The 55026-nt window shown below is 74.3% G+C and carries 54 protein-coding genes, 3 tRNA genes, 2 pseudogenes and 1 riboswitch (1 of these 60 only partly in view); of the genes and pseudogenes, 30 read left to right on the forward strand and 29 right to left on the reverse strand.

The annotated features are described in order from the left end of the window. The 5 genes and pseudogenes from ACQEU6_RS45850 to ACQEU6_RS45870 all read right to left on the reverse strand — a co-directional run. A pseudogene (locus ACQEU6_RS45850) lies at window positions 1–749 on the reverse strand (dienelactone hydrolase family protein); the annotation flags it as partial. A 90-nt stretch (window positions 750–839) separates the two neighbouring features. Further along, complete coding sequence (gene tnpB, locus ACQEU6_RS45855) at window positions 840–2339, reverse strand: IS607 family element RNA-guided endonuclease TnpB (protein WP_499340054.1); 1500 nt, start codon at window positions 2337–2339, stop codon at window positions 840–842. Window positions 2340–2444: 105 nt separating this feature from the next. Continuing rightward, window positions 2445–3275, reverse strand: a complete 831-nt coding sequence (locus ACQEU6_RS45860) for an undecaprenyl-diphosphate phosphatase (RefSeq protein ID WP_499340569.1) — start codon at window positions 3273–3275, stop codon at window positions 2445–2447. A 163-nt stretch (window positions 3276–3438) separates the two neighbouring features. Further along, window positions 3439–4308: an LLM class flavin-dependent oxidoreductase gene (locus ACQEU6_RS45865; protein WP_499340055.1), complete on the reverse strand. Its 870-nt coding sequence runs from the start codon at window positions 4306–4308 to the stop codon at window positions 3439–3441. 39 nt (window positions 4309–4347) lie between these two features. Next, on the reverse strand, window positions 4348–4800 hold the full coding sequence (locus tag ACQEU6_RS45870) for a MarR family winged helix-turn-helix transcriptional regulator (protein ID WP_499340056.1): 453 nt from the start codon (window positions 4798–4800) through the stop codon (window positions 4348–4350). A gap of 157 nt (window positions 4801–4957) precedes the next feature. On the opposite strand from ACQEU6_RS45870, the gene ACQEU6_RS45875 reads away from it, so the two are divergent. Further along, window positions 4958–6409, forward strand: a complete 1452-nt coding sequence (locus tag ACQEU6_RS45875; RefSeq protein ID WP_499340057.1) for an MFS transporter — start codon at window positions 4958–4960, stop codon at window positions 6407–6409. A gap of 21 nt (window positions 6410–6430) precedes the next feature. Here the strand turns inward: ACQEU6_RS45875 and cobF are convergent, their stop codons facing one another. Next, complete coding sequence (gene cobF / locus ACQEU6_RS45880) at window positions 6431–7180, reverse strand: precorrin-6A synthase (deacetylating) (protein ID WP_499340058.1); 750 nt, start codon at window positions 7178–7180, stop codon at window positions 6431–6433. A 60-nt stretch (window positions 7181–7240) separates the two neighbouring features. Between cobF and cbiE the strand changes: the two genes are divergently transcribed. From cbiE to ACQEU6_RS45895, 3 genes are read left to right on the forward strand one after another with little or no spacing between them, the layout of a single operon-like run. Next, the gene (gene cbiE / locus ACQEU6_RS45885; protein WP_499340059.1) at window positions 7241–8458 is read left to right on the forward strand and encodes a precorrin-6y C5,15-methyltransferase (decarboxylating) subunit CbiE; all 1218 of its coding nucleotides are present in this window, start codon (window positions 7241–7243) and stop codon (window positions 8456–8458) included. Then, window positions 8455–9210: a precorrin-4 C(11)-methyltransferase gene (gene cobM / locus ACQEU6_RS45890; protein ID WP_499340060.1), complete on the forward strand. Its 756-nt coding sequence runs from the start codon at window positions 8455–8457 to the stop codon at window positions 9208–9210. Before cbiE ends, cobM begins: the two co-directional genes overlap by 4 nt. After that, a complete protein-coding gene (locus ACQEU6_RS45895; RefSeq protein ID WP_499340061.1) occupies window positions 9195–9917 on the forward strand; it encodes a cobalt-precorrin-6A reductase in 723 nt (240 codons plus the stop codon). The genes cobM and ACQEU6_RS45895 overlap by 16 nt, the downstream gene beginning before the upstream one ends. On the opposite strand, the gene ACQEU6_RS45900 is transcribed toward ACQEU6_RS45895, so the two are convergent. Genes ACQEU6_RS45900 through ACQEU6_RS45910 form a run of 3 tightly spaced genes read right to left on the reverse strand, consistent with a single transcriptional unit; the run spans window position 9908 to window position 13106 of the window. Further along, the gene (locus ACQEU6_RS45900) at window positions 9908–11395 is read right to left on the reverse strand and encodes a precorrin-2 C(20)-methyltransferase (RefSeq protein ID WP_499340062.1); all 1488 of its coding nucleotides are present in this window, start codon (window positions 11393–11395) and stop codon (window positions 9908–9910) included. The two genes, ACQEU6_RS45895 and ACQEU6_RS45900, sit on opposite strands and share 10 nt — an antisense overlap. Further along, window positions 11395–12015, reverse strand: coding sequence for a precorrin-8X methylmutase (locus tag ACQEU6_RS45905; protein WP_499340063.1), 621 nt, complete (start codon window positions 12013–12015; stop codon window positions 11395–11397). The genes ACQEU6_RS45900 and ACQEU6_RS45905 overlap by 1 nt, the downstream gene beginning before the upstream one ends. Then, complete coding sequence (locus ACQEU6_RS45910; protein ID WP_499340700.1) at window positions 12012–13106, reverse strand: ferredoxin-like domain-containing protein; 1095 nt, start codon at window positions 13104–13106, stop codon at window positions 12012–12014. The genes ACQEU6_RS45905 and ACQEU6_RS45910 overlap by 4 nt, the downstream gene beginning before the upstream one ends. A 71-nt stretch (window positions 13107–13177) precedes the next feature. Then, window positions 13178–13301, forward strand: a riboswitch (cobalamin riboswitch). Window positions 13302–13352: 51 nt separating this feature from the next. Here ACQEU6_RS45910 and cobN point away from each other — a divergent pair. Then, complete coding sequence (gene cobN, locus ACQEU6_RS45915) at window positions 13353–16949, forward strand: cobaltochelatase subunit CobN (RefSeq protein ID WP_499340066.1); 3597 nt, start codon at window positions 13353–13355, stop codon at window positions 16947–16949. Here cobN and ACQEU6_RS45920 read toward each other — a convergent pair. From ACQEU6_RS45920 to ACQEU6_RS45945, 6 genes and pseudogenes are all read right to left on the reverse strand, one after another. Further along, a complete protein-coding gene (locus ACQEU6_RS45920; RefSeq protein ID WP_499328314.1) occupies window positions 16904–18247 on the reverse strand; it encodes a cobyrinic acid a,c-diamide synthase CobB in 1344 nt (447 codons plus the stop codon). The genes cobN and ACQEU6_RS45920 overlap by 46 nt on opposite strands. Continuing rightward, the gene (gene cobO, locus ACQEU6_RS45925; RefSeq protein ID WP_499328315.1) at window positions 18244–18846 is read right to left on the reverse strand and encodes a cob(I)yrinic acid a,c-diamide adenosyltransferase; all 603 of its coding nucleotides are present in this window, start codon (window positions 18844–18846) and stop codon (window positions 18244–18246) included. Before cobO ends, ACQEU6_RS45920 begins: the two co-directional genes overlap by 4 nt. Before the next feature lies 1 nt (window position 18847). After that, entirely contained in the window at window positions 18848–20896 is a 2049-nt protein-coding gene (locus tag ACQEU6_RS45930; protein WP_499328317.1) for a VWA domain-containing protein, read from the reverse strand. Continuing rightward, window positions 20893–21400, reverse strand: a pseudogene (locus ACQEU6_RS45935) (histidine phosphatase family protein). Before ACQEU6_RS45935 ends, ACQEU6_RS45930 begins: the two are co-directional and overlap by 4 nt. A 52-nt stretch (window positions 21401–21452) precedes the next feature. After that, entirely contained in the window at window positions 21453–22244 is a 792-nt protein-coding gene (locus tag ACQEU6_RS45940) for a CbtA family protein (protein WP_499328319.1), read from the reverse strand. 8 nt (window positions 22245–22252) lie between these two features. Beyond that, entirely contained in the window at window positions 22253–22438 is a 186-nt protein-coding gene (locus tag ACQEU6_RS45945; protein ID WP_179835852.1) for a CbtB domain-containing protein, read from the reverse strand. A 337-nt stretch (window positions 22439–22775) separates the two neighbouring features. On the opposite strand from ACQEU6_RS45945, the gene ACQEU6_RS45950 reads away from it, so the two are divergent. Together ACQEU6_RS45950 and ACQEU6_RS45955 are read left to right on the forward strand one after the other, a co-directional pair. Beyond that, window positions 22776–23687: a class I SAM-dependent methyltransferase gene (locus ACQEU6_RS45950; RefSeq protein WP_499328321.1), complete on the forward strand. Its 912-nt coding sequence runs from the start codon at window positions 22776–22778 to the stop codon at window positions 23685–23687. A gap of 44 nt (window positions 23688–23731) precedes the next feature. Continuing rightward, entirely contained in the window at window positions 23732–24577 is an 846-nt protein-coding gene (locus ACQEU6_RS45955) for an LLM class F420-dependent oxidoreductase (protein ID WP_499328323.1), read from the forward strand. A 90-nt stretch (window positions 24578–24667) separates the two neighbouring features. Here the strand turns inward: ACQEU6_RS45955 and ACQEU6_RS45960 are convergent, their stop codons facing one another. Further along, on the reverse strand, window positions 24668–25525 hold the full coding sequence (locus ACQEU6_RS45960; RefSeq protein WP_499328325.1) for an SAM-dependent methyltransferase: 858 nt from the start codon (window positions 25523–25525) through the stop codon (window positions 24668–24670). A gap of 60 nt (window positions 25526–25585) precedes the next feature. On the opposite strand from ACQEU6_RS45960, the gene ACQEU6_RS45965 reads away from it, so the two are divergent. Then, window positions 25586–26917, forward strand: a complete 1332-nt coding sequence (locus ACQEU6_RS45965) for a cytochrome P450 (RefSeq protein ID WP_499328327.1) — start codon at window positions 25586–25588, stop codon at window positions 26915–26917. Between the two features lie 22 nt (window positions 26918–26939). Next, on the forward strand, window positions 26940–27479 hold the full coding sequence (locus ACQEU6_RS45970) for a YciI family protein (RefSeq protein ID WP_499328329.1): 540 nt from the start codon (window positions 26940–26942) through the stop codon (window positions 27477–27479). Window positions 27480–27497: 18 nt separating this feature from the next. Here ACQEU6_RS45970 and lexA read toward each other — a convergent pair whose 3' ends face one another. The 3 genes from lexA to ACQEU6_RS45985 all read right to left on the reverse strand — a co-directional run bounded on the left by lexA (window position 27498) and on the right by ACQEU6_RS45985 (window position 29322). Continuing rightward, window positions 27498–28160, reverse strand: coding sequence for a transcriptional repressor LexA (gene lexA, locus ACQEU6_RS45975; RefSeq protein ID WP_499328331.1), 663 nt, complete (start codon window positions 28158–28160; stop codon window positions 27498–27500). A gap of 61 nt (window positions 28161–28221) precedes the next feature. Next, a complete protein-coding gene (locus ACQEU6_RS45980) occupies window positions 28222–28887 on the reverse strand; it encodes a DJ-1/PfpI family protein (protein WP_499328333.1) in 666 nt (221 codons plus the stop codon). Window positions 28888–28896: 9 nt separating this feature from the next. Next, a complete protein-coding gene (locus ACQEU6_RS45985) occupies window positions 28897–29322 on the reverse strand; it encodes a hypothetical protein (protein ID WP_499328334.1) in 426 nt (141 codons plus the stop codon). A 123-nt stretch (window positions 29323–29445) separates the two neighbouring features. On the opposite strand from ACQEU6_RS45985, the gene ACQEU6_RS45990 reads away from it, so the two are divergent. The 10 genes from ACQEU6_RS45990 (at window position 29446) to ACQEU6_RS46035 (ending at window position 37891) form a co-directional block, all read left to right on the forward strand. Further along, entirely contained in the window at window positions 29446–30423 is a 978-nt protein-coding gene (locus ACQEU6_RS45990) for a GlxA family transcriptional regulator (RefSeq protein WP_499328336.1), read from the forward strand. Between the two features lie 156 nt (window positions 30424–30579). Continuing rightward, the gene (locus ACQEU6_RS45995; protein WP_499328338.1) at window positions 30580–30753 is read left to right on the forward strand and encodes a hypothetical protein; all 174 of its coding nucleotides are present in this window, start codon (window positions 30580–30582) and stop codon (window positions 30751–30753) included. 235 nt (window positions 30754–30988) lie between these two features. After that, window positions 30989–31945, forward strand: coding sequence for an ABC transporter substrate-binding protein (locus ACQEU6_RS46000; protein WP_499328340.1), 957 nt, complete (start codon window positions 30989–30991; stop codon window positions 31943–31945). Beyond that, on the forward strand, window positions 31942–32763 hold the full coding sequence (locus tag ACQEU6_RS46005) for an ABC transporter permease (RefSeq protein ID WP_499328342.1): 822 nt from the start codon (window positions 31942–31944) through the stop codon (window positions 32761–32763). The genes ACQEU6_RS46000 and ACQEU6_RS46005 overlap by 4 nt, the downstream gene beginning before the upstream one ends. Further along, window positions 32760–33542 (forward strand): ABC transporter permease, encoded by a 783-nt coding sequence (locus ACQEU6_RS46010; RefSeq protein ID WP_499328344.1) that lies wholly within the window; start codon window positions 32760–32762, stop codon window positions 33540–33542. The genes ACQEU6_RS46005 and ACQEU6_RS46010 overlap by 4 nt, the downstream gene beginning before the upstream one ends. 1 nt (window position 33543) lies before the next feature. Then, a complete protein-coding gene (locus ACQEU6_RS46015; protein ID WP_499328346.1) occupies window positions 33544–34377 on the forward strand; it encodes an ABC transporter ATP-binding protein in 834 nt (277 codons plus the stop codon). Window positions 34378–34420: 43 nt separating this feature from the next. Further along, a complete protein-coding gene (locus ACQEU6_RS46020; RefSeq protein ID WP_499328348.1) occupies window positions 34421–35185 on the forward strand; it encodes a PIG-L deacetylase family protein in 765 nt (254 codons plus the stop codon). Further along, a complete protein-coding gene (locus ACQEU6_RS46025; RefSeq protein ID WP_499328350.1) occupies window positions 35182–35880 on the forward strand; it encodes a 4-carboxy-4-hydroxy-2-oxoadipate aldolase/oxaloacetate decarboxylase in 699 nt (232 codons plus the stop codon). Before ACQEU6_RS46020 ends, ACQEU6_RS46025 begins: the two co-directional genes overlap by 4 nt. After that, window positions 35877–36935: a 4-oxalomesaconate tautomerase gene (locus tag ACQEU6_RS46030; RefSeq protein WP_499328352.1), complete on the forward strand. Its 1059-nt coding sequence runs from the start codon at window positions 35877–35879 to the stop codon at window positions 36933–36935. The genes ACQEU6_RS46025 and ACQEU6_RS46030 overlap by 4 nt, the downstream gene beginning before the upstream one ends. Beyond that, the gene (locus tag ACQEU6_RS46035) at window positions 36932–37891 is read left to right on the forward strand and encodes a catechol 2,3-dioxygenase (protein WP_499328354.1); all 960 of its coding nucleotides are present in this window, start codon (window positions 36932–36934) and stop codon (window positions 37889–37891) included. Before ACQEU6_RS46030 ends, ACQEU6_RS46035 begins: the two co-directional genes overlap by 4 nt. A gap of 3 nt (window positions 37892–37894) precedes the next feature. Here ACQEU6_RS46035 and ACQEU6_RS46040 read toward each other — a convergent pair whose 3' ends face one another. After that, window positions 37895–38278, reverse strand: coding sequence for a hypothetical protein (locus ACQEU6_RS46040; RefSeq protein WP_499328355.1), 384 nt, complete (start codon window positions 38276–38278; stop codon window positions 37895–37897). Between the two features lie 214 nt (window positions 38279–38492). On the opposite strand from ACQEU6_RS46040, the gene ACQEU6_RS46045 reads away from it, so the two are divergent. Then, window positions 38493–39122 (forward strand): ClpP family protease, encoded by a 630-nt coding sequence (locus ACQEU6_RS46045; RefSeq protein WP_499328357.1) that lies wholly within the window; start codon window positions 38493–38495, stop codon window positions 39120–39122. Next, on the forward strand, window positions 39119–39721 hold the full coding sequence (locus tag ACQEU6_RS46050; protein WP_499328359.1) for a ClpP family protease: 603 nt from the start codon (window positions 39119–39121) through the stop codon (window positions 39719–39721). Before ACQEU6_RS46045 ends, ACQEU6_RS46050 begins: the two co-directional genes overlap by 4 nt. An 8-nt stretch (window positions 39722–39729) precedes the next feature. Here the strand turns inward: ACQEU6_RS46050 and ACQEU6_RS46055 are convergent, their stop codons facing one another. Continuing rightward, entirely contained in the window at window positions 39730–40134 is a 405-nt protein-coding gene (locus tag ACQEU6_RS46055; RefSeq protein ID WP_499328361.1) for a helix-turn-helix domain-containing protein, read from the reverse strand. Between the two features lie 81 nt (window positions 40135–40215). Between ACQEU6_RS46055 and ACQEU6_RS46060 the strand changes: the two genes are divergently transcribed. The 3 genes from ACQEU6_RS46060 to ACQEU6_RS46070 all read left to right on the forward strand — a co-directional run bounded on the left by ACQEU6_RS46060 (window position 40216) and on the right by ACQEU6_RS46070 (window position 43258). Then, window positions 40216–41337 carry an NAD(P)/FAD-dependent oxidoreductase gene (locus tag ACQEU6_RS46060; RefSeq protein WP_499340702.1) on the forward strand — a complete coding sequence of 374 codons (1122 nt, stop codon included), beginning with the start codon at window positions 40216–40218 and terminating at the stop codon, window positions 41335–41337. An 87-nt stretch (window positions 41338–41424) separates the two neighbouring features. Next, on the forward strand, window positions 41425–42135 hold the full coding sequence (locus ACQEU6_RS46065) for a TetR/AcrR family transcriptional regulator (protein ID WP_499328363.1): 711 nt from the start codon (window positions 41425–41427) through the stop codon (window positions 42133–42135). 79 nt (window positions 42136–42214) lie between these two features. Then, on the forward strand, window positions 42215–43258 hold the full coding sequence (locus tag ACQEU6_RS46070) for an NAD(P)-dependent alcohol dehydrogenase (RefSeq protein ID WP_499328365.1): 1044 nt from the start codon (window positions 42215–42217) through the stop codon (window positions 43256–43258). Window positions 43259–43273: 15 nt separating this feature from the next. Here the strand turns inward: ACQEU6_RS46070 and ACQEU6_RS46075 are convergent, their stop codons facing one another. Then, window positions 43274–44146, reverse strand: coding sequence for a DMT family transporter (locus tag ACQEU6_RS46075; RefSeq protein WP_499328367.1), 873 nt, complete (start codon window positions 44144–44146; stop codon window positions 43274–43276). A gap of 198 nt (window positions 44147–44344) precedes the next feature. Between ACQEU6_RS46075 and ACQEU6_RS46080 the strand changes: the two genes are divergently transcribed. Next, window positions 44345–46390 (forward strand): right-handed parallel beta-helix repeat-containing protein, encoded by a 2046-nt coding sequence (locus ACQEU6_RS46080; RefSeq protein ID WP_499328369.1) that lies wholly within the window; start codon window positions 44345–44347, stop codon window positions 46388–46390. A gap of 77 nt (window positions 46391–46467) precedes the next feature. Beyond that, entirely contained in the window at window positions 46468–46878 is a 411-nt protein-coding gene (locus tag ACQEU6_RS46085; protein ID WP_499328370.1) for a RidA family protein, read from the forward strand. Here the strand turns inward: ACQEU6_RS46085 and ACQEU6_RS46090 are convergent. The 6 genes from ACQEU6_RS46090 to ACQEU6_RS46115 form a co-directional block, all read right to left on the reverse strand. Next, window positions 46824–47630 (reverse strand): alpha/beta fold hydrolase, encoded by an 807-nt coding sequence (locus ACQEU6_RS46090; RefSeq protein WP_499328372.1) that lies wholly within the window; start codon window positions 47628–47630, stop codon window positions 46824–46826. The two genes, ACQEU6_RS46085 and ACQEU6_RS46090, sit on opposite strands and share 55 nt — an antisense overlap. A 593-nt stretch (window positions 47631–48223) precedes the next feature. Beyond that, a tRNA-Val gene (locus tag ACQEU6_RS46095) sits at window positions 48224–48295 on the reverse strand. A gap of 14 nt (window positions 48296–48309) precedes the next feature. Next, a tRNA-Cys gene (locus tag ACQEU6_RS46100) sits at window positions 48310–48380 on the reverse strand. 27 nt (window positions 48381–48407) lie between these two features. Beyond that, window positions 48408–48480, reverse strand: a tRNA-Gly gene (locus tag ACQEU6_RS46105). A gap of 45 nt (window positions 48481–48525) precedes the next feature. Further along, entirely contained in the window at window positions 48526–49500 is a 975-nt protein-coding gene (locus tag ACQEU6_RS46110) for a CHAP domain-containing protein (RefSeq protein WP_499328374.1), read from the reverse strand. Between the two features lie 158 nt (window positions 49501–49658). Beyond that, on the reverse strand, window positions 49659–50462 hold the full coding sequence (locus ACQEU6_RS46115) for a universal stress protein (protein ID WP_499328376.1): 804 nt from the start codon (window positions 50460–50462) through the stop codon (window positions 49659–49661). Between the two features lie 86 nt (window positions 50463–50548). Between ACQEU6_RS46115 and ACQEU6_RS46120 the strand changes: the two genes are divergently transcribed. Then, the gene (locus tag ACQEU6_RS46120; RefSeq protein WP_499328378.1) at window positions 50549–51157 is read left to right on the forward strand and encodes a YceI family protein; all 609 of its coding nucleotides are present in this window, start codon (window positions 50549–50551) and stop codon (window positions 51155–51157) included. Between the two features lie 205 nt (window positions 51158–51362). Here the strand turns inward: ACQEU6_RS46120 and ACQEU6_RS46125 are convergent, their stop codons facing one another. Next, on the reverse strand, window positions 51363–52277 hold the full coding sequence (locus tag ACQEU6_RS46125) for a LysR family transcriptional regulator (protein ID WP_499328380.1): 915 nt from the start codon (window positions 52275–52277) through the stop codon (window positions 51363–51365). 93 nt (window positions 52278–52370) lie between these two features. Between ACQEU6_RS46125 and ACQEU6_RS46130 the strand changes: the two genes are divergently transcribed. The 3 genes from ACQEU6_RS46130 to ACQEU6_RS46140 form a co-directional block, all read left to right on the forward strand. Then, window positions 52371–53516 carry a TDT family transporter gene (locus ACQEU6_RS46130; protein WP_499328382.1) on the forward strand — a complete coding sequence of 382 codons (1146 nt, stop codon included), beginning with the start codon at window positions 52371–52373 and terminating at the stop codon, window positions 53514–53516. Between the two features lie 111 nt (window positions 53517–53627). Next, window positions 53628–54707, forward strand: a complete 1080-nt coding sequence (locus ACQEU6_RS46135) for an LLM class flavin-dependent oxidoreductase (protein WP_499328384.1) — start codon at window positions 53628–53630, stop codon at window positions 54705–54707. Continuing rightward, window positions 54704–55026, forward strand: the 5' portion of a protein-coding gene (locus ACQEU6_RS46140) for a CE1759 family FMN reductase (protein ID WP_499328386.1). 271 nt of this gene lie beyond the right edge of the window; only the first 323 of its 594 coding nucleotides appear in the window; the start codon lies at window positions 54704–54706; its stop codon lies off the right edge, out of view. Before ACQEU6_RS46135 ends, ACQEU6_RS46140 begins: the two co-directional genes overlap by 4 nt.

Below are 55026 nucleotides of genomic sequence, written 5' to 3' on the forward strand. Positions count from 1 at the left end.
CAGGCGCCGAGGTGGCGGCCGAGGAAGGCGAAGATCTTCTCCCAGCCGTCCTTGGCCGCGGCGGGACGGAACGCGGGCCGCTCGACGGCGAAGAACGCGTGCCCCGCGCCGGGGTAGCTGTGGAACTCGTGCTCCTTGCCGAGCCTGGTCAGCTCGGCGTCCAGCGCGGCGACCTCGTCGGGAGCGGGGAACCGGTCCTCCTCGCCGAACAGGCCGAGCAGCGGGCACGACAGGCCGGGCGCCTTGGACAGGATCGACCGGGCGGAGGTCGGGTAGTCCTCGGGCGGATCGCTGACGACGAAGGCGCCCTAGCAGTCGACGGCCGCGTCGAGGTCCAGCTCGCAGGCCGCCAGGAACGCGTGCCGCCCTCCCGAGCAGTGCCCGATCACCCCGATCTTGCCGCTGGCGTGGTCGAGCGAGTTCAGATGCGCGGCGGCCCCGGTGACGTCGCCGACGAGCTGCTCGTCCGGGACACCGCCCTTGGCGCGGGCCGCGGCCGCATGGTCGTCCGGGCCGACGCCCGCGCCCGCGCCCTCGCGCGAGTACAGGTTCGGGGCGTTCGCGGCGTACCCGTGCGCCGCGAACGTCCGGACGAACTCCTTGGTGCCGGGGTCGTAGCCGGGCATGTGGTGGATCACCACGACGCCGCCGCGCGGGGCGTCGCCCAGCGGCCGCGCCAGGTAGGCCTCCAGCTCGTCCTCGCCGTGCCCGGTGATGGAGACCGTGCCGGCCCACATCGCGTCGCTCATGCTCGAAGCTCCGTTCCTCAGCGGGGTCCGCGCGCACGCCGTGCTCTCACCGACATGCGGACAGTCTCTCGCATACCGTTGCTCGAAGCCTTAGCGGCACTGAGCATCCCGGGCCTTTTGGCCTAGAAGGTCCGTCACATCACCAAAGCTTGGGGCTTTGGTTTGAGTACGGTCTCTCGTTTCTGTCTGCCGCTGGTGCGGCAGGGTTGCGCCACCTGCCCGCCCCGTCCTCGTCTTGAGGCGACGACGGGTGGTGCGGGTCTTCCGGTCGGCTCCACGAGGTTTCGGCACCATGCGGGTGCCCAGGTCTCCGGCCACTCCGGTACCTGTTACAGCGCCAGCCGCGAGTGCGGCGAGGTTGAATGCGGCGTTGGCATCCCGGTCGATGACCAGGCCGCAGGCGTCGCATTCGAAGGTCCGGACGTGCAGCGGCAGTTTGGCTTTCACCGCGCCGCATCCCGAGCAGGTCTTGGACGAGGGGAACCAGCGGTCGGCGACCACGATGCGGCTGCCGTTGCGCTTGGTCTTGTAGATGAGTTGGCGGCGGATCTCTGCGAACCCGGCGTCGGCGATGTGGCGGGCGAGGCGCCGGTTGCGGAGCATCCCGGCGACGTTGAGGTCTTCGACCACCACGGTGCCGTACTCGGCCGCCACCTTCGAAGTGAGCTTGTGCAGTGCGTCTTGGCGGAGGTCGGCGACGCGATGGTGAACTCGGTTGCGGGTCGCATCGGCCTTCTCCCACCGCTTGGACGGCTTGCGTCCACTCCTGCGGTCGGGCCCCTGGCGGCGGGAGGCGATGCGGGAGGCGCGGCGCAGCCGTGTGAGCGCCGCGTCCAGGTGCCTGGGGTTGGGCTCCCGGCATACTTGGCCGGTGCTGTCGGCCATGACCGCGAGGGTCTTCACACCGAGGTCGACGCCGACCGCCGTGTCCGGCCGGGCGACCTTCACCGGATCGTGCTTGACCTCGGTCTGGAAGGAGACGAACCAGCGCCCGCGCTCGAACCTGACCGTCGCCGACAGGATCCGCGCCGTCCCGGCCTGGAAGCGTGCCAGGAGCTTGCAGGTGGGCTCATGTGTGCGGATCGTCCCGAGCCTGGGCAACGTCACGTGACGGCCGCTGGACTCGAGACGAATGGTGCCGGTGGTGAACCGGCAGGCCAGACGCGCTTTCCGTTTCGACTTCAAGCGTGGCATCCCGACCCGCTTGCCCCGCCGCTTGCCCCGTTTCGACCTCGCGTAGTTGTCGAACGCGGCGGCGGCGTTGGCCAGGCCCGTGGAGTACGCCTCCTTGGAGTTCTCCTGCCACCACGCGGCAAATCTCGGATCGGTGTGCTTGGCGGCGTTGAACGCCTTGCGCAACGCGGGCAGCGACCACGGCCGCCACCCGGTCAACTCCTCCTCGACGATGCCGTACGAATCTTCCGCACGGCGCTGCCACCAGGACGCCTCGACCCACGCGACGGCCCAGTTGTAGGCGGCGCGGGCCGCACCGCAATGCGAGCGCAGCACAGACTCTTGGGTGACATTGGGATCCAACGCGAACCGATACGCCTGCATCACGAAACCGGGCTGCGGCCGGAACTTCTTCACTCGACGGCCAAGCTCGTGGCCATGGCCCTCGTGTGAGCCGCACAGTTCTTCGCCACTCGTCAACCGTAGAGCCACGTGCACGTCGAAGTCAGCGCCTCCGTGAAATCAGGCGTTCAACGTCCCGGCGCTGAGGAGGCCGAACAGGAGGAGGCCGACGACGATCCGGTAGACCACGAACGAGGTGAAGCTGTGCCGGGCGACGAAGCGCAGCAGCCAGGCGATGGAGGCGTAGGCCACGACGAACGACACCGCCGTGCCCACCGCGAGGGGCAGGACGCCGGCGCCCGAGCCGAGGGCGCTCGGCAGCTCGTAGATGCCGGCGCCGGTCAGCGCGGGGATGCCCATGAAGAACGACAGCCGGGTCGCGGCGACACGGTCGAGGCCGAGCATGAGACCGGTCGACATCGTCGCGCCCGACCGGGAGAAGCCGGGGAACAGCAGGGCGAGGATCTGCGACGAGCCGATCAGCATCGCGTCGGTGAGGGACGTGTCGTCCTCGCCGCGCTTGTGCGTGCCGAGCCGGTCCGCGGCGAACATCACGGCGCTGCCGCCGATCAGGGACCCGGCGACCACCCACAGCGAGGCGAGCGGGCCCTCGATGAGGGGTTGGGCCGCGACCCCGACGATCACGACCGGGATGGTGGCGTAGATGACCCACCAGGCGAACTTGTAGTCGTGGTGGTAGCGCTCGGACGGCCGGGCGAGCCCGACGCCCCAGGCCTTGACGATCCGGACGATGTCGGAGAAGAAGTAGACCAGGACCGCCGCGATGGCCCCGACCTGGATCACCGCGGTGAAGCCGACCACGGACTTGTCGTCCACCGGGATGTTCATCAGACCCTCGGTGATCTTCAGATGCCCCGTCGAGGAGACCGGGAGGAACTCGGTCAGGCCCTCCACGATCCCGAGGACGATCGCCTGCCCGACATTGATCACGCTCAAGGACCCGGTTCCTCTCCGACCTGCGCCTGGTTCGCGCCGAGCCTACTGCCGAGACGCGACCGGATCCCGTGACGAGAAGGATAACTTCACTGATCGTTAACCGGCCGGACGGCGTCCGGACATGCTCGGCCCCAGGTCTTCTGGGCCCGCCCCGGTGCTACCGGCCGGAACCGGCCGGGGCGGCGACCCCCGGGCCGTGCACGGCGGCGACCGCCGCGAGGGCGCGCCAGGCGTCGGCCGGGCGCAGCGTCTCGTCCGGGTCGCCGTTGAAGGGATCGAGGAGGACCGTGCCCGCGCCGAGCAGCCGCAGCTGCTCCAGGTCGTCCGCGACCTGGTCGAGGGTCCCCTCACCGGCGAGGCGGTCAGGGCCGGTGACGGGGGAGGACGTCAGCCGCAGGACGATGCGGGGCTCCAGTGCGGGAACCGGGCGCTCCTGCTCGTCCGCGAGGGCGCTCAGCCGCTCCAGCGCGCCGCGGAGCCAGGGGAGGGTGAAGCGCAGGGGGTGCCAGGCGTCGCCGACGCGCACGGCCCGGCGGAGTGCGGCGTCGCTGTTCCCGCCGATCCAGAGGGGGATCCGTCCGGAGCGGTAGTCGCCCTCGTCCTCCCACGCCGCGCGGATCGCGTCCAGGTGCTCGTCGGTGAGGGCGCCGCGCCGGGTGAAGGGGACTCCGAGCGCCGCGAACTCCTCGCGGGCCCAGCCGACCCCGGTGCCGAGGACGAGGCGCCCGCCGCTCAGGTCGTTGAGGTTGGCGGCCATGCGCGCGACGAGCAGCGGATGCCGGTACGGGACGATGAGCACGGTGGTGCCGAGCCGCACCCGCTCGGTCACGCCGGCCAGCCAGGAGAGCGTGGTGAACGGTTCGTAGAACGGGGCCGGGTACTGCGCGGCGACGTCGGCCGTGATCGCGACGTGGTCGGAGACCATCAGCAGGTCGAAGCCGAGGCCCTCGACCGTTCGCGCCCACTGCCGCAGGACGCCCGGGTCGGTGCCGGGCCCGAAGTTGGGGACGTTCACACCGAGGCGCATCGCCCCAGGCTATCGGCGGCCCCTGGCGGGCGTGCCAGGTCAGGGGCGGGGCCAGGGGCTTCCGGCGAGGCGCTCGATGTCGGTGTTGAAGCGCTGGAGGAAGACGGCGAAGGCCTCGACGTCCTCCGCCGTCCAGTCCGCCATGATCTTGTCGATGCCGGCGGTGATCTGGCCGCGCTCGCTGTCGAGGCGGCGCTCGCCCTCGCCCGTGATGCGGAACTTGCGGGCGATGCCGCCCGCCGGGTCGGGGATGCGCTCGACGAGGCCGTCGCGCAGCATGGCCGAGGTCTGCCGGTTCAGCGTCGAGGGGTCCAGGTCGAACGCCTCGCTGAGCTGCCGGATCGACATGGGGCCCTCGATGCGGATGCGGCTGAGCAGGATGTAGGCGCTGCGCTCCAGCAGGCCGCCCTCGCGTTTGGAGCGGCGGGTGGCCAGGCTGTGCCGCCCGAGCAGCATGGTCTCGTACTCGATCAGATCCGTGGGCTTGTGCATTCCGGTCCTTCTCCCGCGCGCGGTCCGCCCGGGTCGTTCCCGCATCGATGCTCGCACCCCATGCCTACCACAGGGATGTGCGCCGTACATAAGTTGTGCATCGACCATATCGTATGTATGGTGCACATGTTCCTTGACCCGACAGAAGGGATGTCACGTGGACGAGTCCGCGCCCGCCGTCCGACCCGGCGGGATCGTCGGCGTTCTCGCCGTGGGCGGCATCGTCGCCGCGTTCATGCAGACCCTCGTGGTGCCGCTCATCGCCGAGCTGCCGCGGCTGCTGCACACCTCGGCCTCCAACGCGACCTGGGTGGTCACCGCGACGCTGCTGGCCTCCGCGGTCGCCATGCCGATGATCGGGCGGCTCGGCGACCTGTACGGCAAGCGCCGGATGCTGCTGGTCTGCATGGTGCCGCTCATCACCGGGTCGGTGGTCTGCGCGCTGTCCGGCTCGCTCATCCCGATGGTCGTCGGCCGGGGCATGCAGGGCGTCGGCATGGGCATGATCCCGCTCGGCATCAGCGCGCTGCGCGACCTGCTGCCGCCCGAGCGGCTCGGGTCCTCGATCGCGCTGCTGAGCTCGTCCATGGGCATCGGCGGGGCGTTCGGCCTGCCGCTGGCGGCCGTCATCGCGGACAACATGAGCTGGCGGGTGCTGTTCTGGGGCTCGGCCGCGCTGAGCGCGCTCGTCGCCACGCTGATCTACCTGCTGGTGCCGGCCACGCCCGTCCAGGCCAGGGGCCGCTTCGACGCGCCGGGGGCGGTCGGCCTCGGCACCGCCCTCGTGTGCCTGCTGCTCGGCGTCTCCAAGGGCGCCGACTGGGGCTGGGCGAGCGGCACGACCATCGGGCTGTTCGCCGCCACGGTCGTCATCCTGCTGGCGTGGGGCTGGTGGGAGCTGCGGACCCGCGACCCGCTGGTCGACCTGCGCGTCACCGCGCGCACCCAGGTGCTGCTCACCAACGCCGCCTCGGTCGTGATCGGGTTCTCGATGTACGCCCAGTCGCTGATCGTGCCGCAGCTGCTGCAGCTCCCGAAGGCGACCGGGTACGGCCTCGGCCAGTCGATGGTCGCCGCGGGCCTGTGGATGGTGCCGTCCGGCCTGCTGATGATGGCCGTGTCCCCGCTCGGCGCCCGGCTGTCGGCCGCCCGCGGGCCCAAGGTCACCCTGGTCGCCGGGAGCCTGGTGATCGCGCTCGGCTACGGGTCGTCCACGCTGCTCATCGGCGCCGCGTGGGGCCTGATGATCGTCACGGCGATCTGCGGCATGGGCGTCGGACTCGCCTACGGCGCGATGCCCGCGCTCATCATGGGGGCGGTGCCGCGGTCGGAGACCGCGTCGGCCAACAGCTTCAACACGCTGATGCGCTCGGTCGGCACCTCGGTGTCGGCGGCCGTGGTCGGGGTCGTGCTGTCCCAGCTGACCATCGACCTCGGCGGGCACGTGCTCCCGTCCGAGGACGGCTTCCGCGCCGGGCTGCTGATCGGCTGCGGCGTGGCGCTGCTCGCCGGGCTCATCGCGCTGGCCATTCCCGGGCGCGGGCGCTCGGTCACCGCCGCGGCCGGGCAGGACGCCCCGGCGGAGCGGAGCGCGGCGTCCAAGGCCTGACGCCGGACGGCGCCGCGCCGGTCAGTCCCGCGCCGGGGACTCGCGCCGCAGGAGGTAGGTGTCCATGATCCACCCCTTGCGGTCGCGGGCCTCGGCGCGCACGGCGCGGATCTCCTCGGCCACCTCCGCGACCGGGCCGGAGACGAGGATCTCGTCGGGCGTGCCGAGGTAGGCGCCCCAGTAGATGTGGTAGCCCTCGCCCGCCTCGGCGAACGCGCAGTGCGCGTCCAGCATGACGAGCACGTCGTCGGCGGTGGCGCCCTCGGCGGCGAGGCGGCGTCCGGTGGTGACGTGGACGGGGCGCCCCACCCGCGTGAGCCCGACGCGGTGCCGCGCGGTGAGCGCGGAGACGCTGCTGATGCCGGGGATCACCTCGCACTCGAACTCGGCGCCGACCTCCTCCAGCGCCGCGAGGGTGCTGTCGTAGACGCCGGGGTCGCCCCAGACGAGGATCGCGCCGGTCTGCCCGTCGGCCAGCTCGCCGGTGACGAAGGACTCGTAGATCCGCGCGCGCCGCGACCGCCAGTCCTGCACGGCGGCGGCGTAGGCGGCGGCGTCCCGGTCGCGGTCGGGATCGCGGGCCTCCACGACCCGGTACGGGGGCCGGCCGTGCGCCGCGATGAGGTCGTGCCGCAGCCCGGCCAGGTCGTGCTTGGCCTCGCCCTTGTCCACGACGAGGAAGACGTCGGCCGCGGCGATGGCCTTGGCCGCCTGGAACGTCAGGTGGTCGGGGTCGCCCGCGCCGATGCCGATGATCAAAAGCCGCTTCACGGCGCCAAGTGTGCCAGAGCGCTCCTATAGGGTTGATCTCCCTTTCGACCGAGGAGACCAGTGGACGCGCGTGTCATCACCGTCGTGGGAATCGGCGCGGACGGGTGGGACGGGCTCGCGGCGGAGTCGCGCGAGGCGCTGCGGGCGGCGGAGGTCCTGTTCGGCAACCGCCGGCAGCTCGACCTCGTCCCCGGCGAGGACCACGAGCGCATCGCCTGGCCGTCGCCCCTGCTCCCCGCGCTGCCGGGGCTGATCGAGCGGCACGAGGGACGCGCGATCGCCGTGCTGGCGAGCGGCGACCCCATGTTCCACGGGATCGGCTCCACCCTCGCCGGGATGCTCGGCGCCGACCGGCTCCGCGTGCTGCCCCATCCGTCGTCGGCCTCGCTCGCGTGCGCCCGGCTCGGCTGGCCGCTGGACCGGGTGGACGTCCTCAGCATCGTGGGCCGTCCCGCCGCGGCGCTGAACGCGATCATCGCCCCCGGGCGGCGGCTGATCGTGCTCGGCGCCGGACGGGAGGCCCCGATCATCGTCGCCGCCGTGCTGTCCGGCCGCGGCTTCGGCGCGAGCCGCATGACCGCCCTGTGCGACCTGGGTTCGGCCGGGGAGACGGTCCGGCACGGCGTCGCGGAGGAGTGGACCGAGCCCGCCGCGTCCGCGCTGGCCCTCATCGCCGTCGAATGCGTGCCCGGCCCGGACGCGGCGCCGCTGCCCCGCGCCCCCGGGCTCCGCGACGACGCCTTCGAGCACGACGGGCAGATCACCAAGAGCGAGGTCCGCGCGGTGACGCTGTCGCGCCTCGCGCCGCTGCCCGGCGAGCTGCTCTGGGACGTCGGCGCCGGCTCCGGCAGCGTCGCGATCGAGTGGGCGCGGGCGCACCCGGCCTGCGAGGCCGTCGCGATCGAGAGCAGCCCCGCGCGGGCCGAGCGGATCGGCGCCAACGCGGCCGCGCTGGGCGTGCCGCGCGTGCAGGTCGTGAAGGGCGAGGCTCCGGGCGTGCTGGACGGCCTGCCGGCGCCGGACGCGGTCTTCGTCGGCGGCGGCCTCACCGCTCCCGGCCTGCTGGAGCGCTGCTGGGACGCCCTGAAGCCGGGCGGACGCCTGGTCGCCAACGCCGTGACCCTCGAATCCGAGGCCGTCGTGGCCGAGGCGCGCCGGTCGCGCGGCGGCGAGCTGGTCCGGGTCAGCGTCGAGCGCGCCGGGCCGCTGGGCGGGTTCACGGCCTGGCGTCCGGCGATACCCGTCGTCGTCTGGACGGTCCGGAAGAGCCCGGCGTGACGGTGTACTTCGTCGGCGCGGGCCCCGGCGCCGCCGACCTCATCACCGTGCGCGGCCTGCGGGTCCTGGAGGCCGCGCCGGTCTGCCTGTACGCGGGGTCGCTGGTGCCGGCCGAGCTGCTGGAGGCGTGCCCGCCCGGCGCCCGGCTCGTCGACACCGCGAACATGACGCTGGACGGGATCGTCGCCGAGCTGACCGCCGCCCACCGGGACGGCCTGGACGTCGCGCGGCTGCACTCCGGCGACCCGTCGGTGTTCAGCGCGGTCGCCGAGCAGATGCGCCGCCTCGACGCGGCGGGCGTGCCGTACGAGGTCGTCCCCGGCGTCCCGGCGTTCGCGGCCGCGGCGGCCTCGCTCGGGCGGGAGCTGACCGTCCCCGGCGTCGGCCAGACCGTGATCCTGACCCGCACGGCCGTCCGCGCCACCCCGATGCCGGACGGCGAGGACCTCGCCACCCTCGGCGCGAGCGGCGCCACGATGGTGCTGCACCTGGCCGTCCAGCGCATCGAGGAGGTCGCCGCCGAGCTGCTGTCCCGCTACGGCGCGGACTGCCCGGTCGCCGTGGTCGCCCGCGCCAGCCGCGCGGACGAGCTGGTCCTGCGCGGCACCCTCGCCGACATCGCCGCCCGGGTGCGCGAGGCCGGGGTGCGGCGCACCGCGGTGATCGTCGTCGGGCGGGTCCTCACCGCGTCGGCGTTCCCCGACAGCCACCTCTACAGCGCCGCGCGGGACCGGGCGTGCGGCGCGTCCTGATCCTCGGCGGGACGGCGGAGGCACGCGCGCTCGCGGCCCGGCTGACCGGCGTGCACGTCGTGTCCTCGCTCGCCGGCAGGGTGTCCGATCCGCTCCTGCCCGCCGGAGAGGTCCGCATCGGCGGGTTCGGCGGCGCCGAGGGGCTCGCCGCGTGGCTGCGCGAACACCGGATCGGCCGCCTCGTCGACGCGACGCACCCGTTCGCGGAGCGGATGAGCGCGTCCGCCGCGCGCGCGTCGCGCCTGACGGGCGTGCCGCTGCTCGCGCTGCGCCGCCCCGGCTGGGACGCGGAGGGCGGCGACGACTGGCGGCGCGTCCCGTCCCTGCCGGACGCCGCCGCCGCGCTGCCGGACGGCGCCCGCGCCTTCCTCACGACGGGCCGCCGCAGCATCCCGGTGTTCGCCGCGCGGACCGGCGTGTGGTTCCTCGCCCGGTCGGTGGACCCGCCGGAGCCGCCCGTCCCGCCCAACATGCGGGTCCTGCTGGCGCGCGGCCCCTACACCGTGGACGGGGAGCGCGCCCTGATCCGCGAGCACCGCCTGGACGTCCTGGTCACCAAGGACAGCGGCGGCGCGATGACCCGCGCGAAGCTCACCGCCGCCCGCGAGGCCGGGCTGCCGGTCGTGATGGTCGACCGCCCGGCCCTCCCCGGGGGCGTCGAGGCGACCGGCGACGTGGCCGTCGCCGCCGCCTGGGTTCAGGGGTAGCGGCGCGGGGTGAAGACCACGCCCCGCCCGGTCACCCGGGTCGCGGACGACCCGACGATGAGCAGGCAGCGCATGTCGACCCGCTCGGGGTCCAGCGCGCCGAGCGTCGTCACCGTCACGCTCTCCTCCGGCCCGCCGACGTCCCGCCCGACCACCACCGGGGTCTCGGGGGAGCGGTGCTTGAGCAGCAGGTCGCGCGCCGCGGGGAGCCGGTGCCGGCGCCGGCTCGACGAGGGGTTGTAGAGGGCCAGCACCAGGTCGGCCTCGGCGGCGAGCGCGAGCCGCCGCTCCACCACGTCCCACGGCTTGAGGATGTCCGACAGCGACAGGACGCAGAAGTCGTGGCCGAGGGGCGCGCCCGCCCGGGCGGCCACGGCCTGCGCCGCCGTCAGTCCGGGCACGACCTGCACCGGCACGTCCGCGAACTCCTCGCCGGCCGCCGCCTCCAGCACGGCCGTCGCCATCGCGAACACCCCGGGGTCGCCGGACGAGACGACGGCGACCCGGGCCCCGTCCCGCGCGAGCGCCAGCGCGTGCCGGGCCCGGTCGGCCTCCACCCGGTTCCCGGAGCCGTGCCGCCGCTGCCGGGGGTTCGGCGGCACCCGGTCCAGGTAGGGGCCGTAGCCGACGAGGTCGGTCGCGGACGCCAGGACGTCCTGCGCCTCCGGGGTCAGCCACGGCCGCCCCGCCGGTCCGAGCCCGACGACCCACACCCCGCCGGCCCCCTCCGGCCGCGCCGGGGGAGGCGCCGCGAACGAGCGCTCCGCCGGGCTCGTCAGCAGCGCCAGCGACATGTAGGGCACGTCCGCCGGGTCGACCTCGGCGAGCGGGAGGACGCGCTGCCGGCCGGTGGCGGCCCGCTCGACGTACCAGCCGTCGCCGAGCCGCCCCGCGTCCTCGAACGCCTGCCTGACCTTGGGGAACGTCCGCCCGAGCTTGAGGACGGCCGCCGCGTCCGCGGTGCTCAGCCGCTCGGCCAGCTCCTCGCCGGGCAGCGTCCCCGGCAGGATGGTCAGCGTCTCCTCGCGCTCCACCAGCGGGCGCCCCGCCGCCGCCGACGCCGCGCTCAGCGACGTCACGCCCGGCACGACCTCGGCCGGGTAGTGCGGCGCGAGCCGCTTGTGCAGGTGCATGTACGACCCGTAGAACAGGGGGTCGCCCTCGCTCAGCACCACGACCGTCCGCCCCGCGTCGAGGTGCGCGGCGAGCCGGGCGGCGCAGTCGGCGTAGAACTCCTCCAGCGCCCCGTGGTACCCGCCGCGGTGGTCGGTGGCCTCCGTCGTCACCGGGTAGACGAGCTGCTCCTCGATCCGCCCGTCCCGCAGGTACGGCTCGGCGATCGCCCGGGCGATGCTGCGGCCGTGCCGCGCGCAGTGGAAGGCCACCACGTCCGCCTCGCCGATCAGCCGCGCCGCCCGCACCGTGACCAGCTCCGGGTCGCCGGGCCCGACGCCCACGCCGAACAGCCGTCCCGCCATCACTCCGCCTCACTGGCGAGGGCGTTGACCGCCGCCGCCGTCATCGCGCTGCCGCCGCGCCGCCCGCGCACCACCAGATGGTCCAGCCCGCTCGCGGCGAGCGCCTCCTTGGACTCGGCCGCCCCGATGAACCCGACCGGGATCCCGAGGACCGCCGCCGGGCGCGGCGCGCCCTCCTCCATCAGCTCCAGCAGCCGGAACAGCGCCGTCGGCGCGTTGCCGATCGCGACGACCGCGCCGCCGAGCCGGTCGCGCCACAGCTCCAGCGCCGCCGCGCTGCGCGTGGTGCCGAGCCGCTCGGCCAGCTCGGGGACGCCCGGGTCGCCCAGGGTGCAGACGACCTCGTTGCCGGCGGGGAGCCGCGCGCGGGTCACCCCGGAGGCGACCATCCGCGCGTCGCACAGCACCGGCGCGCCGGCCAGCAGCGCCGCCCGCGCCCGCTCCACGACCCCCGGCGACCAGGCCAGGTCCCCGACCAGGTCGGTCATGCCGCAGGCGTGGATCATGCGGACCGCGACCCGCGCCACGTCGTCCGGCAGTCCCGACAGGTCGGCCTCCGCGCGGATCGTCGCGAACGACCGCCGGTAGATCTCGGCGCCGTCCCGGACGTAATCGATCACTGCTGTCCCTCCGCCGTCCTCAGCACGACCGGGCCGCGGGGCATCCCGCAGCGCCGCTCGCACCCCGTCCAGTGGACGGGGGTCCCGGGCGCGCGGACCAGGCCGTCCACGAAGCGCCGCGCCTCGCCCTGCACGTCGCCGCGCGACTTCGCGCATCCGGGGCTGCCGGTGCAGGCCGTCACGCCGCCCCAGGGCGACGCCGGATCGGTCGCGAAGCCCGCCGCCGCGAGCTCCGCCGCCGCGCGTGGCGCCTCGCCCGCGTCCCGGTCCCGCAGCACCACGCTGCGCCACGGCGTCACCCGCACCTCGTCCGCGACCGCGGCGAGCGCCTCGGCCTGCGCGGCGGACAGCCGGCCGAGCGGGGGCACGGCCTCCAGCGCGGCGCGCCCGTCCCGCTGCGCGACGATCCCGGCGTGCGGCGGCGCGGGGTCCGGGCGCGGCGGCGCGTCCCGCACGTCCGCGCCCAGCCGCTCCGCGACGAGCCGCGCGCCGTCCGGCACCTCCGCGAGGCGCCAGGCGTCCCCCCGGATCTCCAGGAACGCCTCCGCCGCCGCGAGCAGCGCGGCGACGGGCTCGCCGGGGACGGGCCCGAGCCGCGTCCCGGCCAGCCGCAGCCCTTCGGGGGTGCAGGCGGCGTCGGCGCCCAGCGCCGCCATGTCGCCGGTGCCGTCGTCGAGCGCGAACAGGAACCGCCCCGGCAGCCGGGCCAGTTCCGGACGCGCGCGCAGCGCCTCGTCCAGCGCCGTGACCAGCGGGTCCGTGGCGAGAACGCCGCGCGGGCCGCGCCCGCCGAGCGGGGACGCGACGATGTTGCGCACCCGCTCGTGGGTCGCCGACGGCAGCAGCCCGGCGGCCGCCAGCCGGGCCGCGAGCGCCGCCGGGTCGCGGACGCCGCGCACCTGGAGGTTGCCGCGGGACGTGAGTTCGATCACGTCCCGCCCCAGCTCGCGGGCGGCGGCGCCGAGCACCGCGAGCTGCGCGGCGGACACCGCGCCGCCCGGGACGCGGACGCGCGCCAGCGGCCCGTCGGCGGCGTCGTGGGTGCGCAGCGCCCCGGGGCACGCGTCGGCACGGGCTCTGACATTCGGCACGGGGAGGATGTTAACCACAGTTTGCAGGGCGACCGCGCTGCCGTACTCTTCTGCTCAGGCGATGGCAATGGGAGGAAGCCGGTGCGAATCCGGCGCGGTCCCGCCACTGTGACCGGGGAGCGAACCCCGCTGTAGGCCACTGTCCGCAAGGACGGGAAGGCCGGGGCGAGCGTCGATCCGGGAGCCAGGAGACTCCTGCCGTCGACACCCGCGACCGGGGCGAGGACCCCAGGGGGAGGATGCGCCGTGCCCGAGCACAGCCGCACGGTCCTGTTGCTGTCGACGTCCGACACCGATCTGCTGAGCGCCCGCGCGTCCGGCGCCGCCTACCGGCTCGGCAATCCCGCGCGGCTCGCCGCCGCCGACCTGCCCGAGCTGACCGAGGGCGCCGACCTCGTCGTGGTGCGGCTGCTCGGCGGCCGGCGCGCCTGGGAGGACGGCCTCGACGCGCTGCTCGCGGGCCCCCGGCCCGTCGTCGTCCTCGGCGGCGAGCAGGCCCCCGACGCCGAGCTGATGGAGCTGTCCACGGTCAGCGGCGGGGTGTGCGCCGAGGCGCACGCCTACCTCGCGCACGGCGGCCCCGCCAACCTCGCCGAACTGCACGCGTTCCTGTCCGACACCGTGCTGCTGACCGGGCGCGGCTTCGCTCCGCCGGCCCCGACGCCGACCTGGGGGCGGCTCGACCGCGCCGCCCGCGACGGCGGCGGGCCCGTGGTCGGCGTGCTCTACTACCGCGCCCACCACATGGCGGGCAACACCGCGTTCGTCGAGGCGCTCTGCGCCGCCGTGGAGGACGCGGGCGGGCGCGCCATGCCGGTGTTCTGCTCGTCGCTGCGCACCGCCGAGCCCGAGCTGCTGGACACGCTGCGCCAGGCGGACGCGCTGGTGACGACCGTGCTCGCGGCGGGCGGGTCGCGGCCCGCCACGGCCGGGGCGGGCGGCGACGACGAGGCGTGGGACGTGGGCGCGCTCGCGGCGCTGGACGTCCCGATCCTCCAGGGCCTCTGCCTCACGACCAGCCGGTCCGACTGGGAGGGCGGCGACGACGGGCTGTCCCCCCTGGACGCGGCGTCGCAGGTCGCGATCCCCGAGTTCGACGGGCGGATCATCACCGTCCCGTTCTCGTTCAAGGAGGTCGACGAGGACGGTCTCACCGTCTACGCCGCCGACCCCGAGCGGGCCGCGCGGGTCGCCGGGATCGCGGTCCGGCACGGCCGGCTCCGCCACACCCCGGCCCCCGGGCGCCGCCTCGTCGTGATGCTGTCGGCGTACCCGACCAAGCACGCCCGCGTCGGCAACGCCGTCGGCCTCGACACCCCGGCGAGCACCGTCCGCCTGCTGGCCCGGCTCCGCGACGCGGGGTACGACCTGGGGGACGGCTTCCCCGGCGTCGACGAGCAGGACGGCGACGCCCTCGTCCACGCGCTCATCGCGGCGGGCGGCCAGGACGAGGACTGGCTCACCGAGGAGCAGCTCGCGGGCAACCCCGTCCGCATCTCCGCCGCGTCCTACGCGCGCTGGTACCGCACCCTGCCCGCCGACCTGCGGGAGGGGATGGAGCGGCACTGGGGCCCGCCGCCCGGGGAGCTGTTCGTCCAGGACGGCGACATCGTCCTGGCCGCCCTGCGCGCCGGCAACCTCGTCGTCATGGTGCAGCCGCCGCGCGGCTTCGGGCAGAACCCCATCGCCGTCTACCACGACCCCGACCTGCCGCCCAGCCACCACTACCTGGCCGCGTACCGGTGGCTCTCGGACGAGTTCGGCGCGCACGCGATCGTCCACGTCGGCAAGCACGGCAACCTGGAGTGGCTGCCCGGCAAGGCGGCGGGCATGTCCGCCTCGTGCGGCACCGACGCGGCGCTCGGCGACGTCCCGCTGGTCTACCCGTTCCTCGTCAACGACCCCGGCGAGGGCACGCAGGCCAAGCGCCGCGCGCACGCCGTCCTCGTCGACCACATGGTCCCGCCGATGGCCCGCGCCGAGACCTACGGCGACATCGCCCGCCTCGAACAGCTCCTGGACGAGCACGCGACGATCGCCGCGATGGACCCGGCGAAGCTGCCCGCGATCCGCGCCCAGATCTGGACGCTCATCCAGGCCGCCAGGCTCGACCACGACCTCGGCCTGGACGACCGCCCCCACGACACCGAGTTCGACGACTTCCTCCTGCACGTCGACGGCTGGCTGTGCGAGGTGAAGGACGCGCAGATCCGCGACGGCCTGCACGTCCTCGGCCAGGCGCCCACCGGCGCGACCCGCGTCGACCTGGTGCTGGCCATGCTCCGCGCACGCCAGATGTGGTCGGGCCGCGAGACGCTGCCCGGCCTGCGGGAGGCGCTCGGGCTCAGCGAGGCCGGCGGCGAGGCGCTCGCCGACGTGGACGCCGCCGAGGCCGCCGCCCGCGCCCTCGTCCAGGCCATGGAGGACGCGGGCTGGGCCGTGGACGCGGCCCGGGAGGCCGCGAGGGACGTTCCGGCGGAGCGCCGCGACGCCGTGGCGCGGGTCCTGGAGTTCGCCGCCGCCGAGATCGTCCCGCGCCTGGCCCGGACGTCCGACGAGCTCGACCACGTCCTGCACGCCCTGGACGGCGGCTACGTCCCGGCGGGCCCGAGCGGGTCGCCGCTGCGCGGCCTCGTCAACGTCCTGCCGACCGGCCGCAACTTCTACTCGGTCGACCCGCGCGCCGTCCCGAGCCGCCTCGCCTGGGAGACGGGGCAGGCGATGGCCGACTCGCTCCTGGAGCGCTACCGCGCCGACCACGGGGAGTGGCCGCGCTCGGTCGGGCTGTCGGTGTGGGGGACGAGCGCGATGCGCACGGCGGGCGACGACGTGGCCGAGGTCCTCGCGCTGCTCGGCGTCCGCCCGGCCTGGGACGAGGCGTCCCGCCGCGTCACGGCGCTGGAGCCGGTGCCGCTCGCCGAGCTCGGCCGGCCGCGCATCGACGTGACCGTCCGCATCAGCGGCTTCTTCCGGGACGCGTTCCCGCACGTCGTCGCCATGCTGGACGACGCCGTCCGGCTCGTCGCCGGGCTGGACGAGCCGGACGACGACAACCACGTCCGCGCCCACGTGCGGGCCGACCGGGAGCGGCACGGCGACGAGCGCCGCGCCACCCTGCGCGTGTTCGGGTCGGCGCCCGGCGCCTACGGGGCCGGGCTGCTCCCGCTCATCGACAGCCGCAACTGGCGCGACGACGCCGATCTCGCCGAGGTCTACGCGGTGTGGGGCGGCCACGCCTACGGCCGCGACCTCGACGGGGTGCCCGCCCGCGCCGACATGGAGAGCGCCTACCGGCGGATCGCCGTCGCCGCCAAGAACGTCGACACCCGCGAGCACGACATCGCCGACTCCGACGACTACTTCCAGTACCACGGCGGCATGATCGCCACCGTCCGCGCGCTGACCGGCCGGGCCCCGGAGGCCTACGTCGGCGACAGCACCCGCCCGGACGCCGTGCGCACCCGCACCCTCGCGGAGGAGACCGCGCGGATCTTCCGGGCCCGCGTCGTGAACCCGCAGTGGCTGGCCGCGATGCGCCGGCACGGCTACAAGGGCGCGTTCGAGCTGGCCGCGACCGTGGACTACCTGTTCGGCTACGACGCCACCACCGGCGTCATGGCCGACTGGATGTACGACCGGATCACCGCCGCCTACGTCCTGGACGAGGAGAACCGCGCGTTCATGGCGGAGTCGAACCCGTGGGCGCTGCACGGCATCGCCGAACGGCTGCTGGAGGCGGCCGAGCGCGGCCTGTGGGAGCACCCCGACCCGGCGGTCCTGCAGGGGCTCCAGGAGGTCTACCTCAAGACGGAGGGCGACCTGGAGGACGACACCAGCCGCTGAGCCGCCTCCGGGAACCCCGCCCAGTGCAGGTGGAGGTAGGAGGCGGTGATCCGGTCGTCGCCGTACCCGTCGCGGCCGTCCCGCCACCGGAACAGCGGCCCGGCCCGCGTGCCCGGCGCCGCGTCCAGCTCCGTCCGGTGGAACTCGTGGCCGCGGAACCGCTCACCGGGACGGGTCAGCGGCGACTCCGCCACCGCGACCGCCTCCCGGTAGCCGAGCGTCAGCCGGGACGTCATCCGCGCGCGCCCCGGCACCCGCCCGCACATCGCCCGGCCGTCGAGCTCCTCGCACAGGTAGAGGAGCCCGGCGCATTCGGCGGCGATCGGACCGGGGAACGCCGCGACCTCGGCGAGCATCGGCGCGTTGGCGGCCAGATCGGCGGCGTGCACCTCCGGGAAGCCGCCGCCGACGACGAGCGCGGCGGCCCCGTCCGGCAGGGCCTCGTCCCGCAGCGGATCGAAGACCGCCACGTCGGCGCCCGCCGCGCGCAGCAGCTCCACGTGCTCGGCATAGGAGAAGGTGAACGCCGCCCCGCCCGCGACCGCGACCACCGGGCCGCCCTCGACCGGCACCACCTCGCCGGACGGATCCCACGCGGGCCCCGGCAGCGGGGGAGCGGCGGCCGCCAGACGGAGCAGGGCGTCCACGTCGCAGGAGCGCTCCACCAGCGCGCCGAGCCGCTCCACCGCCCGGACGGCGTCCGCGCCCCGCTCGGCCGCCGGGATCAGCCCGAGGTGGCGGGACGGCGTGACCACCGCGTCGTCCCGCCGGATCGCGCCGAGCACCGGCACGCCCGTCGCCTCCAGCGCGCTCCGGCACAGCTCCTCGTGCCGCTCCGAGCCCACCCGGTTGAGGACGACGCCGCCGATCCGCACGCCCGGCTCGAACGTCGCGAAACCGTGCACGAGCGCCGCCACCGACCGGCTCTGCCGCGCGGCGTCCACGACCAGCACCACCGGCGCCGCGAGCAGCCGCGCGACGTGCGCCGTGGACGCGAACCCGGTGTCGCCGCGCCCGTCGAACAGGCCCATGACCCCCTCGACCACCGCCACGTCGCAGCCGGCGGCGCCGTGCAGGAACAGCGGCGCCACCCTTTCCTCGCCCGCGAGCCACGGGTCGAGGTTGCGGCCGGGCCGTCCCGCCGCGAGCGCGTGGTAGCCGGGGTCGATGTAGTCGGGGCCGACCTTGTGCGGGGACACGGCGAGACCGCGCGCCCGCAGGGCCGCGATCAGCCCGGTCGCCACGGTCGTCTTGCCGCTGCCGGACGCCGGCGCCGCGACGACCAGCCGGGGGATCACCACTCGATGCCCCGCTGCCCCTTCTGCCCGGCGTCCATCGGATGCCGGACCTTGCCCATCTCCGTCACCAGGTCGGCGGCCTCGACCAGCCGGCCGGGCGCGTCCCGGCCGGTGACGACGACGTGCTGGTTCCCGGGACGCGCGGCGAGGGTCTCGACCACGTCGTCCAGGTCGAGCCAGCCCCACTTGATCGGATAGGTGAACTCGTCGAGCACGTAGAAACGGTACGTCTCGGCGGCCAGGTCCCGCTTGATCTGCGCCCAGCCCTCCCGGGCGTCGGCCGCGTGGTCCTCCTCGGCGCCGGGCCGCTGGATCCACGACCAGCCCTCGCCCATCTTGTGCCAGGCGACGGGCCCGCCCTCGCCGCTCTCCCCGAGCACGCGCAGCGCCCGCTCCTCGCCGATCCGCCACTTCGCCGACTTCACGAACTGGAACACCCCGACCGGCCAGCCCTGGTTCCAGGCCCGCAGCGCCATCCCGAACGCCGCCGTCGACTTCCCCTTCCCGGGGCCGGTGTGGACCATCAGCAGGGGCCGGGTGCGGCGCTGCCGCGTGGTGAGGCCGTCGTCGGGGACGGACACGGGCTTTCCCTGGGGCATCTCAGGCCGCCTTTCCAGCGTCGCGCCCGCGGTGGGCGCGGACGATCCCGTCGAGGTCGGCGAGCGGGACGAGCCGCGCCCCGAGCCGGGCCGCGAGGCGTCCCGCGAGGCCGAGCCGGACCGGGCCGTCCTCGCAGTCCACGACGATGCCGGCGGTGCCGGCCAGCGGCCCGGCGGCCCGGTCCACGTCGCCGGCCGCGGTCGCCCGCCCGTCGGTGACGACCACGAGCAGCGGGCGCCGCGCCGGGTCGCGCAGCCGCTCGGCGCGCAGCACCTCGGCGGCGCGCGCGAGCCCGGCGGCCAGCGGCGTGCGGCCCCCGGTCGGCAGGGCCCGCAGCCGCGCCGCGCCCGCCTCGACCGACGACGTCGGCGGCAGCACCAGCTCGGCGGTCCGCCCCCGGAAGGTGATCAGGCCGATCTTGTCGCGGCGCTGGTAGGCGTCCAGCAGCAGGCTGAGGACGGCCGTCTTCACCGTCGTCATGCGGCGGCGCGCGGCCATCGAGCCGCTGGCGTCCACGACGAACAGCACCAGGTTCCCCTCGCGGCCCTCGCGGACCGCCTCCCGCAGGTCGTCCGGGCGCAGCACGAGGCCGGCGCCGGACCGGCCGCGCGCCCGCTGCCGCGGCGCGGCGGCCAGCAGCGTCGCCACCACGTGGGGGTCGCGGACCTTCGCGGCCGGGCGGCGCGCCCCGGTGACCCGGCCACGCGCCGCCCGCGACCGCGACCGCCGTCCCGCGGCGCCCTCGCCGACGCCCGGCACCTCCAGCAGCGGCACGGCGTGCGGCGCGGCGGCCGCCGCGACCCGCTCGCCGCCCCCGCCTCCGGGCCGCCCGTCCTGCCCGGAGCCCGCGTTCTGCTCCGTGCCCGCGTCCTGGGACGAGCTCGCGTCCCGCTCCATGTCCGCGCCTTGGGGCGAGTTCGCGTTCTGCTCCGTGCCCGCGCCCTGCCCCGTGCCCGCGCCCTGCCCCGGGCCCGGGTCCGGGTCCGGGGACGAGGGCTCCTCGCCGCCCCCGCCGCCGTCCGGGGGAGGGCCGTCGGGGGACGTGCGGTCGAGCAGTTCGTCGAGCAGGGACTCGTCCAGGCCGGGGGCGTCGAACGGGTCCCGCCTGCGCCGGTGCGGCAGCGACAGCCGGGCCGCCGCGCGCACGTCCTCGTCGGTCACCTCCTCGCGTCCCCGCCACGCGGCGTGCGCGAGGGCGGCGTTCGCCGTGACCAGGTCGGCGCGCAGCCCGTCCACCTCGAAGCCCGCGCACACCGCCGCGATCTGCTCCAGCCGCTCGTCCGGCAGCGCGACCCCGGCGAGCCTCTCCCGCGCGGCCGAGATGCGCCGCGCCAGCTCGGCCTCGGCGTCCTCCCAGCGCGCGGCGAAGGCGGCGGGGCCGGCCTCGAACGCCAGCCGCCGCCGGACGACCTCGGCGCGCTCCCTCGGGTCCCGCGACGCCCGCACCTCGACCGTCAGCCCGAAGCGGTCGAGGAGCTGGGGGCGCAGCTCGCCCTCCTCGGGGTTCATGGTCCCGACCAGCAGGAACCGGGCCGCGTGCCGCACCGACACCGACTCGCGCTCCACGTAGCAGGTGCCGAGCGCGGCGGCGTCCAGCAGGAGGTCGACCAGATGGTCGTGCAGGAGGTTCACCTCGTCCACGTACAGGACGCCGCGGTGGGCCGCGGCGAGCAGCCCCGGCTCGAACGCCTTGACGCCCTCGGTCAGGGCGCGCTCCACGTCCAGCGACCCGGCGAGCCGGTCCTCCGAGGCGCCCACCGGCAGCTCCACCAGCGCGGACGGCCGCCGCACCGCCGGTCCGCCCGGCTCGTGCGGGCCGTCCGGGCAGGACGGGTCGGGCGCCGCCGGGTCGCACGCGAACCGGCAGCCCGGCACCGTGTCCACGGCGGGGAGCTGCGCGGCCAGGGCCCGCACGATCGTCGACTTGGCGGTGCCCTTCTCGCCGCGCACCAGCACACCCCCGACCCGCGGCGAGACGGCGTTGAGCAGCAGCGCCAGCTTCAGGTCGTCCAGCCCGACGACGGCGCTGAACGGGTAGGCGACGTTCACACCTGGACCTTCCGGTTGACATGGGCGACCCGCCAGCCGCTCCCGGCGGCGGCGAGCCTCGTGGTGGACAGCGGCGCGAGGTCGATCCGGTCGGCCGCGAGGACGCCGGCGCCGAGCGCGTGGGCGAGCGCCGCCCGGATCACGCCCGCGTCGCAGACGGCGACGCCGGACGGGCGGCCGCCGAGCCACGCCGCGACCCGCGCCGCGAGCGCGGACCGGCTCTCGCCGCCGTGCGGCGCGGCGTCCGGGTCCGACAGCCAGGCGGCCAGCGCGTCCGGATCGGCCGGCCTCCGCGAGGCGGAGGCCCGCCCAGGAACCGTGGTCGGCCTCGGCGAGCGCCGCGACCGGGCGGGCGTCCAGGCCGAGCGCGGCGCAGGTCTCCCGGGCGGCGCGGGCGGGCGACGTCCACGCCTCCCCGTCCGGCAGTGCCCCGGCCAGGGCCTTCGCCCTCGCCAGGCCGGACGGGTCGGCGGCGGGGTCGGCGGGGAAGCGGGCCTCCCGCATCCCCGCCGACGTCGCGTGCCGCACGAACAGCACGCCGGTCAGGGCGGCCCGCTCACGCCGGGGCCGGGGCCGGGGCCGGGGCACGGGCGGCCCGGTCGCAGAACCACCCGAACAGGGTTCCGAAGGACGCCCAGAACACCAGCTGCGTCCCGAGCGAGGTGATGCGGAACTGCCACAGCAGCGTGGCGGGGAACCCGTCCGGCACCTCGTCCACGGTGGGCAGCAGCAGCGACGCCACCGCCACCGGCACGACGAACGCCAGCACGGCCGCCGGCCACCGCGCCCACGGCCCGCCGCGCACGCTGCGCGCCGTGGTCACGGCGATGGCGGTGGACAGCAGCCCCACCCCGATCATCGCCAGGTACAGCAGGGTGCGGGTGTTGATCGTCTCCGGGTCGCCCACCGCGGGCGGGTTCGCCGGATACTTCAGGAACGGCACGACGATGACGGCGGCGAAGGCCGTCCCGGCGGCGGCGAGCGCGAGCGCGGCGTCCGAGCGCGGCCCGACGCGCCCCCGCAGCCCCGCGAAGGCGAGCGCGAAGACGCCGCCCACCGCGAGCCCGTAGAGACCGGTGGCGAGGAAGAGCCCGGCCTTCTGCGTGCCGCGGCTCACCTCCTCGCCGTGCTCGTGTGTTCCGGATTCCTGTTCGTGTGTTCCGGACCCGTGCCCGTGTGTTGCGGACTCGGGGCCGGCCGCCGCGCCGTGCTCGTGCGCGGCGGCGGCGTTCTCCAGGGCGATCGCGTCGTCGACGCGGGGTTCGCCGACCGCGAAGGCGAAGACGCCCGCGACGAGACCGGCCAGCAGGCCCAGAAGAAGGCCCCTGACCAGCAGGGTGCGCACCATGCGGCGGCCTAGTGGCAGGGCACGCCGAGCAGGTGCCGCCCGTCGTGCATCAGCTCGTGGAGGTAGCCGCCGGTCTGCGACACGGCGCCGTTGTCCATCAGGACGAGGTAGCCGAGGAGCAGCAGCGCGGGAACCGCGAGCAGCCAGGGAACGAGGTGGGAAAGGGGGATGTGGCGAGCCGACAGCGTGCTCACGGAGCCTCCGTAGGGGATCTGGCGCGTCCCGGACAATGAGGTCGCGATCACCCGAGCGACCTGGCTCCCGGGATCGTCGTCCCGGATACAGTGGCGCGTCCGCACCGGCATCTCACCGGATTTCCCTCGGGCAACCGTGAATCAGCCGAACCGTACGGTCCCGGCGAACGCACTGTCAACAGCGTGCCCCCGACTCCGACCCGCCCGTGGAACCGGATAAGCCGCAAGTAAGAGCCTGAAATCCGGCTTTGTTGCGATCAAGAGCGACTCGCCTATCATGGCGATTTTCGTCTCGCGTCCCCCCGCTGTCGACAACGACGACGTTGGAGCCCCCTGCATGATCAGCCAAGAGACCGGCCGGCCTGCCTCCCTCGACGATGTCAAGGGATGGTTCCCCAAGATCGACCAACTCCTCTTCACCTGGCTCCTGGACCGCCAGGAGCGGCTCGGCGAGCGGGGCGACCTGGTGGAACTCGGCTCCTACCTCGGCAAGAGCGCCATCCTGATGGGCCGCCACGTGAAGGAGGGCGAGACCTTCACCGTCTGCGACCTGTTCGACGGCGACGCCCCCGACGACTCCAACCGCGCGGAGATGCAGGGCTCCTACTCCACCCTGACCCGCCAGGCGTTCGAGTCGAACTACCGCGCCTTCCACGACCGCCTCCCGGACATCGTGCAGGGCCCGACCTCGATGATCCTGGACCACGTCCAGCCGGAGACCTGCCGGTTCGTGCACGTGGACGCGTCCCACCTGTACGAGCACGTCCACGCCGACATCCAGGCCGCCCAGGTGCTGCTCCCCAGCGGCGGCCTCATCGTCTGCGACGACTACCGGTCCGAGCACACCCCGGGGGTCTCCGCCGCGGTCTGGGAGTCGGTGGCCACCGGCGGCCTGCGCCCGATCTGCGTCACCACCCAGAAGTTCTACGGCACCTGGGGCGACGCCGACGCGGTCCAGGACGACCTCCTGGACTGGCTGGCGTCGCGGGACGACGCCTGGCACGAGGTCCAGCAGGTCGCCGGGCGGCGGCTCGTCCGCGTCAAGGGCAGCGGGGCGACGCGCCCGCCGAACGAGACGGGCCGGCTGAAGGAGCGGCTCGCGCGGGCCGAGAAGCGGCTCGCCCGCGCGGAGGACAGGCTGTCGCGCGCCCGCGGCGAGTTGGAGGCCGTCCGCGGCTCGGTCAGCTTCCGGGTCGGCCGCGCGGCCACCGCCCTCCCGCGCGCCCTGCGCGGCGGACGCCGGGGGTAGCCCGCCCTCGGCGCGAGGATAGAACGCGTTCTAGTATCGGCCGCATGCGACACGGCATCGTGCTCTTCACCAGTGACCGGGGCATCACGCCCGCCGCCGCCGCGCAGGCCGCCGAGGAGAACGGGTTCCACACCTTCTACGTGCCCGAGCACACGCACATCCCGGTCCGGCGCGACGCCGCGCACCCCGGGACGGGCGACGAGACGCTCCCCGACGACCGCTACACGCGCACGCTCGACCCCTGGGTCGCGCTGGCGTCCGCGGTCACCGTCACCTCGAGGATCCGGCTCGCGACGGCCGTCGCGCTGCCGGTGGAGTCGGACCCGATCACGCTCGCCAAGACGGTCGCCTCGCTCGACCACCTGTCGGGCGGCCGGATCACGCTCGGGGCGGGGTTCGGCTGGAACACCGACGAGCTCGCCGACCACGGCGTGCCGGCCGACCGGCGCCGGACGGTGCTGCGCGAGTACGTGGAGGCGATGCGGGCCCTCTGGACGCGTGAGCAGGCCTCCTACGCGGGGGAGTTCGTCTCGTTCGGGCCGTCCTGGGCGTGGCCGAAGCCCGTCCAGGCCCACGTCCCCCTGCTGATCGGCGCGGGCGGCGGCCCGAAGACGCTCGCGTGGATCGCCGCCCACGCCGACGGCTGGATGACCACCCCGACCGAGCGCGACATCCTGCCGAAGGTCGCCGCCCTGCGCGCGGCGTGGGCGGACGCGGGGCGCGACGGCCGGCCGGAGGTCCGCGTCCTGGCCGCGGCGCGCCCCTCGCCCGAGGAGGTCGCCGCCTGGGAGGAGGCCGGCGTCACCGAGATCATCTGGGGGCTGCCGGACCGGTCCGCCGACGAGGTCGTCGCCTTCCTCGGCCGTCACGCCGCCCGCCTCGGCCTGTGACGCGGCCGGGGCGACGCGGATGAAGAAGGGTCTTTAACCCGTTTAGCCAAGCTCGTCCGAAATGCCGTAAATAATGGCATTGATCGGTGGTCAGCGCTTTCGGCCGACCCCCGCGTAGCACCATTGGCGGTCCGCGCGGGGCGGCACGGTCGAGCCCGGATCGGGACGCCACATCGACAGGGTGGTGAGGCCGGGGTCCACGAGGTCGAAGCCGTCGAACAGCCGCGTGACCTCCGCGCGGCTGCGCAGGGTGATCTGGTACGTGGCCCGCTCGTACACGGCGCCCGCGTGCCGGACCCTCAGGTCGGCGTCGAAGTCGGCGGTCACGTGCGACACCGTGAGGTAGCTGCCGGGCGCCATCGCCTCGCGGAGCCGCGCCACGATCCCGGGCGGGTCGTCGCCGTCGCCGATGAAGTGCAGCACGGCCAGCATCAGCACGGCGACCGGCCGGTCGAAGTCGATGAGCCTGTTCAGCTCGGGGTGCGCCAGGACCTCGCCCGGGCGGCGGGCGTCGCCCTGGATGACGGTCACCTCCGGCGTCCCGGCCAGCAGCGCCCGCCCGTGGACCAGCACGACCGGCTCGATGTCGACGTACACGACGTGGGCGTCCGGCGCGACCTGGTGGGCGATCTCGTGCACGTTGCCCTGGGTGGGCAGGCCCGAGCCGATGTCGATGAACTGCCGGATCCCGGACTCGGCGAGGAAGCGCACCGCGCGCCGCAGGAACGCGCGGTTCTGGCGCGCCATGAAGGGCGTGTCGGGGGCGTGTTTGACGACCTCGTCCACGGCCTCCCGGTCGGCGGCGTAGTTGTCCTTTCCGCCCAGAAGGTAGTCGTACATCCGCGGAACGTTCGGCGTGTGCGGATCGACGGTGTCCAGCGTCCTCTCCCCGACTCTCGGCGCCGCGACTCTCCGGCCTGGGAAATGTCGCGAAGTTACCCGGGACATGTAAGCATTGAGATCAACTCGGAAACAACCGAAACGATGACGCCGACGCGGAGGGCTCGAATGCGAAGCGACGCCGACACCCCATCGCGGATCCCCGGTCCGCCCGCGGGGGACGACGGGACGGCGGCCATCGCGGCGGCCGGCGGGCTCCACGAGTACCAGCTGAGGCTGCACGCCGAGTACGGACCGGTGGTGCGGTTCCCGCTGCCCGGGGCCGGCCTGGCGGTGTCCGTGGCCGACCCGGTGCTGCTGGAGGCCACCGCGAAGATCAACAAGCGGCCGGAGAAGCTGTTCGAGTTCCTGGCGCCGCTCCAGGAGTCGGGCAACCTGCAGACGATCCCGGCGGACGAGCACGGCCCCTGGCGCCGGGTGATGCTGTCGGTGCTGGCCGGGCGCCCCTCCCACGAGGCGCACTTCGCCCGCTTCACCGCGCTCGCCGCCGAGCTGGCCGACCGGTGGGAGGCGCACGACGGCCCGGTGGCGCTGCAGCAGGATCTGAGCGAGCTTTCGCTGCGCATGATCTGCCAGTACGCGCTCGGCAGCGGCCTGGAGTCGCCGGAATCGGCCGCGCGGGTCGTGTCCGCGTTCGAGACCGTCCTCACCGAGTACATGGGCCAGGCCGGGGACGGCGCGGGGAGCCGCGCCGAGGAGGCCCTGGCCTACCTGCGCGCCACCGTCGACCAGGTGCTGGAGGCGCACCGCGAGCGCGGCGACTCGGCGCCCGCCGGGCGCAGCGACCTGATCGCGGCGCTGGCCGAGGCGGGGGAGTCCCCGGCGCGGATCCGCGACACGGTCCTGATGACGATGCTCGCCGCCCACCACACCACCGGCGTCGCGATCTCCTGGACGCTGTACCTGCTGGCCCGGCACCCCGACGCGGCCGAGCGCGTCGCCGAGGAGCTGGACCGCGTGCTCGGCGACCGGCCCGTTCCCGAGTACGCCGACCTCAAGCGGCTGACCTACCTGGACATGGTGCTGCGGGAGACCATGCGGCTGTACCCGCCGGGACCGTACGGCGCGCGGGAGGCCACCGAGGACGTCGTGCTCGGCGAGTACACCGTCCCGGCGGGCACGACCGTCTTCTATCCGTTCTGGGCCGTGCACACGAACCCCGACCACTGGCCCGACCCGCAGCGCTTCGACCCCGGCCGGTTCGCCCCGGAGGCGTCGGCGGGCCGCCCGCGCCTGGCCTACATCCCCTTCGGGATCGGCCCGCGCAGCTGCGAGGGCGCCGCGCTCGCGACGGTCGAGGCGCAGCTCGTCCTGGCCGTCCTCCTCAAGCGCTTCTCCCTCCGCCCGGCGCCCGGCCGGACGGTCACGCCCGTCGAGCGCTTCGTGCTCTGGGCCGCCGAGGACATCCACATGACCCTCACCCCGCGCCGGCCGGCCTGAGCGCGGGTGGTAGAACGACCGGATGGAGTTCTTCTGCTACCACCGTGACCGTGCCGGCTCGATCGGGCTCCGCGAGCAACTGGGGGAGCAGCACTGGTCCTACATGGACCGGTTCGAGAAGGAGCTGATCGCCCGGGGCCCGACGTTCGCCGGCGAGGTCCCCACCGGCAGCGTCCACATCGTCGACCTGCCCGATCCCGCCGCCGCCCGCGCGTTCGCCTTCGACGAGCCGAACTACCAGGCGGGCGCGTACCGGGACGTCATGGTGCGCCGGTGGCGCAACGCGCTGGGCCGCACGATGTGGGACTTCCCCGGCGGCCGGACGGGCGGCGACCGCTTCCTGGTCATCGGCCTGGGGGAGGGGGAGCCCGTCGACCTGGAGGTCGCGGCGGGCGACGACCTCATCGCCTACGGCCCCCTGCTCTCCGACGACGGAGCGGCCTGGCTCGGCACGGCCGCGCTGCTCCGCGCCCCGGACGCCGGCGCGGCCCGCGCCGTCCTGACGCAGGACCGCTACGCCGCCGTCGAGGTCCACCAGTGGGAGTTCGGCGGACGGCGCTGACCTGAGCCCGGCCCGGGGTCAGAGGTTGCGCAGGACGGAGACGACGACGCCGAGGACGGCGGCCTCGTCGCCGTCGATGACGTCGTAGGCGGGGTTGCGGGGTTCGAGCAGGACGTGGCCGTCGCGGCGCCGGTACACCTTCACCGTGGCCTCGCCGTCGATCATGGCGGCGACGATCTGGCCCGAGTGGGCCTCGGGCTGGCGGCGGACCACGACGATGTCGCCGTCGCAGATCGCGGCGTCCACCATCGAGTCGCCGCGCACGCGCAGGCCGAAGACGGTGCCGCGCCCGGTGAGCTCGCGGGGCAGCAGCAGCGTGTCGTCGGCGTGCTCCTCGGCCGGGATCGGGACGCCGGCGGCGATGTCCCCGACCACGGGCACGGTCACCGGGCCGCCCGCCGACTCCCGCGGCGGGCCCTCCCGCAGGAACGCGCGCACGTCGATCGGCCGGGCCACCGCGTCGCCGCGCCGCAGGAAGCCCTGGTCCTCCAGGCTCGCCAGGTGGCGCGACACCGAGGACGGCGACCGCAGGCCCACGGCGTCGCCGATCTGGCGCGTGCTCGGCGCGTACCCGTACCTGACCGCCCAGTCGCGGATCATGGCCAGGATCCGCTGCTGGCGCGGGGGCAGCGCGGAGGCGTCCAGGTCCCCGAACGGGTCGGCGTCGCTGTAGGCGGTCACCCACGGAATTGTAGGGGCGCGGCGGCCGGGAGAGCGGGCGGGACGCGCCCCCGCCGCGGCCTCAGGAACGCGTGGCGGCCTCCAGCGCGGCCGTCTCGAACGCGGCGGCCAGTTCCACGACGTCCTCGGGTGCGCGCGACGGCGAGCCGGTGTCGAACGGGGGCCTCGGGTCGTACTCCGCCCAGAGCTGGACGGCCTGGGCGGTCCGCGTGTCGGTCAGGAGTTCCACCAGCCGCAGCGCCATGTCGATCCCGCTGGAGACGCCGGCGGCGGTCACGACGCGGGCGTCGCGCTCGACCACCACGCGCTCCGGGACCGGGACGGCGCCGAACAGCGGGAGCTTGTCGAGGTGCCGGTAGTGCGTGGTCGCGCGCAGCCCGTCGATCAGGCCCGCGGCGCCGAGGACGAGCGACCCGGAGCACACCGAGGTCGTCCAGCGGGTGGCGGGGTGGACCTCGCACAGCCAGGCCGGGAGCGCCCCTTCCAGGACGTGCACGGTGCCGGGCCCGCCGGGGACGACGACCACGTCCGGGCGCGGCGCCTCGTCGAGCCCCACGGCGGTCAGCCGGAGCGTGCGGCAGTCGTCGAGCACCGGGCCGGGCCGCTCGGCGGCGAACACGACCCGCACGCCGGGGGTGAGGGCCAGCATCTGGTACGGGCCGACGACGTCCAGGGCGGTGAAGCGGTCGTACAGCGGGATGACGACCGTGATCTCGGACTCGGTCATGGCGGCCGCTCAGTGCCCGTACTCGCGCCGGCGCCGGAGCAGCACGGCGAGCATCGCGACCATCATCAGCACGTGCGCGGCGGTCATGAACGCCATCCCGCCGACGACGCCGGTCCACACGAGCGGGAGCAGCACCGCCGGCGCGTACATCGCGGCGCACATCTCCAGCGTGCAGGCCAGGCCGTGGCGGCGCAGGAGCATCCACGCGGCCATGCCGAGGGCCATGTCGGTGGCCATGAGCAGGTAGTGGGCGCCCGGATGCGCGTCGAACGCGACCGTGAGCCCGAGCAGGGCGCGGAGCCCGCCGAAGGCGAGCATCCCGGCGAACATCGCGAGCACCATCTCGACGTAGTGCAGGGTGAGCCGCCGCCATGGGGTGCGCGCGTGCGCGGACGCCGGTGAACCGGGATCCAGGGTGCGGGACGTGGTAGCCATGCCATCACCTTCGGCGAGCCGGGGCTCGCCCGCCAGTCCCGGCGGCGAGCAGGTCCGAAAACTTGGGGTGGCCGTCTATCGGACATAGGGCATAGGCGCGTTGACGGGCAATACCGTGGCGGTATGCACGAACTGCGGCGCGTCCTCGTGGTGGGCTACCCGGCGGCCGAACTGCTCGACATCGCCTGCGTCGTCTCGGCGCTCCAGGTGGCCAACTTCCTGAACCGGCGCGGCGTGTACGAGGTCTCGCTGGCCTCGCCGGGCGGCAGGCCGATCCACACCGGGACGGGCCTGACGCTCCAGGCGCAGCAGTCCCTGGAGCGCGCCGCGGGACCGCTCGACACGCTGGTCGTGTCGGGCGGCATCGGCTACGTCGACGCCATGGAGGACGGCCGGCTGGTCGCGCACGTGCGCAGGCTCGGCCTGGAGTCGCGCCGCGTCGCGTCGGTGTGCACCGGCGCCGGCGTCCTCGCCGCGGCCGGGCTCCTGGACGGGCGGCGGGCGTCGACCCACTGGGAGCACGCCGACTTCCTGGCGCGCCGGTTCCCGGCCGTCGACTTCGACAGCGGGCCGATCTTCGTGTCCGACGGGCGGGTCTGCACGTCCGCCGGCGTGACCGCGGCCCTGGACCTGACCCTGTCGTTCGTCGAGTCCGACGTGGGCCCGGAACTGGCCCGGAGCGTGTCGCGGCAACTGGTGACGTACCTGCAGCGGCCCGGCAACCAGGCCCAGATGAGCATGTTCACGGCGCCCTCGGCGCGCAGCTCGCTGGTCCGGGACGCCGTGACGCACATCGCCGGGAACCCGGCCGCGGACCTGTCGGCGGCGGCCCTGGCGGCCCGGGCCGGGGTGAGCCGGCGGCATCTGTCCCGCCTCTTCCTGGCCGAGCTGGACATGACCCCGGGGCGGTTCGTGCGGCGGGCGCGCGGCGAGGCGGCGGCGCACCTGCTCACCGGCACGTCCCTGACCGTGGAGACGATCGCGTCCCGCTGCGGGTTCGGCAGCGAGGAGGCGCTGCGCCAGGCGTTCCGCGGCCTGTACGGCGTCTCCCCGTCCCACTACCGCGCCACGCAGACGACCACCCGGAGCACCGCGCGGTGAGCCGCCCGCGGCCTCGCCGTCCAGCGCGGAGCGGCGCCGGAACCCGGGGCGGCCGGTTCGCGCGATCGAGCACCTCGCACACCAGGGGGATGTTTAGATCGAGGTCGGGGCGGTAGCGAGCGGACCGATTGCTTCGGTCGCCTCGGGAGACGAGACATGCCACTTTCAGACCAGCCCCACCGCGACCAGGCGCGCACGCCCGAGGACCCTGCCGGCGACCAGGCGGGCGGGCTCCCGTGCCACGCCGCCGCCCGCTACGCCTCCTTCACCGCGGCGACCTCGCCCACATCGGCCGCCCGGTCGCCGCTCACCGCGTCCGACCCCTCCTGACCCACGGCGCGGCCCCCTCCGGTCGGCCGCCCGGCACCCGCGCCCCCGCACCGGCCTCGGCGACGCGAGCGCCGGGTGCGGGGGCGCCCGGACCTCCAGAATGTCAACAATCTGGCATGCAATCCATGCGGCCACTTTCGCGCACAAATTGTTGACAATCTTGTCTGCGGATTCGTAGCATCGCCGACACGCCGGCGGTGCCCCGGCGGCGCCCCCACCGTCCTGGAGAAGCCCCGTGATCAGAATCCGCACGGCCGCGGCCGCCGCCTCCGCTCTCCTGCTCGCCGCGTGCGGAACCGCGGGGGGCGGTTCCGACGCGTCCGGCGACGGCCCCGTCCCGGTGAAGGTCAGCGTCATCCCGATCGTGGACGTGGCGCCGATCTACCTCGGGAGGCAGCAGGGCTTCTTCGCCGAGCAGGGGCTGAAGCCGGACCTCGTCCCCGCCCAGGGCGGCGCCGCGATCGTGCCGGCCGTCGTCAGCGGCCAGGTCGACTTCGGGTTCAGCAACTACACCTCGCTGATCCTCGCGCGCTCCAAGGGCCTGCCGCTCAAGGTCGTCGCGCCCGGCGCCGGCTCGACCGGCGTCAGGGGCAAGGACTTCGGGGGCGTGGTCGTCAAGGCCGGCAGCCCGGTCAGGTCGGCGAAGGACCTCGCCGGGAAGCGGGTCGCGGTCAACACCCTGAACAACATCAACGACACCACGGTCCGGGCCTCGATCCGCGCCGCCGGAGGCGACGCGAGGAACGTCAGGTTCACCGAACTGGCCTTCCCGGACATGCTCCCCGCCCTCGACAAGGGGAACGTCGACGCGGTCCAGGTCGTCGAGCCGTTCCTGACGACCGCGCTGAAGAACGGCGGGCGGCTGGTCGCGTCCAACTACGTGGACACCGCTCCCGACCTGACCATCGCGGCCTACTTCACCTCCCAGAAGACCGCCGCCGCCAGGCCGGAGCTGGTGAAGAAGTTCGCCGCGGCGATGCGCAGGTCGCTCGCGTACGCGTCCGACAACCCCGAGGCCGTGCGCAAGGTACTCGGCTCCTATACCAAGATCGATCCAGCGCTGACCGGCTCGCTCACGCTCCCGACCTACCCCGCGCGGGTCGACCGCGCGTCGCTGGACACGCTCTCGGCCCTCGCCGTGCGGGACGGCCTGATCAAGCAGGCCCCCGACGCCGAGGGCCTGCTGCCGTGACGGCCGCGTTCGCGACGGGGAGCGGCCGGGACGCGCGGCGCCGCCGTCCCGTGCCCGCCTGGGCGCTCGGCCTCGCCGGCCTGGCCTGCCTCATGGCGATCGCGGAGGCCGTGCCCAGGGCCGGGCTGGTGGAGGAGCGCTTCCTGCCCCCGTTCAGCGTGATGGTCTCGGCGCTGGCCGAGCAGGCCGGGACGCCGGCCTTCTGGCAGGCGCTGCTGGAGACGCTGCGCGGCTGGGCGCTCGGCCTCGCGGTCGCGATGGCGGCGGGCGTCGCGCTGGGCCTCCTGATCGGCGGCGTCCCCGTGCTGCGGGAGGCACTGGCCTCGACGATCGAGTTCCTGCGCCCCATCCCGTCGGTGGCGCTGATCCCGCTGGCGGTGCTGCTGTACGGGACCGGGACGCGCTCGACGCTCCTGCTCGTCGTCTACGCCTCCTTCTGGCAGGTCCTGGTGCAGGTCCTGTACGGGGTGCGGGACGTTGACCCGGTCGCCCGGGAGACGGCGCGGTCGTACCGGTTCCGCCCGCCGGCGCGGGTGCGGACGGTGATCTGGCCGACCGCCCTGCCGTACGTGGTCACCGGGTTCCGGCTGGGCGCGGCGGTGGCGCTGATCCTGGAGATCACCGGGGAGCTCGTGATCGGGTCGCCGGGGCTGGGCCGGCAGATCGCGGTGGCGCAGGGCTCCGGCGCGGTCGCGTCGATGTACGCGCTGGTCATCGTGGTCGGCCTGATCGGCGTGCTCGTCAACGTGCTCGCGCGGACCGTCGAGCGCCGCGTGCTGCGATGGCACCCGTCGGTCCGCCGGGAGGTGGTCTCGTGACCGTCCCCGGGCTCCTGCGCAGGCTCCTGGCGGCGGTGGCGGTGCCCGCGCTGCTGGTCGGGGCGTGGTGGGCGGCGTCGGCGGGCAGCACCGACTTCTTCTGGCCGCCGCTGAGCCGGATCGCCGGCGCGTTCGACGACACCTGGTTCCACGGCCGGATCACCGCCGACGTGCTCCCCAGCCTGGCCCGCCTGCTCGCGGGCTACCTCCTCGCGCTGCTCCTCGGCGTCGCGCTCGGTGTCGCGATCGGCTCCGTGCGCGTCCTGCGGGCCTTCCTGGAACCGGTTCTGGAGTTCTTCAGGGCGATCCCGCCGCCGGTGCTGGTGCCGATCCTGATGCTGTTCGCCGGCATCGGGAACGGGATGAAGATCATGGTGATCGTCTCCGGATGCGTCTGGCCGGTCCTGCTGAACACGGTGGAGGGCGTGCGCGCCCTGGACGAGGTGCTGCGCGACACCGCCCGGTGCTACCGCATGCGCCCGCGCTCCCGGCTCGTCCACCTGGTGCTGCGCGGCGCGAGCCCGCGGATCGCCGCGGGGGCGCGGCAGGCGCTGTCCATCGGCATCATCCTGATGGCGGTCAGCGAGATGTTCGCGGCGAGCGACGGGCTCGGCTTCACGATCATCCAGTTCCAGCGCGGCTTCTCGATCCCGCAGATGTGGACCGGGATCCTGCTGCTCGGACTCGTCGGCATCGCCCTGTCGGGGATCTTCCAGCTCGTGGAGGCCCGGCTGCTCGACTGGTACACCGGCCTGCGCCGGTCGCAGCGGGAGGGTTGAGATGACCGCCACGCCCACGGGCGCGAAGAGCCCGGACACCTCCACGGCGCTGCTGGACGTCCGCGGCCTGAGGAAGGTCTACGAGAGCAGGGGGCGCGGGGTCGAGGCGGTCCGCGACCTGACCTTCTCCGTGGGGACGGGGGAGCTGGTCTGCATCGTCGGGCCCTCCGGCGCGGGCAAGACCACCCTGCTGAAATGCGTCGCCGGGCTCCTGGGATGCACGTCCGGGGAGGTGGTGCTCGAAGGGCGGAAGGTCACGGGCCCGCCCCCGGGCATGGCCGTGGTCTTCCAGGAGTACGGCCGCAGCCTGTTCCCCTGGATGACGGTGCGGCAGAACGTCGAACGCCCGCTGAAGGAGAGGAGGGTCCCGAAGGCGGAACGGCAGCGGCTCGTACGGGAGGCGCTGGAGGCCGTCGGGCTGTCCGGGGTCCACGACGCCCACCCCTGGCAGCTGTCGGGAGGCATGCAGCAGCGCGTGGCCATCGCCCGCGCGGTCGCCTACGAGCCGCGCCTGCTGCTGATGGACGAGCCCTTCGCCGCCGTCGACGCCCAGACGCGCGCCGACCTCGAAGACCTCGTCCGGGCCCTCTGGCGCAGGCTCGGGGTGACCGTCCTGTTCGTCACCCACGACATCGACGAGTCCGTCTACCTCGGGCAGCGCGTCGTCGTGCTGTCGAACCCGCCGACGGTCGTGCTGGAGGAGGTCGCGATCGACCTGCCGGACGAGCGCGACCAGCTCGCCACCCGCTCCGACCCGCGCTTCACCGAACTGCGGGCCCGCGTCTACCGGCTCGTCCAGCGGGCGAAGGGCGGCGGCCGGCCGGCGGACGCGTGACGCGCCCCGTATCCACACCGACACGTGTCGACGAAAGGTTGCGATGAGTCCAGAGAACGCGGTGGGAGCGGAGAAGGCGCCGGCCGCCGGTCCGCTGCTGGTCGTCAGCGCGCACGCCGGGGACTTCGTGTGGCGCGCCGCCGGCGCGATCGCGCTGGCGTCCGCGCGCGGGCAGCGGGCGAAGGTGGTGTGCCTCAGCTACGGGGAGCGCGGGGAGTCCGCGCGCGCCTGGCGCGAGGGGAGGGGCCTCGACGAGATCAAGGCGCTGCGCCGCGCGGAGGCGGAGGCCGCGGCGGCCGAGCTCGGCGCCGGGATCGAGTTCGTGGACGCGGGCGACTACCCGCTGCCGGAGACACCCGGGCTGGTCGACCGGCTGGTGCGGGTGTACCGCGACTTCGAACCCGCCGTGGTGCTGACCCACACGCCGTCCGACCCCTACAACGGCGACCACCCCGCCGCCGCGCGGATGGCGCTGCAGGCGCGGGTGCTGGCCCAGGCGATCGGGTACGACGCGCCGGGCGAGCCCCTCGGCGCGCCCCCGGTGTTCTTCTTCGAGCCGCACCAGCCGGAGCAGTGCGACTTCAAGCCGGACGTCCTGCTCGACATCACGCCGGTCTTCGACCGCAAGCGCAAGGCGATGGAGTGCCTGCCCGCGCAGCGGCACATGTGGGACTACTACACCGACCTGGCCAGGCGGCGCGGTGTCCAGTTCAAGCGCAACGCCGGGCCGAACCTCGGTCTGGCCCACGACACCATGGCCGAGGCGTACGTGCGGCTGTACCCGCAGACCACGGACGTGCTGGCATGAGGACGATCGTGGTCACCGGGCCGCCCCGCGCGGACCTCGCGCACGTCGACGCGCTCGCCGGGCACGGCGTGGCGACCGTCCACGAGGCGATGGGACGGACGGGCTGCCTCGGCCCCTCCCTGCGGCCGGTGCACCTCGGGTCGCGGATCGCCGGGACGGCGGTCACGGTCCTGTCCTGGCCGGGCGACAACCTGATGATCCACGTCGCGGTGGAGCAGTGCCGCGCCGGGGACGTGCTGGTGGTGGCGACCACCTCGCCGTCCACCGACGGGATGTTCGGCGAGCTGTTCGCGACCGCGCTCCAGCACCGCGGCGTCCGCGGCCTCGTCATCGACGCGGGGGTGCGCGACGTGGCCGACCTGCACCGCATCGGCTTCCCCGTGTGGTCGGCGGCCGTCAGCGCGCAGGGCACCGTGAAGGCCACGCCCGGCGCCGTCAACGTGCCGATCGCCATCGGCGGGCAGACGATCCGTCCCGGCGACGCGATCCTCGCCGACGACGACGGCGTGGTGCGGGTGGCCCGGCAGGACGTGCCCCGCGCCGTCGCCGCCGCGCGGGCGCGCGCGGAGAAGGAGGAGGCGACCCGCGCGGCGTTCCGCGAGGGGCGGCTCGGCCTCGACCGGTACGGGCTCCGCGACCGGCTCCCCGGACTGGGCGTCGAGTACGTCCCCTACGAGGAGTACGAGGAGTCATGAACGGCGTGCGCTGCATGCTGATGCGGGGCGGCACCTCCAAGGGCGCCTACTTCCTCGCCGCCGACCTGCCCGCGGACCCGGGCGAGCGCGACGACCTGCTCCTGCGCGTCATGGGCGCGCCCGACCCGCGGCAGATCGACGGGATCGGCGGCGCCCACCCGCTGACCAGCAAGGTCGCCGTCGTCGCCCCCTCCGGCCGGCCCGGCGTGGACGTCGAGTACCTGTTCCTCCAGCTCGGCGTGGAGGAGGCCACGGTCTCCGACCGGCAGAACTGCGGCAACCTCCTCGCCGGCGTCGGGCCCTTCGCCGTCGAACGCGGCCTCGTCGCGCCCGGCGGCGAGCACGCGGCCGTCCGCGTCCTGATGGTGAACTCCGGCGGCGTCGCCACCGCCCGGTTCGCGACCCCGGGCGGCGCCGTCCGGTACGACGGCGGCACCGCGATCTCCGGCGTGCCCGGCGCCGCCGCGCCGGTCGTGCTGGACTTCGAGGACACCGCGGGCTCGGCCACCGGCGCGCTGCTGCCCACCGGCAGCGTCCGGGACGCCGTCGGCGGCGTCGAGGTGACCTGCGTCGACAACGGGATGCCGGTCGTGGTCGCCGCCGCCCGCGACCTCGGCGCCACCGGCTACGAGACGCCGGACGAGCTCGCCGCCGACGGCGGCCTGCGCGAGCGGATCCAGGCGCTGCGCCTGCGGGCCGGCGAGCTGATGGGCCTCGGCGACGTCTCCGCCGCCCCCGTCCCCAAGACCACGCTGGTCGCCCCCGCCCGCGACGGCGGGACGATCTGCACCCGCACCTTCATCCCGCTGCGCCCGCACGCCTCCATCGGCGTGCTCGGCGCCGTCAGCGTCGCCACCGCGCTGCTCCTGGACGGCGCGGTCGGCCGCGACATGGCGCGGCTCCCCGCGCCCGGCGCGCCGATGAGCGTCGAGCACCCCGCCGGACGGCTGGACGTCGAGGTCGAGCTCGACGGCACGTCCCCGCGCCGGGCCGGCATCGTCCGCACCGCCCGCAAACTCTTCGACGGCACCGTCTTCCCCCGGAGTCCCGCATGAGCACCAGACACGAGATCGCGCACGTCGCGCACGCCGAGCTGCTGACCCCCGAACCGGACGCGAGCCTCGGGTTCTTCACCCGCGTCATGGGCCTCACCGAGGTCGGCGCCGAGGGCGACTCGGTGTACCTGCGCACCTGGGACGACTACGAGCACCACACCCTCAAGCTGACCGCGCACACCACGTCCGGCATCCGCCGCACCGGGCTGCGCGCGTCCTCCCAGGAGGCCCTGGAACGGCGCGTCCGGGCGATCGAGGAGGCCGGGCTCGGCATCGGCTGGCGGGACGGCGACCCCGGCATCGGCCCCACCTACGTGTTCCGCGACCCGGACGGCCACGAGCTGGAGATCTACTGGGAGTCGCAGTGGTACGAGGCGCCGCCGGAGCTGAGGCCCTCGCTGAAGAACCAGGCGCAGGCCTACCCGGCGCGCGGCGTCTGCGTCCGCCGCCTCGACCACGTCAACTTCCTCGCCGCCGAGGTGGAGCCGAGCACCGGATTCGTCCGCGACGTCCTCGGCGGGCATCCCACCGAGCAGATCCGGCTGGACGACGGCACCATCGGCGCCCGCTGGCTGACCTTCACCAACAAGTCCTACGACCTCGTCTACACGCGCGACTGGACGGGCTCCAACGGCCGCCTGCACCACATCGCGTTCGCCACCGACACCCGCGAGGACATCCTGCGGGCAGCCGACATCTTCCTGGACGACGGCGTCTTCATCGAGACCGGCCCGCACAAGCACGCCATCCAGCAGACGTTCTTCCTGTACGTCTACGAGCCCGGCGGCAACCGGATCGAGTTGTGCAACCCCTGCGCCCGCCTCATCCTGGCCCCGGACTGGAGGACCATCACCTGGACCGAGGCCGAACGCGCCAAGGGCCAGGCGTGGGGGCTGAAGACCATCGAGTCCTTCCACACCCACGGCACCCCGCCCGTGGACGCCCCCGCCACCTGACGCTCACGGCTCGCTTCGCGTCGCGTCCCCGGCGGTGCCGCTGGCGCCGGTCCCGAGGTGCCGGACGCGCCGCTCGACATCCCTGCGCGCGTCGCCGGTGTCGGGCGCCGGGTCCGACCCGAGCGTCCCGGCGGCCCGGCTCGCGCCCGTCCCCACGCCCCGGACGCGCCGCTCCACGTCGGCGCGGGCCCGCTCGCCCGCCGACTCCGGTGCGCGGTCCCCGACGTCGCCGTGCCCGCCCGTCCCCAGGTGCCGGACGCGCTCGCGGATGTCGTCCTCCGCCTCGTTCCCGCTCGGCCGGGCCTCGGTCCCGAGCCTTCCCGGCCGGTCGCTCGCGCCCGTGCCGACGCGCTGGACGCGCCGCTCGACGTCCGTCCCTGCGTCCACGCCGCTGGTCTCCTCGCGCACGGTTCCCCCCGCCGTCCGTCCCGGTCTCTCGTCCGAACCCTCCTGATACCCGCGCTGACCAGGCGACATGCCCTCGTGTGCGCAAATACGCCGCGCGAGCCCGCCGGCGGGGGCGGGCCGCGCTGCTCTGGGCGGATCCGCCCAGAGCAGCACAGGCTGTGACCAGTGCGCGGGCCGGCGCAGAGTGAAGGGCATGAGCGAGGAACAGGCAATCCCGTTGTTCAACGAACGAGTGCGGCGCGAGCTCTACCAGCAGCGCGTCCTCGTCCTCGACGGCCCGCTGGACGACGACAACGGCACGCTGCTGGCGACGCAGATGATGATCCTGGCGCGGGAGGACGCCTCGACCGACATCGCGCTGTGGATCCACTCGCCCGGCGGGTCGGTGCCGTCGATGCTGGCGATCCGCGACGTCATGCGGCTCATCCCGTGCGACGTCGCCACGCTGGTCCTCGGCATCGCCTACAGCGCCGGCCAGTTCCTGCTGTCGTCGGGGACCCCGGGCAAGCGCCGCGCCATGCCGCACTCCCGCGTGCTGATGCACCAGGGCTCCGCCGGGATCGCGGGGGCCGCCGTCGACATCGAGTTGCAGGCCAACGACCTGCGCCACACCCGCGACACGGTACTGGGGCTCATCGCCGAGGACACCGGCCAGCCCATCGAGCAGATCTTCGAGGACTCGCTGCACGACCGCTGGTACACGGCGCGCGAAGCGCTCGACTACGGCTTCGTCGACGCGGTCGTCAGCACGTTCGACGAGGTCATGCCCGCCCGCCGCCGGCCCGTGGGGCTCGGCGCCCCGTCCGAGGGAGCCTCCCGATGAGCACCTACACGATCCCGAACGTCATCGCGCAGCACCCCCGCGGCGAACGCGTCATGGACGTCTACTCGCACCTGCTGACCGAGCGGATCATCTATCTCGGCACCGCCATCGACGCGGGCGTCGCTAACGCGCTCGTCGCGCAGCTGCTCTTCCTGGAGTCCGACAGCCCCGAGCGCGACATCCAGCTGTACATCAACTGCGAGGGGGGAGACCCGAGCGCGATGCTCGCCGTGTACGACACGCTGCGCTACATCCGGCCGCAGGTGGCGACGACGTGCGTGGGGCAGGCGGTCGCGGTCGGCGCCGTCCTCCTCGCGGCGGGCACCCCGGGCAAGCGCGCGGCGCTCCCGCACACGCGCGTCGTCCTGCACCAGCCGATGGGGCAGGGCCGGGGCGCGATCCCGGACCTCATCCTCCAGGCGGACGAGGTCGTCCGGGTGCGCGCGGACATCGAGGGCATCCTCTCCCGGCACACCGGGCAGGACGTCGCGACCCTGCGCGCCGACACCGACCGCGACCGCGTGTTCACCGCGGGCACGGCGCTGGAGTACGGCCTCATCGACCACGTGATCGAGGAGCGGCAGCCGATTCCCGCGTAGCGGACCGCCTACGCGGCCAGGGCGTACGCCGCGTGACAGGTCGGGCCGGCCGTGCCGGCCGCCCCGGCCGGCACGGCCAGCAGGGTCGTCGCGATCGCGAGCGTCAGGTCGCCGAGCGTCACGTCCAGCGCTCCGGCGACCGCGGCGATCATCTCGCTGGACGGCTCCTTGACGCCGCGCTCCATCTCCGAGAGGTACTGCGGCGAGACGCCGGCGCGGCGGGCGGTCTCCACGAGGATCTCGCCGCGTTCGATGCGCAGGCGCCGCAGGCACCGGCCGAGCGCGTCGCGCCACAGCGGCTCCGCGGGGGACGCCGCGGACGGCTCGGACGGCTCGCGAGGCGCCCGCGGGCCGGGCGTCTCGTCGGCGGGCATGTCGTCGGCAGGCGTGAGCGGTCGCACGGTCTCGGCCATGCGCCCATCGTAGATCGGCCGCGCCGGGGGCCCCAGGGATTCCGCCCACCGCAGAACGGCGGGGCCTGCGATCCTGAGGGCATGCGCGTGCTGATCGTGGGAGCGGGGATCATCGGGGCCGCGCTGGCGGACCGGCTCGCCCGCCCGGCGCCCGGCGCCCCCGTGCGCCTCACCGTGGTCGAGGGGGAGGGGCCCGGCGCCGGCACGTCCGGTACGAGCTACGCCTGGATCAACGCCAACGACCCCGCCGACCCGGCCTACCACCGGTTCCGGACGGCGGCGATGTCCGCCTGGCGCGACCTGGCGGCCGGCTTCGGCGCCCCGGCCTGGTACCGGCCGTCGGGCAACGTCACCTGGGCGGTCGCCGCCGCCGCGAAGGAGAGGCTGGCCGACAGGGTCGCACGGCTCGCCGGCCTCGGCTACGCCGCCGACCTGATCACTTCCGACCGCCTCCGCGCGCTGGAGCCGCACGTCACCGCACCGCCGGACGCGCTCATCGCGCACTACCCTGTCGAGGCCCACCTGCACGGGGGCCCCGCCGCGCGGGAGCTGGCCCGGCGCGCCCGCGAGTCCGGCGCCGACCTGGTGACGGGCCACCGCGCGGTCCGCCTCAACACCGACGGCGACCGCGTGACCGGCGTACGGCTCGACGACGGCCGCGATCTGCACGCCGACCTCACGGTCTGCGCGGCGGGGCGGCACGGCACGGCGCTCCTGGCCACCGCCGGGGTCGCCCTCCCGCTGGTCGACCCGTCCGAGCCGGGCTCGGCGGCCCCGTGCCTCGTCGCCACCACCTCCGCGGCGCCGGGCGCCCTCCACGGACTCGTCCACGCCCCGGCCCTGTCCGCCCGGCCCGCGGAGACCGGGGGACTGGCCCTGGAAGCCGACGACCTGGACGCCGGAGTCGACGAGTCCGCCTCCCCGGCGCTCCTTCGGGCGGTCGGCGGCGAACTGCTCGCCCGCGCGCGTGCGCTCATCCCCACCCTGACCGCCGAGGTCGCCGAGGTGCGGCGATGCGTCCGCCCCCTGCCTGCGGACGGCTACCCGCTCATCGGCTTCCTGCGCCCCGGCCTCTACACCGCCGTCACCCACAGCGGCATCACCCTCGCCCCCCACCTCGCCGCCCTGATCGCCCAGGAGATCACCGGCGGCCCGTCCCCCGCGCTGGCCCCCTACCGCCCCGATCGCGCCAGACGCGAGTAGGCCGGGCGCGCCGATCAGCGCGGGTCCGCCTGGGCTCGCGGGAGACTTACCGTGTACGGATAGAGTGCGGCGCGGGAGGGGGAACCGATGAGCCCACGGGCCGACGCCGACGAGGTGACCGAGCGGCCTCGCGTTCCGCTGAGCCGCGGGCGGGTGCTGCGGGCGGCGGTGCGCCTCGCCGACCGCGACGGCCTCGACTCGCTCACCATGCGCCGGCTCGCGCAGGAGGTCGGGGTCGAGGCGATGTCGCTGTACCACCACGTCGCCAACAAGGAGGCCGTCCTCGACGGCGTGGTCGAGGTGGTCCTCGACGAGATCATGACGGCGGTGCGGGAGGCCGGGGCGCCGCCCCCCGAGCGGGACTGGCGGGCGGCGCTGCGCGCGCGGATCCTCGCCGCCCGGGACGTCCTGCTCCGCCACCGCTGGGCCCCGCAGCTCCTCGGCGGCCGCACCACCATGAACCCGGTCGTCATCGCGTACTACGACGAGGTCGTCGGACTTCTGCGGGCGGGCGGCTTCTCCTTCGACCTGGCCCACCGCGCGCTGCACGTCCTCGGCAGCCGCGCGCTCGGGTTCGCCCAGGAGCTGTTCCAGCCCGGCGACGCCCAGCCCGCCGGCGATCCCGCGGTGATGGAGCAGATGGCCGGCCGGTTCCCCCACCTCGCCGGGATGCTGGCGGACGCCGTCCACGACGACCCGGGCGGCACCCTGGGCTTCTGCGACGACCAGTTCGAGTTCGAGTTCGCCCTCGACCTGATCCTCGAAGGGCTGGAGCGGCGCCGCGCCGCCGGCGCCTGACCTCTCCGGCCACCCCTCGCCAGAAGTCCGCCCCGCCCTCCCCTTGACTGCCTTACGGCGTACGATTACCTTACGGCGTATGAGAACCTTACGACGTACGACGACGGGCCCGCTTCCCGCTCCTCCGGCGGACGGGGACACCGTCAGGGCCTGGACCTGGGACCGCTACGGTCCGCCCGACGTGCTGGCGCTCAAGGACGTCGGCGAGCCCGGAATCGCGCGGGACGAGGTGCTCGTGCGGGTGCGGGCGGCGTCCGTCAACCCCTACGACTGGCGCCACCTGCGGGCCGACCCGAAGCTGGTGCGGCTCAGCTGCGGGCTGCGGCGGCCGAGGCCGGGCCTCGTCCTCGGCGCCGACCTCGCCGGTGTCGTGGAGCGCACGGGCGACGCGGTGACCGGGCTGCGTCCCGGCGACGAGGTCTTCGGAGAGGTCCGGCTCGGCTCGTTCGCCGAGGCCGTCGCCGTCCCGCAGGACCGGCTGGCCGTCAAGCCCGCCCGCCTCACCTTCGAGCAGGCGGCGTCGGTGTCGATGGCCGCGCACACGGCGCTGCAGGGGCTGCGGGACACGGGGAGGATCTCCGCCGGCCGGCGGGTCCTCGTCAACGGGGCGTCCGGCGGCATCGGGACGTTCGCCGTGCAGCTCGCCAAGACGTTCGGCGCCGAGGTCACCGGCGTGTGCAGTACCCGCAACCTCGAACTCGTCCGCTCCCTGGGCGCGGACCACGTGGTGGACTACACCCGCGAGGACTTCACGGAGCGGAAGGGGCGGTACGACCTGCTCCTGGACATCGTGGGCGACCGGTCGCTCGCCGCGCTGCGGCGCTGCCTGACCTCCCGCGGCACGCTGGTGATCGTGGGCGGCATCGCCTCGCCCCGCGGCGGGCTGCTGGGCCCGGCGGGGCAGATCGTCCGCGGGGCGCTGGCCTCTCCGTTCGTCCGCCAGCGCATCGACTCCGTCGCCTGGAAGCCCAACTCCGCGGACCTGCGGTTCCTGGCCGGGCTGATGGAGCAGGGGCGGGTCACGCCCGTCATCGACCGGACCTACCCGTTCGCCGAACTCCCGGAGGCCCTGCGCTACCTCGAACGCGGCCACGCCCGCGGCAAGGTCGCCATCGCCCTCTGACCGTCCGCCCGGGAATCAGGCCATCGCGATGGCGGCGATCCCGGCCAGCACCACGGCCGAGCCCGCCAGGCGGCGGACGGCGTTCGCCTCGCCGAGGACCCGCCACGCGGCCAGCCCGCCGAGCACGATGCTCAGCTCGCGGGCGGGAGCGACCAGGCTGACCGGCGCGATCCGGAGCGCGAAGAGCACGAGCAGGTACGCCACCGGCGACAGCAGGCCGATGGTGAGCGCCTCGCGCCGGTGGTCGCGCCACAGCCGCGCGGTCCTCGCCCTGTCCCGCAGCGCGTACGGCGCGAGGAGCAGGCTCTGGGCGAGCGCCCCGGAACCGAAGTAGACCAGCGGCGGTACCGCCAGGCCCGTCACCGAATGCGCGTCCCAGAGCGTGTAGCCCGCGATCATGACCCCGGTCAGCACGCCGTAGAGGACGCCCGCGCGGCGCCGCGCCGGCGAGGCGCCGCCCTCCGCCGGCGCGCCGCTGCTCACGACCAGCACGCCGGCGATCACCAGGAGCGCGCCGACCAGGCCCGGCAGGCCGGGGTCCTCCCCGAGGAAGAGGACGGCCACCAGCACCGACAGCAGCGGCCCGGTGCCCCGGGCCAGGGGATAGACCACCGACAGGTCGCCGACGGCGTACCCGCGCTGCAGCACGATGCCGTACGCCACGTGCAGGATCGCGGTCACCAGTGCCGCCGGCAGCCACGTCCATCGCGGACGCTGGGGGTCCAGCGCCAGGAAGACCGCCGCCGCCGGGGCGAACACGGCGGCCGAGACCGTGTAGTAGAGGAAGACGAACGGCGCCCCGCCGTCGCCGACCCGCTTCGCGGAGAAGTTCCAGAACGCGTGCACCACGGCGGCGACGAGAACGAGCGAGAGGGCCCAACCGTTCACCAGCCGACCTCCCCCCGAGTGCGGCGCCATCGTACTCGCGCCCTCCCGCCGGGGGAGCGGTGACCGCTTGTGGACGTCGAGCGGGATATTCCGGCCTCCCCATGGCAGGTTGAACGTGAATCTCATTCAAATTTCGTGATTCGTGGGGCCGTGAGAAGAGCAAGCGCTTGGCGGGGCCCCCGGGACGAGGGTCGACTGATGGGCAGACGGTTTCCCGGCAGGCTCTGGCTGGTCGTCACCGCCGCGTTCGTGCTGGCCCTCGGGCTGGCCGCGGGCGCGGACGCGCACATCGAGCGCCCCTCGTACTGGCCCATGCCCGGGCCGGACTGCTCGGTCAGCCCGTGCGCCGGCGGCGCGGTGCCCAAGGCCAGGAGCCTGGCCTCGGCCATCGGTACGACCAAGGGCGGTACGACCCGCGTGGTGTGCCGCCCCGACTCGCTGAAGCGGCTGGAGGCCTCGATCAGGCGGGCGCGGAAGTCGGGCTACGACATCCGGCCGCGCGACCACCGGCGGTTCAGCGCCGCGGAGGCGCGGGAGCTCACGCGGATCAACCGGGCGCTGGCCGCGCGGTGCCGGTACGGCGAGATCCAGCCCGCGGTGACCGACTCGGGCAACAACGACCGGGTCGTGGTCCTGCCGGGCGTCTACACCGAGCCCACCTCGCGTGCGAAGCCCACCCACGACAAGGCGTGCGACCCGTACAAGCTGAGCACGGGTGCCTACTCCTACCTCGGCGAGTACAGGTGCCAGAACGACGCCAACCTCATCGCCGTGCTGGGCCGTTCGCCCGGCTCCGGCAAGGACCCGGACCCGCCGCTGGTCGACCGGCACGGCATCCCCAACCGGGGCGCGTGCCTACGCTGCAACCTCCAACTGGAGGGGTCCGGCGTCAGCGCGGACGACGTGGTGGTGGAGGCCGGCGACCCCTCGTCCGGCAACGGCGGCCCGCGCCGCTCGGCGAAGGACGTCGGCATCCGCGCCGACCGGGCCGACGGCTTCGTGCTGCGGAACGTGACCGTCCGGCACGCCGAGGAGCACGACATCTACGTGCTGGAGAGCAACGGTTACCTGCTCGACCGCTTCAAGACCTTCTACGCGGGGGAGTACGGCGTGCTCACCTTCGTCGAGGACCACGGCGTGATGCAGAACTGCGAGGCGGCGGGCAACGGCGACTCCGGGCTCTATCCGGGCTCGGGCGCCAAGACCTCGGCCGGCCGCGACCCGAAGGTGTATCCGACGGCGCGCTACAGCCAGGAGATCCGCTACTGCGACTCCCACCACAACACCAGCGGCTACTCCGGCACGGACGGCAGCGGCACGTGGCTGCACCACAACAACTTCTACGACAACGGGCTCGGCTTCACGACCGACGTGTTCACCGCGGCGGGGCACCCCGGGTTCCCGCAGCAGGGCGACCTGATCGAGAAGAACGACTTCTTCTCCAACAACTTCAACCCCTACCTGCCGGGCAGTGACGTGGTGCCGACGGTGCCGGTCCCCGTCGGCACCGGCATGTGGATCGCGGGCGGCGACGACAACGTCGTGCGCGACAACCGATTCCGCGACAACCGGAGGCGCGGCGCCATGCTGTTCGCCGTCCCGGACGCCTTCGTCTGCGGGCCGGGGAACGGCCCCATCACCGGCTGCGACCCGCTGAAGCTGTCCACGTCCCACCGCAACTCGTTCCACGGCAACACGATGTCCGGCAACGGCGTGGACTTCTGGTGGGACGCCTTCCCCGGCAACGTGGGCAACTGCTGGTACTCCAACGGCAACGCGACCGGCTCCCCGAAGAACCTGCCCGACTGCCTGAACGGCAGGCTCCCCTGGCTGAGCATCGGTCTCGGCAACCTCGGGAACGAGGCGGAGCTGTTCGTCTGCATGTCCGACCTGAAGCCGGGCGGCCCATGCCCCTGGTTCAAGTCCCCGACCGCGGGGAGGGCGGCGCCCGCCGACGGCCACGACCACGGCGCGACGGGAGAACTCGACGACGCGCTGCTCGCCGCGGTGACCTGCCACTCCTGGCACGGGATGAACGCCGGCCGGCGCGACCACATGCTGACCAGGATGCAGGTGTTCATGGGCGGCCAGATCGACCATCCCGGGGCGCGCGGCACGACGCTCAGCAACCAGAAGGCGACCAGTGTCCTCGACAACGCCTGCGGCCTGTCCTTCGCGAGCCGGTTCAAGCTGTACAAGCTCTACGCCCGCGCGGCGGCGTTCACCCCGCAGCCGCAACGCTGAGTCGGCCGAGGAAACACTTCGACCACCGCGGCGACCTTTGACAAGGTGGGAGACCGTCTCACACCGGAGGAACGCCCATGCCCCGTGCCGTCACCCTGATCCGCTCCGCGTCGCTGTCCTCCGTCGCCGAGTACGCCTACGCGGCGACCGCCCCGGCGGAGGCCCGCCTGATCTTCCTCGCCGGTTCGTGCCCGCTGAACGAGGACGGCTCCACCGCCGCGGTGGGCGACTACGCAGGGCAGGCGGCCAAGGCCCTGGAGAACCTGCGGACCGCTCTGGCCGACTCCGGCGCGGCCCTGCACGACGTCATCAGCACCCGCGTCCTCGTCGCCTCCCCACGGCAGGAGGACCTGGTGGCGGCCTGGCAGGTGGTCCGCGACGCGTTCGGCGACCACGACGTCCCGAGCACCCTGATGGGCGTCACCGTCCTCGGCTACCACGACCAGCTGGTAGAGATCGAGGCCGTAGCCGCCGTGCTGGACTCCTGAGGTCGGCGCTGCTCCAGGAAGTCGTGGATGAGGGCGGCCCACTCCTGCGGTCGTTCGAGAAAGGGAAGGTGCCCGGTCGCGATCTCGGCGTAGCGCGCCCCGGCGATGCCGTCGGCGAGCTCCCGGTGGTGGGGCGGGGTGACGAGCTGGTCGAGCGTGGTGGAGATGACGAGCGTCGGCACGGCCAGTGCGGGAAGGTCGCCGCGCACGTCGACGCCCTCCATGATCAGTTCGACGTGCTCGGGAGTGCCGGGAGGAAGGGTGGCCGCACCCGTCCTGACGGCCGCGTCGAGCTCGTCCTGGCTGAGAGCGTCCACGGCCGGGGCGCTGAGCCCGATCAGGGACATGAGCCGGGCCAGCCCCTCCCGGTCCTCCCGGCGAAGCAGGTCGCGCCACAACCGGGCCGCCAGCAGGAACCGCGGATTGGGGTGGGCGAACCCTGCGGTGAGCACCAGGGCGGTGACGCGGTCGGGGTGGCGGACGGCTGCCCGGACGGCGACCGGGCAGCCCAGCGAGAACCCGGAGAGCGCGAAGGTCTCCACCCCCTCCTCGACGGCGGCGCCGACCAGTTCATCGGCCAGCGCGTCGAGCGAGAGCGGCCCGTCGGCCCGAGGCGTCCGCCCGCTACCGGGAAAGTCCGGCCCGACGACGGTGTGCCCCGCGGCCAGCACATCCATGATGGGCCCGTAGTTCGCGTCGATCCCGCCCCCGGCCCCATGGGCGAGCAGCAGCCCAGGCCCAGACCCACGCACCACACGACCAAAACCGGACCCACCCAACGCACCGGACATCCGATATCTCCCTCCATGAGGCTGCGGCACCACCGAAGCGCCGCCTCGAAGGGACGCTAGAACCTCACACCGATGTGAGAGTCAACCCGCCTCTGAACTCGACCTGTATGAGAAGCACGGACGATCGGACGATCCGAGCAGGCGAGCCAAGCAAGTTCGGAACGTGTAGCGCGAACCAGCCCAGGCACTGCCAGTGGAATGGGCGCGCACTGCCTCAACGCCCCAGAAAAGGTAGGCCACCCACGCGAGCCCAATTGTGCGTAGCAATGCACCGCTGCAAGGGAAGGGATGCGCCGCAGCAAAAGAGGGAGCCAATCCACGTGATCCCCGAGGACGTCCCCAAAAGCTCGGCCCGCGCGCAGGGGGCGTGGGGGACGGAGTCCCCCACATCGGGGGTCTGGGGGTCGCCCCCCAGGAAAGCGTTGCGGGCCACCGGGGAAGGCGCTCCGCGCCGACCAGGGTGGCCCGACTCGGGGGTCTGGGGGTCGCCCCTCAGGAAAGCGTTGCGGGCCACCGGGGAAGGCGCTCCGCGCCGACCAGGGTGGCCCGACTCGTGGGCGATACTGGGATTGAACCAGTGGCCTCTACCGTGTCAAGGTAGCGCTCTCCCACTGAGCTAATCGCCCTTGCGTGTGCTGCGAGGTGGAGACGGGATTTGAACCCGTGTACACGGCTTTGCAGGCCGTTGCCTCGCCTCTCGGCCACTCCACCAGAGCGAGGCCTGACGGGGCCTCTCAGAGCGGACGACGGGATTCGAACCCGCGACCCTCACCTTGGCAAGGTGATGCTCTACCAACTGAGCCACGTCCGCGTGCTGTTCCGGGGGGTCGCGCCCCCCGGGCTCGCACGAACAACTCTAGCGGAATCCTGGAGTGCTTGCGTACCGGTCGGTCGCGGAGTCGGTGAGCTCGGCGTGCAGGTTGTTCCAGAAGTCGAGCTCGCCGTCCTCTTCGAGGTGGGCGATGCGGCCCCAGAACTCGCGGTCCTCGGCCTCGTGGGCGGCGGCGAGCGAGAGGGCGGGCATCAGGGTCGTGCCGGCGTCCGCGGCGTCGAGGTCGGCGGGGGTGACGTCGGCGGGGAGGGCGACGGGGGTGGCGGGGCGGTGGTGCTTGCCGCGCTTGCGGACGCGGATGGGCGGGGACGTGGGGGCCTTCGCGGCGGCGGCGCGTCCGGCGGCGAGGGCCACGGTGCCGCACAGGACGAAGGCGAGGATGCCGCCGAGGACGACCTCCTGGGCGGGGACGTGCTCGGGGGCGGCGGCGGGGGCGTGCTGCTGCTCGTGGGTGCGCGTCGTGGCGGCGGGGTCGCCGACCTGGTCGACGGTGGGGGCGGGCGCGGCGTGCTTGGGGGTGTACTTGGCCTCGACCTTGATCTTCGACGGGTAGCCGAAGCCGACGACGGAGTCCATGTCGCGGGTCTTGCGCATGAGCTTGTAGCCGTCGGCGTTGCCCTCGATGGTGTGGAGCGTGTGGCCGTCGACCTTCTCGACGATGCCGACGTGGTCGATCTGGTCGATGTCGCCGGAGCCGTTCCAGTCGTAGAAGACGATGGCGCCGGGTTCGGGGTCGTGGCCCCAGGCGTCGTTCTTCTCGAACCATTTGGCATGGTCGACCGTGGAGGCGAACTGCCCGGCCTGGCCGGTGACCTCGGCCTTGTCGGCGGCCCAGGCGAGGAACATGTCGCACCAGGGCGCCGTCGAGAAGTACTCGTCGTGGTCGCCGTCGAGGTTCTTGCGGTACCACTCGCCGAACTTGGTGTAGCCGTCGCCCTTCTCGGTGTACCCGAGCTCCTTCGTGGCGATGTCGAGCAGCTTCTTGCCGATCGGGTCCATCTCGCTCCTGACGCGCCTCGCTCGTTCGGGCGAGGTGGCGCCCGACCCGGGGGACGGAACGCACCCCGGTCGAAGGTCACGTTCCGATCTCGATGGAATGTAGCCGAGGTAAACGGTGGGCGGCAACCGATTCCGCGGAAACGGTCAAAAGGGGCTACTCAGTAGTAGCCTCGCGGGAGGACGGTGACCGGACAGGGTGCGGCGCGCAGGACCTTGAGGGCCACCTCGCCCAGGAAGACGCGGTGAGCTGCGGCGTCCTCGCTGGACGCGCACACCAGCAGCTCGCCGTCGGGCCAGTCCACGTCCTCCAGCGCGTCCGCGACGTCGTCCCCCTCGGCCACGTCGGCGGTGACGTCCTCGGGGAGGAGGTCGGCGGAGTCCAGTGCGAGCCGGATGGCGAGGGCGAGGTCGTCACGGAGCGGTTCGGGGTTGACGTCGCCGATCGCCAGGGTGACCAGCCGGAGCGGCACCTCCAGGCGCTCGGCGGCCTGGGCGGCGCGGATGACCGCCTCGTCGCACTGCGGCCGCCGCACGTACATGACCGTGATCCGGGCCAGCTCGTCCGGCGGCCGGTGGCCGGACGGGGCGAGCATCACGGCCTCGGTCGCCGAGTGGAGCAGGTGGTCGGCCGCGGCGCCGACGCCGATCCGGCCGCGGGCGCCGCCCTCGGGGGAGCCGACCACGATCAGGTCGGCGCCGATCCGGCTGGCGAGCACGGTCAGGCCGCGCCCGACGCTGCGGCCCTCCTGGGCGAGCAGGTCCGCCGGCTCCCCGTCCAGGAGGTCGGCCACCTGCTCCAGCAGGGCGCGGGCCTCGCCGGCCGCGGCCGGCAGGTCCGGCGGATGGACGGTCGCGACGCTCAGCCGGCCGCCGGTCAGCGCGACGATCCCGCGGGCGAGGTCGAGTGCCTCCCGGCCGCCCGCGTCGGGGACGTACCCGGCGAGCACGTGTTCACCGATCATGTCCGAAGCATTCCCCCTGAGGGCCCGGACAGACCAGAGTGACCTTTGGGGTATTTTTGCCGGGTTGTCAGTTTTTGGGAGGATTGATGGGTGGCGAAGTGCCCGAGCTCGAAGCCGGCCGCTGGTCCATCGACCCGGTCCACTCCGAGATCACGTTCTCGGTCCGGCACCTGATGACGACGGTGCGCGGCTCGTTCCCGGACTTCGAGGGCGAAGTGGTGATCGGGGAGGACCCGCTCGACTCCACCGCCCGCGCGGAGATCCGGATGGGCTCGATCGACACCCGCAGCGCGGAGCGGGACGAGCACGTCCGCTCCGCCGACTTCCTCGACGTGCGCCGCCATCCGGTGATGAGCTTCGCCGCGACCGGTGTGGAACGTGCCAAAGTCGGCCGCCGCGCCCGCACCCCCCGCTACCACCTGTACGGCGATCTGACGATCAAGAACGTGACCCGCCCGGTCCGGCTGCTGGCCGAGTTCCACGGCGTCGGCTCCGACCCGTGGGGCGGCGTCCGCGCGGGCTTCACCGCGACCGCGACCATCAGCCGCCGCGACTTCGGCATCGAGTTCAACATCCCGCTGCAGGGCGACCGGGTCATGCTCGGCGACGAGATCGCGATCGCGCTGGAGATCCAGACCGTGTTCGCCGCCGCCGAGGCCCCCCGTCCGGGCGCCGAGGCGCCGCTCGACCGCTGATCGCCCGGCCCGGCCCGGCGCCGCGCCAGGGCCTGTTTCGAAGTGGTCCTCGGCCGTGCGCGCGAACGCGTGACCTGCCCGGTGGAGCGATGCCGGAGGCGAGCGGAACCGGGTAGATCGCGAAGCGACGCCGCGTTCGCCCCAGGCCCGGTCACGCAGCGAGCCGCTGGGCGAGCGGAGTGGGCCGGGACTCTGGAAACACAGCCTAGCCGCCCGCGCGGGAGGCGCGGGTCAGGCCGAGCAGGTCGCGGGCGGGGCCGGCGGGGCGCTGGCCGGCCGGCCACACCGCGCGCAGCGGGCGCGCTAGGTCCAGCTCGGGAACGGGCACGCAGACCAGGCGCCCGGCGGCCACCTCGTCGGCGACGGCCAGATCGCTCACCACGACCGGGCCGGCGCCGGAGACCGCCGCCGCCTTGAGCGCGGTGGTGGACGCGAGCTGCAGGAGCGGCGCCGCCGTCCCGCCGTGCGCGGCCAGCGCCCGGTCCAGGACCTCGCGCGTCCCCGACCCCTCCTCGCGCAGGACGAGCGGCGTCCGCGCCAGCTCGGCGGCCGGGACCCCGGAGCGCCGCCGCGCCCAGGGGTGCCGCGGGCCGACCACGACGACGAGCCGGTCGGTGGCGACGACGGTGCCGTGCAGCCCGGCCGGCGTGCGCGCCCCCTCCACGAACCCGAGGTCCGCGCCGCCGCCGCGCACCTGCTCGGCGACCACGGTCGAGTTGGCCGTGCGCAGGGTCACCGCGACGCCCGGGCGGACGGTCTTGAGCGTCACCAGCCAGCCCGGCATCAGGTACTCGGCGACCGTGAGGCTCGCCACGACGCGCAGCCGCCCGTCGCGCCGCTCGCGCAGCGCGTCCAGACCGGCGTCGAGCGCCTCCGCCGCCGCGACCACCTGCCGGGCCCACTCGGCGACCAGCGCGCCCTCCTCGGTGGGACGGGAGCCGCGCGGCGACCGTTCGAGCAGCGCCACGCCGATCAGCCGCTCCATCGAGCGGATCCGGGCGCTGGCGGCGGGCTGGGTGACGCCGAACTCGGCCGCCGCGCGCCCGACGCTGCCCAGCCGGACGACGGCGAGCAGCAGTTCGAGGGCGCCGAGGTCGGGGACGCGGTGCGAGACGGCCATGACCGCGATTCTACGGACCCATAGGACCGATTTATGACCTCATAGGGTCATGACCTCTACTGATGAGGGTGAACGCGGTGGAGGCTGGACGCCATGAGCCTCCCCACCCCGAACCGCGCCCTGCTGGGCGCGCTCGACCGCCCCACCGAGGTGTTCCGGCACCTCGGCCCCAACTGGTACGCGGCCGTGATGGGCACGTCGATCGTCGCGAACGGGGCGAACGCTCTGCCGGTGGACGTCCCGGGCCTGCACGCCTTCGCGGTGGCCGTCTGGGCGGGCTCGCTGCTCATGCTCCTCGCGCTCATGGCGGCGCGCGCCGTCCACTTCGCCCGGCACGCGGACGTGGCGCGGTCCCAGCTCCTGGACAACCCCGCCACGGCTGTGTTCTACGGCTGCCCGCCGATGGCGATGCTCGCCGTCGGCTACGGGACGCTCATGCTCGGCCCCGAGGTGCTCGGCGCCCGGACGGCGGTCGCCCTGGACGCCGTCCTCTGGACGCTCGGGACGCTCTACGCCGTGCTGGCCGCCGCCGGCGTCCCCTACCTCATGATCACCCGGCACAGGCCGGGACCGGCGAACCCGACCTGGCTGCTGCCCGTCGTCGCCCCCATGGTCGCCGCGGCGCTCGGGCCCGCGCTCGTCCCGCACCTGCCGGAGGGGCAGGCCCGCGCCACGCTGCTGTTCGGCTGCTACGGCCTGTTCGGCGCGAGCCTGCTGGCCACGCTGGTCCTGCTGCCCGGCATCTGGGCGCGGCTGGCAGGCGGCCCCCCGTCGCCGGTCGCCCTCACCCCGACGCTGTTCCTCGTGCTCGGGCCGCTCGGGCAGTCCACCACGGCCGTCGTGCAGATGGCGAACGCGGCGGGGCAGGCCGCGCCCGGATACGCGGCGGCGATGCGCGCGTTCGCCGTCCTCTACGGCGCGCCGGTGATGGGCTTCGCGCTGCTCTGGCTGGCCATCGCGGCGACCGCGAACCTGCGGGCGCTGCGCGGCGGCATGCCGTTCGCGATGACGTGGTGGGCGTTCACCTTCCCGGTCGGGACGTGCGTGACCGGCGCGTCGGGCCTGGCGCGGATCACCGGCCTGGACGCGCTGACCGACGTGGCCGTGCTCCTCTACGTCCTCCTCGTCACGGCCTGGGCGGTCGCCGGCGTCCAGACGGTACGGGGCGCGCTCAGCGGGCGCCTCTTCCTGCCCGCCGTGCCGCGTCCGGCGCCGCTGAGGCCGCTCCCCGCCGCCTAGCCCCGCCGCCTGGCTCCGGCCCTCAAGGCGCCCTCGCCCCCCGGCAGGAATACTCGCCGGGGGGCCGGGGTTCGGTAGGATAATTGAACGTTCTACTATCTGGAGGCCGGCATGCAGTTCGGGATCTTCACGGTCGGCGACGTCACCCCCGACCCGACCGACGGGCGCGTCCCGACCGAGGCCGAGCGGATCAAGGCCATGGTGGCGATCGCGCTCAAGGCCGAGGAGGCCGGGCTGGACGTCTTCGCGACCGGTGAGCACCACAACCCCCCGTTCGTGCCGTCCTCCCCGACGACGATGCTCGGCTACATCGCGGCGCGCACCGAGCGGCTGATCCTGTCCACCGCGACCACGCTGATCACCACGAACGACCCGGTGAAGATCGCCGAGGACTTCGCGATGCTCCAGCACCTCGCCGACGGCCGGGTGGACCTGATGATGGGGCGCGGCAACACCGGGCCCGTCTATCCCTGGTTCGGCAAGGACATCCGCGACGGCATCCCGCTCGCCATCGAGAACTACCACCTCCTCCACCGGCTGTGGCGCGAGGACGTCGTCGACTGGGAGGGCAAGCACCGCACGCCGCTCCAGTCGTTCACCTCGACGCCGCGGCCCCTGGACGGCGTCCCGCCGTTCGTCTGGCACGGCTCGATCCGCAGCCCGGAGATCGCCGAGCAGGCGGCCTTCTACGGCGACGGCTTCTTCGCCAACCACATCTTCTGGCCGACGGACCACTTCCAGCGCCTGATCGGCCTGTACCGGCGGCGCTACGAGCACTACGGTCACGGCTCGGCCGACCAGGCGATCGTCGGCCTCGGCGGGCAGGTGTTCATGCGCAGGAACTCCCAGGACGCCGTCCGCGAGTTCCGCCCGTACTTCGACAACGCGCCGGTCTACGGCCACGGGCCCTCGCTGGAGGAGTTCACCGCGGAGACGCCCCTCACGGTCGGCAGCCCGCAGCAGGTCATCGACAGGACGCTGACGTTCCGCGACCACTTCGGCGACTACCAGCGCCAGCTGTTCCTCATGGACCACGCGGGGCTGCCGCTGAAGACCGTCCTGGAGCAGATCGACATGCTGGGGGAGGAGGTCGTGCCCGTGCTGCGCAAGGAGTTCGAGTCGCTGCGCCCGGCGCACGTCCCGGCGACCGCCCCGACCCACGCGTCCCGTCTCGCCGAGGGGGTTCGATGACCTCCCTCGCCGTCGTCTCCGCCGGGCTGGGCCGGCCCTCGTCCACCCGGCTCCTGGCCGACCGGCTCGCCGAGGCCGCCGCTGAGGCCCTCCAGGGGGACGCGACCGTCGAGACGATCGAGCTGCGCGACCACGCGCACGCCATGGTCGACGCGACCCTGACCGGCTTCTCCTCCGGGGCGTTCCGCGCCGCCGCCGAGACGGTGGCGAACGCCGACGGCCTCATCGCCGTGACGCCGGTCTTCAACGCGTCCTACAGCGGGCTGTTCAAGACGTTCTTCGACGTTCTGGAGCGAGGCTCCCTGGACGGCACGCCGGT

The sequence above is a fragment of the Spirillospora sp. CA-108201 genome (assembly GCF_050936235.1).
Taxonomy (GTDB): domain Bacteria; phylum Actinomycetota; class Actinomycetes; order Streptosporangiales; family Streptosporangiaceae; genus Spirillospora.

Bases quoted from the DNA above. Each gene is read 5' to 3' on its own strand.
- ACQEU6_RS46135 (WP_499328384.1), top strand. From the start codon at position 53,628: ATGCAGTTCGGGATCTTCACGGTCGGCGACGTCACCCCCGACCCGACC.
- ACQEU6_RS45985 (WP_499328334.1), bottom strand. From the start codon at position 29,322: ATGGCTACCACGTCCCGCACCCTGGATCCCGGTTCACCGGCGTCCGCG.
- ACQEU6_RS45940 (WP_499328319.1), bottom strand. From the start codon at position 22,244: ATGGTGCGCACCCTGCTGGTCAGGGGCCTTCTTCTGGGCCTGCTGGCC.
- ACQEU6_RS45965 (WP_499328327.1), top strand. From the start codon at position 25,586: ATGCGAAGCGACGCCGACACCCCATCGCGGATCCCCGGTCCGCCCGCG.
- cobO (WP_499328315.1), bottom strand. From the start codon at position 18,846: ATGCCCCAGGGAAAGCCCGTGTCCGTCCCCGACGACGGCCTCACCACG.
- ACQEU6_RS46045 (WP_499328357.1), top strand. From the start codon at position 38,493: ATGAGCGAGGAACAGGCAATCCCGTTGTTCAACGAACGAGTGCGGCGC.
- ACQEU6_RS46055 (WP_499328361.1), bottom strand. From the start codon at position 40,134: ATGGCCGAGACCGTGCGACCGCTCACGCCTGCCGACGACATGCCCGCC.
- ACQEU6_RS46110 (WP_499328374.1), bottom strand. From the start codon at position 49,500: ATGGACCCGATCGGCAAGAAGCTGCTCGACATCGCCACGAAGGAGCTC.
- ACQEU6_RS45870 (WP_499340056.1), bottom strand. From the start codon at position 4,800: ATGCACAAGCCCACGGATCTGATCGAGTACGAGACCATGCTGCTCGGG.
- ACQEU6_RS45950 (WP_499328321.1), top strand. From the start codon at position 22,776: ATGATCAGCCAAGAGACCGGCCGGCCTGCCTCCCTCGACGATGTCAAG.
- ACQEU6_RS45865 (WP_499340055.1), bottom strand. From the start codon at position 4,308: ATGCGCCTCGGTGTGAACGTCCCCAACTTCGGGCCCGGCACCGACCCG.
- ACQEU6_RS46115 (WP_499328376.1), bottom strand. From the start codon at position 50,462: ATGATCGGTGAACACGTGCTCGCCGGGTACGTCCCCGACGCGGGCGGC.
- ACQEU6_RS46035 (WP_499328354.1), top strand. From the start codon at position 36,932: ATGAGCACCAGACACGAGATCGCGCACGTCGCGCACGCCGAGCTGCTG.
- ACQEU6_RS46085 (WP_499328370.1), top strand. From the start codon at position 46,468: ATGCCCCGTGCCGTCACCCTGATCCGCTCCGCGTCGCTGTCCTCCGTC.
- ACQEU6_RS45980 (WP_499328333.1), bottom strand. From the start codon at position 28,887: ATGACCGAGTCCGAGATCACGGTCGTCATCCCGCTGTACGACCGCTTC.
- ACQEU6_RS45960 (WP_499328325.1), bottom strand. From the start codon at position 25,525: ATGTCCCGGGTAACTTCGCGACATTTCCCAGGCCGGAGAGTCGCGGCG.
- ACQEU6_RS45990 (WP_499328336.1), top strand. From the start codon at position 29,446: ATGCACGAACTGCGGCGCGTCCTCGTGGTGGGCTACCCGGCGGCCGAA.
- ACQEU6_RS46030 (WP_499328352.1), top strand. From the start codon at position 35,877: ATGAACGGCGTGCGCTGCATGCTGATGCGGGGCGGCACCTCCAAGGGC.
- ACQEU6_RS46125 (WP_499328380.1), bottom strand. From the start codon at position 52,277: ATGGCCGTCTCGCACCGCGTCCCCGACCTCGGCGCCCTCGAACTGCTG.
- ACQEU6_RS46080 (WP_499328369.1), top strand. From the start codon at position 44,345: ATGGGCAGACGGTTTCCCGGCAGGCTCTGGCTGGTCGTCACCGCCGCG.
- ACQEU6_RS46130 (WP_499328382.1), top strand. From the start codon at position 52,371: ATGAGCCTCCCCACCCCGAACCGCGCCCTGCTGGGCGCGCTCGACCGC.
- ACQEU6_RS45955 (WP_499328323.1), top strand. From the start codon at position 23,732: ATGCGACACGGCATCGTGCTCTTCACCAGTGACCGGGGCATCACGCCC.
- ACQEU6_RS46050 (WP_499328359.1), top strand. From the start codon at position 39,119: ATGAGCACCTACACGATCCCGAACGTCATCGCGCAGCACCCCCGCGGC.
- ACQEU6_RS46025 (WP_499328350.1), top strand. From the start codon at position 35,182: ATGAGGACGATCGTGGTCACCGGGCCGCCCCGCGCGGACCTCGCGCAC.
- ACQEU6_RS45970 (WP_499328329.1), top strand. From the start codon at position 26,940: ATGGAGTTCTTCTGCTACCACCGTGACCGTGCCGGCTCGATCGGGCTC.
- ACQEU6_RS46060 (WP_499340702.1), top strand. From the start codon at position 40,216: ATGCGCGTGCTGATCGTGGGAGCGGGGATCATCGGGGCCGCGCTGGCG.
- ACQEU6_RS46065 (WP_499328363.1), top strand. From the start codon at position 41,425: ATGAGCCCACGGGCCGACGCCGACGAGGTGACCGAGCGGCCTCGCGTT.
- ACQEU6_RS46015 (WP_499328346.1), top strand. From the start codon at position 33,544: ATGACCGCCACGCCCACGGGCGCGAAGAGCCCGGACACCTCCACGGCG.
- ACQEU6_RS45900 (WP_499340062.1), bottom strand. From the start codon at position 11,395: ATGGCGGGACGGCTGTTCGGCGTGGGCGTCGGGCCCGGCGACCCGGAG.
- ACQEU6_RS46070 (WP_499328365.1), top strand. From the start codon at position 42,215: ATGAGAACCTTACGACGTACGACGACGGGCCCGCTTCCCGCTCCTCCG.
- ACQEU6_RS46120 (WP_499328378.1), top strand. From the start codon at position 50,549: ATGGGTGGCGAAGTGCCCGAGCTCGAAGCCGGCCGCTGGTCCATCGAC.
- ACQEU6_RS45995 (WP_499328338.1), top strand. From the start codon at position 30,580: ATGCCACTTTCAGACCAGCCCCACCGCGACCAGGCGCGCACGCCCGAG.
- ACQEU6_RS46020 (WP_499328348.1), top strand. From the start codon at position 34,421: ATGAGTCCAGAGAACGCGGTGGGAGCGGAGAAGGCGCCGGCCGCCGGT.